The following is a 57671-nucleotide window of genomic DNA, read 5'->3' as shown; positions in this document are numbered from 1 at the left end:
TCCATTTTAATATGCTCAGTCATGATACTATTAATCGCTGTGACCGCAGCATCTTTCGCTAATACTAATTGGCTCGAATCTGCATTAATCAAATTTAGTAAGTTTGAATCAGATAATTCTTTCGTTAAGTCAGCGGGTAGTTTCTTTTTTAACTTATCCACTTTCTCAGCATCAGTCATCTTTTTTTGATCATCCGGTCCAACAGCTTTAATCTCTTGCACCACTTCATCCACTTTAGCAAAGACGTCATTCACAATATCAACTTTGTTTTGTTTATACTCACTTTTATATGTATATTGATCTTCAACTTTTGTAGCGGCTTCTTTTTTCTTTTTATCCGTTGTAACTTTATCTTCAATTTTTATAGGAGAATGGATTGTCTTTTTCGCAATAGAATACATATTAACATCTAATTGTTCTGGTTTTACATTATTCATAAGCGCAAAAAACAGCACTGCTCCTAACACAACGTAAGAAATCCAACTTAGTTTTTTCGAATGTTGTAAATTACGAAACCACTTAGAAATTTCTTGAGATCTTGACATGATTTCAATACCTTCTCCTCTCCAGAAATAAAGTGAAACTATTTATAGCTTTCATTTCTTCTACCCAACGATACTTTGAGGCAACATTTTACACACCAGTACCTATAGTTTATTTTCCTTATCTTTCATGATAGTAAAAAATATGACATTCGCCAACCTTATCATACAAAAAGAAATGATCCTGACAAATAGGATCATTCCATTTTATCATATGCCTCAATAATACGTTGCACCAATGGATGTCTCACAACGTCCGTTTGTTCTAATGTAATAAATGACAGACCTGATACACCAGATAAAATATTAGCAGCTATAGATAGCCCTGATTTTACCCCTTTTGGCAAGTCTACTTGTGAAGGGTCCCCTGTAATAACCATTTTAGAGCTAAAACCTAATCTTGTTAAAAACATTTTTATTTGAGCACCCGTTGTATTTTGAGCCTCATCTAAAATAACAAATGAATCATCAAGCGTACGCCCCCTCATATAAGCAAGCGGAGCTATTTCAATTACTCCCCGCTCCATCATACGCTGCGTATATTCTTGTCCAAGAATATCATGTAAGGCATCATATAATGGACGTAAGTATGGATCTACCTTCTCTTTCAAATCCCCTGGTAAAAAACCTAAATTTTCTCCAGCTTCTACAGCAGGTCTTGTTAAAATAATTTTCTTTACATATCCTTGTTTTAAAGCTCTCACAGCCATTACTACAGCTAAGTATGTTTTTCCAGTTCCTGCAGGCCCTATCCCAAAGACAATATCATTCTTCTTCATCGCATGAATATATCTTCTTTGCCCCATTGTTTTTACACGAATGGATTTACCTTTTGCAGTCTTGAAAATTTCTTCTTCATATAACTCTTCAAATTGAGCAATTTTCCCTTGTTGCGCGAGCTGAATTGCATACGCAACATCTCTCTCTGAAATTGATATACTTTTACGAATTACAACAAGTAATTGCTGTAAGATTTTTTCTACGAGTGTCACCGTTTCAACTGCTCCAGATACATGAACAGTTTCTCCTCTAGTTACGATCGATACATTCAGTTCTCGTTCAATTACTTTTAAATGTGCATCATTGACTCCAAAAAGAGCGATTGCTTCGTTAGTATTTTCCAATTGTTGGTTCATTTCTACTAATTGTTCTGCCATTACTCAGTCTCCTTGAATATCGGATTCGGATATTGGTTGTGGCTCTGCAATATTTTCAACCACAGTATAATGCAATGTGACTTTTAGTTGATCCGCCTCAACCTCTTTACTCAAAATCTTATCACTTACAATCATAGCATGTTCATCCAATTTTTTCTTTAGTTCTTTTTCGGCCATCTCCTTCGCTACTTTCAGCGCTTGCTTTTCTGTATATTCTCGATTCGCTTCTTCCTCTTCTCTCACAACATCTTTTTCATATGCAATCGGCAGTGTAAAACCAAATAATTTCACATCATGCTTTACACTTTCAGTACGAGAGCGTTTATACTTATCATGCTGAAATCCCCATATTTTTATTTTCGTATCCCCGAATTTAAGAAAATGTTCATTGTATACATTACCAGTATACACTTGGAATTGCGTCTTTAGCGGAACATCTACCTTAGATGTATACCACGTTTCGCCATACACAATACCTTTCGCTGAAACAATCGTCGGACTTTCCTCATTACCATATATTCCCGATACGAGAATCTGCCCTTTTTCTACATGATCATTCTTCAGTACAACCGGCTTTCCAACTTCTACAAACGTTTTTGTAATAATCGCTTCTTTTTTTGCTACTAAATTTTGCGGCCTTTGTTCCTTTTCTTTTTTTGGTTCGTTTTTTTCAACAATTTTAAAATGATACGTCGTTCCTCTTACTTCTAGTCCCGCCCAAGTAATGGCATTAATATTATCTGTCAAATGGCGTTGTACATCTTCTACATTCGGCATTTGAAATTGTAGTTTCCCTTTTTTAATACCCATTTTATCCAATTCTTTCATCAATATATATTCTGTTTCGGGTTTTGCTCCTGTAATTTCAATTTTCCAAACCATATTTGACATTGCAATCACGCCAAAAAAGAAAATTAAAAACCCAATTAAAAATCCACTATTTTTAATTAAACGCTTATTCCAAAAAGGAAAACCATAACGTCCAATAAAATATAATTTACATTCATTTTTTCTATAAATTGGTTTTATTTTTTTCACATCGCGTAACAACATACAAAAAACTAACGTTTCATCAGCTATTTTCTTAACATCCCAAACTAACAAATTCCTCCGTACACATTCATTAACAAACCGTTCCGCTCCTCTACCTTCAATCCGCACTTTTACATATCCAAGCCACTTTATAAACCATTTATTTTTCATTTACCACCTTCACTGCCTTTCTAAAAGTAGATATACTACTTTTTATTTGAAGCATTAAAATAGCTCGTACTAAAATGAAACAAATTAAAACTGTAATCGGTCTCTATCAACGAAACTTTTACAGGATAAAGAAGAAAAACTTCACAAATGGAAGTTTCACTTCAATCACCTTTTTTTTCATTTTCTAAAAATGTTACTTGCTCAATTATCCCTTCGAGCAAAAGCTCTTCTGGAAGAATCGTTTTAATAACAAAGGATTGTCCTTTAATTAGTAATTGACCATGTTTTAAAAGCAATCGCACTTCTTTATCTGAAAACACTAATAGCCCCCGATGATTTTCTATATAAATATGTATTTGCCCAACAAGAGTAATCCGAGGCAGATCCATTAATACATCCACTGGTAGGTCTACTTGTTTTGTTAACCAATTTTTCATTTGTTCTAATTTCTTCATCTCGAAAGACCCCCTCCTCATCCCATATATATGTATTTCTTCACAAGTGCCTATCGTGTTATAACGACTTCACTAACATAACTATATTCTGTAAGAGTTCATCTCATGTTAATTAAAACAGTCGCTATATGAAATCATATTTATCAGGACAATGATGGATCAGAGAATGTTACCCATAATAATAGAAGTATTAATACAAGAATATGCGCCCTCAGGGGATATCAGTACAAGTTAAATTAAGAAATTGAGCCTAGCAAGAAGTTGGAAACTTGAAAAAACCTGTTACAATTCGTTCTGGACGTGACATACTGACCATAGAATAAGTAGTTGTCATTCATTAGACAAATGAGATAAAATCCGAAAAAGGAAATTGCTCCACTCTGAATTTTGCGGTGTAAGTAAGAATATTTTATAGGTGGTTGTTATATGAATTTCAAAAAAATATTAGGATTCATTAAAAAACAAAAAAATGAATTAATAAGCGAGGAAATACGAAAGGAAATTGGATTTAGTCAAGAAATTTTGAATGTTATAAAACAAGTTACTAACAGCAGCATCCAGCCCTTTTATGCAACTGATTCAAAATCTAAAATAGCCGGAGTCTCTTTCGTTACCTTTGAGGATTCTGCTGAACAGCAAGTTATAAAACTTCAATCTGAGGTTCAGAAACTTGGATACTTAGCTTTTATTTGCGAAAGAAGTTTTAGTCAAGGAAGTAAGAGTGAGTGTAGAATTGCAATTACACAAGGAAATGACCAATTTGATATCCTTACAATCCAACAAACAAATGGCGTTAATTACGAAGTTAGCAATATAGATGTTATTTTTAAACTAAGAAAATGGAATGATCGCTATCCTTTTATCATAATCGGTGCAGATCATGACTGGGTTGATGCCATTTTTAGCGCGTTACCTACAGACGAAGAAATGCAATCTTTCGCGCAAGAAATGTATGAATTTTGTCCAGATATAGTGGAACAAGGAACAGAAAGCATTGAGGAGTTAGTCGAAGAAATTAAGAAAACGAAAAAGCTTTTTTTATGGTGGAATTAATCATAACTAAGGCCGTTACCTTTTTTTACATACCAGAGGCGTTTCTATCACTTACAGAAACGCTTTTTAAGCAATATAGCGTTTTTCCTTAATAAGAACAATAAAAAAACGTCTCATACGAAATGAGACGTTTTTTTATGCTAATAGCTGGATAACCAACTTATTCACAAGTGATCCGTCTGTTTTACCTTTTACTTTCGGCATAACAGCAGTCATCACCTTACCCATATCTGCTTTAGAAGTCGCACCAACTTCAGAAATAACTTGCTTGATTACATCAACTAGTTCTTCTTCAGTTAATTGCTCTGGCAAATATGCGCTTAAAATCTGAATTTCACTTTGCAGTTTATTAACAAGGTCTTCACGACCAGCTTTTTTAAATTCAAGGAGGGAGTCCTTATACTGTTTTACTTCACGAGCTAAAACTGTTACTTCCTCTTCTTCAGTAAGAGTATGTTGCAGTTTAATACCTTCATTTTGTAAAGCAGCCTTAACCATACGAATAACGGTTAATTTTTCTTTTTGTTTATTCTTCATCGCTTGTTTCATATCATCGTTTAAACGACCGAGAAGACTCATAACTTACACCCTCTCTTAGAATTTACGCTTTCTTGCCGCTTCAGATTTCTTCTTACGTTTTACACTTGGTTTTTCATAAAACTCGCGCTTTCTTGCTTCAGCAAGTGTACCAGTTTTAGAAACCGATCTTTTAAAACGGCGAAGTGCATCCTCCAAAGACTCGTTTTTACGAACGACTGTTTTTGACATTCTCTTTCCCTCCCTCCGAAACATCACACTTACATACTAACTTCAGCATGCAAAAAGAAACACTTCTTCAGCATGTCTTTTACGATTATAATACATTTTATCACTTCAGGTCAACTATTTGGCAGAATAAAAGAAGAATAGAAGCATTTCCTTTTCAAAAGTTATACAAATAGCTAGTATCCTTCTTTCATGAAGACAACTATATTTTTATCATTTCAACTTTTTTCATACAGGGATGCACGAAACGCCTCTCCACCTTCTAGTCCTTAACCGCTTCAAATAAAGAAAGCATGCAAACCGTTTCCGGTTGCACGCTCTTTTTTATGCGCTTGCTGATTCATTTTTCACATCATCTTCAAGAACACGAACAAATTGCGCTTCGTTATATGGATAGCCAGCTTTCGTAATTTTCACTTTCACTAGCTTACCAATTAATTCTTCTGATCCTTCAAATACAATTTTCAAGTAGTTATCTGTATACCCTACATATAACCCTTCACGGTCGCCGTCTTTAAATTGCTCTTCTGGAATAATTTCAAGCACTTCACCTTCAAACGCTGATGCATATTCTTTCGCTAATTGATTAGATAGCTCAATTAAACGATGAACACGATCGTTCTTCACATCTTCAGGAACTTGATCTTCCATGCGTGCTGCAGGTGTTCCTGTACGTTTTGAATAAGGGAACACGTGTAACTCAGAGAAGCGGTTCTCTTTAATGAAATTGTATGTTTCCATGAATTCTTCTTCTGTTTCACCTGGGAAACCAACGATTACGTCAGATGTAATCGCAAGGCCTGGTAACGCTTCTTTCAAACGATCTAAACGCTCTTGGAAGAATTCCATCGTATATTTACGACGCATACGTTTTAATACAGTATTAGAACCAGATTGCAACGGAATATGCAAGTGACGTACAACTACTTCAGATTTATCTAACACTTCAATTACTTCATCTGAAATTTGACTCGCTTCAATAGAAGAAATACGAAGACGTTTTAATCCGCCTACTTCCGCTTCCATATCACGAAGTAATCCAGCTAAGTTATAATCTTTTATATCTTCGCCGTATCCACCTGTATGAATACCCGTTAATACGATTTCTTTATAGCCTGCATCCACTAATTGTTGTGCTTGTTTAATAACCTCTTTTCCATCACGAGAACGCATTAAACCACGCGCCCAAGGAATGATACAGAATGTACAGAAGTTATTGCAACCCTCTTGTATTTTTAAAGACGCACGTGTACGATCCGTGAAATAAGGTACATCAAGTTCTTCGTACACACGTGTTTTCATAATATTGCGGACAGCATTAATTGGTTGACGCTCTTTACGGAATTCTTCGATGTAACCTAACATCTTTTCACGATCCTGTGTACCAACTACAATATCTACACCTGGAATCGCCATAATTTCAGCTGGAGATGTTTGTGCATAACATCCCGTTACGCAAATAACTGCATCTGGATTTTGACGCACAGCACGTCTGATTACTTGACGGCTTTTTTTGTCCCCAGTATTCGTTACTGTACATGTGTTAATAACATATACATCAGCTTTCTTTTCATATTCTGTTCTTTCATAACCACCTTGTTTAAACAATTGCCAAATGGCTTCTGTTTCATAGTGGTTTACTTTACAACCTAACGTATGGAACGCAACAGTTGACATTGATCATCACCCCATCAATTCAAAATGATACGAAGCAGCACTTAACGCGTATAACGGCGCCGTTTCTGTTCTTAAAATTCTTGGTCCTAAACTACATGGTACAAATTTATGTTCACGAAGCGCTGTAATCTCTTCCTCAGCTAAACCGCCTTCTGGGCCAAATACAATCAATAGCTTTTGACCTGGTTTCATTGTCGTTAAAGCTTTCGCAAAATTAGATTTCTCGCCTTGTTTCGCTTCCTCTTCGTAAGCAACAAGACAAACATCATACTCACCACTCATTGTAAGCAGTTGCTTAAATGATGCCGGAGCATGTACTTCCGGAATTTCACTTCTATGTGATTGTTCCGCAGCTTCTTTCACAATTTTTCTTAAACGCTCAACTTTTTTATCAGCTTTTTTCGCATCCCATTTTACGATAGAGCGAGATGCTTGAAATGGTAAGAATGCAGCTGCCCCAAGCTCAGTTCCTTTTTGAAAAATCAACTCTAGCTTGTCTCCTTTTGGCAGTCCACTTGCAATCGTCACGAAAACAGGAAGTTCACTTGACGCCTCTACCCATTCTACAATAGCCGTATTAATAAATTCACTGGTAATTTCATCAATTGAACATACTGCTGTTTTTCCGTTTACACAGCAGTAAATTTGATCGCCAGCTGTCATACGCATTACTCTCGCAATGTGATGTACATCATCACCTACAATGCGAATCTTTGCTTCACTTACATGTTTTTCTTCTACAAAATAACGTTGCATATAATCACCTTAGTAGAGTTTCGTTCCTTTCGTAAGTCAACACTTACGAAAAGAACGAAACATTATCATTTTTCATATAACAAACGGCAAGTCCCTCACCTTATAGTGAGAGACTCCCCTTTTCATTATAGACTAAAATCTATATTACGCATTTCGTGCAATAATTGCTACCCAATCTTCCATTCGTAACACTTCTTCAATTGTAAATCCAGCTTGTTCTAACGCCTCAGAAATTACTTTTTCCTTCGCAGCAATAATGCCCGATGTAATAAATAATCCACCTGACTTCACAACTCTCGCTGCATCTTCAGGGAATAAAAGAATAATTTCTGCTAATAAGTTAGCTACGATTAAATCAACAGGACCTTCAATACCTTCTAAAAGACTATTTTGCCCAACAGACACGATATCATCTGTTTTATTTAAACGCACATTCATTTCTGCACTTTCAACTGCAACCGGATCTAAATCATATGCTTGAACAGAAGACGCACCTAATTTTGCCGCTGCAATACTAAGCACACCAGAACCTGTTCCTACATCAATGATAGTGTCACCTGGCTGTACTGTTTTTTCTAAAGCACGAATACACATCGTTGTTGTTGGATGAGTTCCTGTACCAAACGCCATACCTGGGTCTAATTCAATGATTTTTTCATCAGGAGAAGATGGTGTATATTCTTCCCACGTCGGTACGATTGTGAATGTATCAGAAATTTGTACTGGATGGTAATATTTTTTCCAAGCAGTAGCCCAATCTTCTTCATTGACTTCGTTAACGGTAATATTTCCAGTACCAATTTCAATGTCGTAAGATGGAAGCACATCAATAGATGATTTTACACCTGCAATCGTTTCATGTAAAGAATCCGTTTGCGGGAAATATGCTTTTATTAATACACCTTCCGCCGGATATTCATCTGGATTCAATGCATAAATTTCACCATATTGTTGCTCGCGCTCTTTCGTTAACTCCGCTGGATCCTCAATCGCAACTCCGCTAGCACCAGCTTCATGTAAAATATGAGAGACAGCTTCTACTGCTTCTTCTGTTGTATGAATACTAATTTCTGACCATTTCACAATTTACCAACTCCATTTTTTATTTCCATTATTCCCCTTTGAAAGCACGTTTAAGCTTTCCGAATAAACTATCATCCTGCTCTTCTTGTCCTGCAAATTCACGTAATAAATCTTTTTGCTGTGAAGTCAATTTCGTCGGTACAACAACACGAACGACTACATATTGATCTCCTTGGCCGTATCCACGTACGTTCGGAGCACCTTTTCCTTTTAAGCGGAATTCTGTTCCAGTTTGTGTTCCTGCTGGAATTTTCAGCTTCACTTTACCATGAACAGTAGGAACTTCCACTTCATCACCAAGCGCCATTTGCGCAAATGTTAATGGCATTTCGCAAATAATGTGATCTCCTTCACGCTCGAAGAATTCATGATTTCTTACATGAACGACAACATATAAGTCTCCTGCTGGTCCGCCATTTACGCCGGCTTCACCTTTTCCAGACACACGAATTTGTTGACCATTATCGATACCCGCTGGAATTTTAACATTGATTTTTTTACGCTTACGAACTTTACCTGAACCGTGACATGTCGTACATTTTTCTTTAATAATTTGTCCAGTTCCTGAACAATGACCACAAGCTTGACGGTTTACGATACGACCAAACGGTGTGTTTTGTTCTACACTCACTTGACCAGAGCCTGAACAATGTTTACATGTTTCTTTTGAAGTTCCTGGTTTTGCTCCACTACCTTTACAAGTATCACATGGATCTTCTACTGGAATTTCCACATTTAATTCCTTACCAAAAATAGCTTCTTCAAAATCTAAAGTGACTTGATATTGTAAGTCAGCACCTTGGCGCGGAGCATTTGGATCACGACGTCTGCCGCCGCCACCGCCAAAGAAAGAACTAAATATATCTTCAAAACCGAAGCCACCGCCGAAGTCTCCTCCGCCGCCAAATCCACCGAATCCTTGATTTGCACCAGCATGACCAAATTGATCGTACTGCGCACGCTTTTGATCATCACTTAACACTTCGTATGCTTCTTGTACTTCTTTAAACTTTTCAATTGCATTTTCTTCTTTGCTTACGTCTGGATGGTATTTTTTAGCCAAACGACGATACGCTTTTTTTATTTCATCTGTTGAAGCGCCCTTGCTAAGTCCAAGGACCTCATAATAGTCTCGTTTACTCATAAATTTACAACCCCCGAATCTTTCACATAAACGTAATTTTAACACCGAAAGAAAGTGCTTTGCAACAAAGTTTCCTCACTTACAGTATGCAAAGCGAAAAACTTAAGATCCTCACACATCGCTTCTCATTCGTGAAAAAAGCCAAAGTCAAGGCACGCTTGACTTTGACTTTTTGTCATCTTACTTATTATGTTTACAGTTGAATTACTTGTCTTCTTTTACTTCTTCAAACTCAGCGTCAACTACATTGTCTTTCTTCGTGCCAGCGTCTTGTGCACCTTGCGCACCTTCTGCTTGACCAGCAGCTGCTTGAGCTTGCTCGTATAATTTAACAGTTAATTGTTGTACGATTTCTTGTAAAGCATCTTTTTTCGCACGAATTTCTTCAAGCTCGTTTTTCTCAATTGCAGCTTGTAATGCTTCTTTCGCTTCTGTTGCTTTTGCAACTTCAGCTGCATCTACTTTACCTTCTAAATCTTTTACAACTTTGTCTGTTTGGAATACAAGTTGGTCAGCTTCGTTACGAAGTTCAACTTCTTCCTTACGTTTTTGGTCAGCGTCAGCATTTGCTTCCGCTTCTTGTACCATACGTTCTACTTCTTCATCAGAAAGACCTGAAGAAGATTGGATTGTAATAGCTTGCTCTTTGCTTGTTCCTAAGTCTTTCGCACGTACGTTAACGATACCGTTCGCATCAATATCGAATGTTACTTCGATTTGTGGAATACCACGTGGTGCTGGTGGAAGGTCAGTTAATTGGAAACGACCTAACGTTTTGTTGTCAGCTGACATTGGACGCTCACCTTGTAATACGTGAATGTCTACTGCTGGTTGATTATCAGCAGCTGTCGAGAATACTTGTGACTTACTTGTTGGAATTGTAGTGTTACGCTCGATTAATTTCGTGAACACGCCACCCATAGTTTCAATACCTAAAGAAAGTGGAGTTACGTCTAATAATAGAACGCCTTCTACATCACCAGTAAGTACGCCACCTTGAACTGCAGCACCTAATGCTACAACTTCATCAGGGTTTACACCTTTATATGGCTCTTTACCAGTTTCACGTTTAATAGCTTCTTGTACAGCTGGGATACGAGTAGATCCACCAACAAGAATAACTTTATCTAATTCGCTTGGAGCAAAACCAGCGTCTTTTAATGCACGACGAGTTGGCTCTAATGTTCTTTCAACAAGACCTGCTGAAAGTTCTTCGAATTTCGCTCTTGTTAACGTTAATTCTAGGTGTAATGGACCAGCAGCTCCAGCACTAATGAATGGTAATGAAATTTGAGTTTGTGTTACACCAGAAAGATCTTTTTTCGCTTTTTCAGCTGCATCTTTCAAGCGTTGAAGCGCCATTTTATCTTGGCTTAAATCAATGTTATTTTCTTTTTTGAACTCAGCTACTAAGTGATCGATGATAACTTGGTCAAAGTCATCGCCACCAAGACGGTTGTCACCAGCAGTTGAAATAACTTCGAATGTGCCGTCTGCTAACTCAAGGATAGATACGTCAAATGTACCGCCACCTAAGTCATATACTAAGATTTTTTGTTCTTCGTCTTGTTTTTCTAAACCGTAAGCAAGTGCTGCTGCTGTTGGCTCGTTAATGATACGCTCAACTTCTAAACCAGCGATACGACCAGCATCTTTCGTTGCTTGACGCTCTGCATCGTTGAAGTATGCAGGTACTGTAATAACAGCTTTCGTTACTGTTTCACCTAAGTATGCTTCAGCAGAAGCTTTTAAGTTTTGTAAAATGATTGCAGAAATTTCTTGAGGTGTATAATCTTTACCTTCAACTTCTACTTTGTAGTCTGTACCCATATGACGTTTAACAGACATGATTGTATTTGGGTTTGTAATTGCTTGGCGCTTTGCAACTTCCCCAACTTGACGTTCTTCATTTTTGAAAGCTACAACAGAAGGTGTTGTACGGTTTCCTTCTGGATTTGGGATAACCTTTGGTTCTCCACCTTCCATAACAGCTACACAAGAGTTTGTTGTACCTAAGTCAATACCGATAATTTTACTCATGGCGAATCCTCCTAGTTTTATGTAAATTATTGATTTACTTTTACCATTGATGGGCGAATCACACGGTCTTTTAATTTATAACCTTTTTGGAATTCTTCCACAACCGCGTTTGATTCAAATTCACTATCTTCCACTTGCATAATAGCTTGGTGTTCATTAGGATCAAACTGTTTACCAACAGCTTCAATCACTTCCACACCTTCTTTAGTCAGCGCTTCTAACAATTGACGATGCACCATTTCCATGCCTTGTAACAAGGATTTCGTTTGCTCATCAGTCGCTTCCACTTGCATTGCTCTTTCAAAATTATCAAGAGCTGGCAAGATGTCTGAAACTAGACTTTGTGCTCTATATTTTTCAGCAGCCTGTTTATCCATTTGGACACGGCGCTTATAATTTTCAAAATCAGCTTGTAGACGTAATGTGCGACCTTCCGTTTCCGTTAGTTTCGCTTGTAACTCATCTACTTTTTCTTGTAAAAGAGCAGCCTCACTTTTTTCTTCTACAGTTTCTTCACTGTTTTCTGGCGTGACAGCTTCTTCAACTTGCGCTTCTTTTACTTCTTCTACCACTTGTTCGTTACGCTCTTCCACAATATTCACCTCCTTAAAAGGTATTAGGTATCATGCATAGCATGATTACCTAAGCATTATATATTACACACAGCAATGAAAATTTCATCACTTGAGCGAATGTATTACTCTCATTTACTTTTTAAGTCCATCAGTAAATTGTCTCGTAAATAACTGTAACAAACTAATTACACGAGAATATTGCATTCTCGTAGGACCTAAAATAGCAATTGTTCCAAGTTGCTCTTCGCCGATCGAATATGTTGCAGAAATTAAACTGCAATCCTCCATAGCCGTCGAAGTGTTTTCCCTACCAATTTTCACTTGAATCCCGACTTGTTTATGACGCAAAATGTCATAAAATTCGGCTTCATTATCAATCATGGTAAGCAAAGATCTAACCTTTTGAATGTCATGGAACTCTGGCTGCGAAAGCATATTTGCTTTTCCTCCAAAGTATATCTTTTCCGATAACGGAACTTGAAATGTACCATCTAACATTTTTATTGCACTATCGTAATTATGAACATACCCACGTAAAACTGTAACAATTTCCTTAAAGATTTTATTATGAAGTTCTTCCATCGGTACGCCAGATAGCTTTTCATTTAAAACATTAACCATTTTTTCTAAATCTGATAAATCAACAGATTCCGGAACGGTAATCGTTTTACTTTGTACATGCCCTGTATCAGTTACAATAATAGCGACTGCAGTTTGACGATCAAGCGGCACAATTTGTACATTTTTAAGTTTATTTGTACTTAACTTCGGTCCAAGAACAATGGCCGTATAATTCGTAAGTTCTGATAAAATTTGAGCAGATTGCTGTGCAATTTTTTCCGCTTCAAAAATTCTTTCAGCAAATAAATCTTTAATTTGTACAATTTCAGCGTTCGGTAAGTTTTGCGGCGCTAAAAGATGGTCTACATAAAATCGGTAGCCTTTCTCAGAAGGAACACGTCCAGAAGAACTGTGCGTTTTTTCAATAAAACCTAATTCTTCTAAGTCCGCCATTTCATTTCGAATAGTAGCTGAACTAAATGTAATTTCATCTTTTTTAGCCAACGTTCTAGACCCAACAGGCTGCGCTGATCCAATAAAGTCATCAATAATTGTTTGTAAAATTAAGAGCTGACGTTCCGTAAGCATCTCATCATCACCTCTGTTAGCACTCTTTGTCTTTGAGTGCTAAATCTATTAATAACTTACCAAAATTGACATTCAATTGTCAACGGAAACGTCACGAAATAATGAAACTTTTTCACGCCTATGGAACATTTAATTAGTCAATCAAAAATGATTGGAATACTTCATTCCCTAATAATTTTCCTTTTCGCGTTAAACGCACATGTCCATTTTCCTCTTCAAGTAATCCTTGTTCTTGATTGCTTTGTAACTGCTTCGCGAAAACTTGATCCATCTCCACATTAAATTTATTGCGGAATGCTGTTTTAGAAACACCTTTTGTTTTTCGAAGTCCTAAGAACAGTTCTTCTTCCATTCTTTCTTTCTCCGTCACCTTATGAACATCTAAATACGGAAATCCTGTTTCATCAATTTTATTAAAATATTGCTTCAGCGGACCTACATTTTGAATACGTTCCCCATTCACATAACTATGAGCTCCAGCTCCAAAGCCATAATACTCTTCATTATTCCAGTATGTGAGATTATGTCTACTTTTATTGTCACCTTTTGAGAAATTACTAATTTCATACTGGTTATAACCGTGTTTCTCCATTTCATCCATTACCATTTCATACATTTTAGCTTCATGGTCTTCACCCGGAAGACGCAATTTCCCTTTATTCATTAAGTTATAAAACACTGTTTTAGGTTCCACAATTAATGAATATGCCGAGAAATGTTGTACACCAAGCGTAAAAGCAATGTCTAATGTTTCCTTCACATCTTCTATCGTTTGTCCTGGCAAAGCATAAATAATATCTACATTAATATTTTTAAAGCCTACTTCCTGAGCTTCTCGAATTGCTAGGAATGCATCTTCCCTCGTATGCTTGCGCCCGATTTTCTCAAGCAGTTCATCACGGAACGTTTGCACACCAAAACTAATTCGATTCACTCCACCTTCTAGTAGTACATTCAACTTCTCTTTCGGTAGATCTCCTGGATTTGCTTCAAATGTCAATTCACAATTCGGAGCAAACGGACGCAAATGACGATTAATAATCTCGAGTAATTTTTTTGTCTGTTCCATATTTAACGCTGTCGGAGTTCCACCGCCCACAAAAATCGTTTTCATACTATCAAACGGAACTTTTTGAACCGTATTTATTATTTCCTTCTCTAAATAATCTAAATATTGATCAACCGGTTGGCGTTCAATAAACACTTTATTAAAATCACAATAGTGACAAATGTGCTGACAAAACGGAATATGAATATATGCAGCTTGTACCAAATATAACTCCTACCTTTCTAAAAAGAAAACCTCCGCACTCCGGAGGATTCTCTACTTCTCTAACGTATTACGAATTTGTTCCATTCGCATTTTTCCCCAATCATACATCATTTCAACGATCGGTAAAAGTGACATGCCTAGTTCCGTCATATAATACTCAACACGAGGAGGAATTTCGGGATATACTGTTCGATCAACAATCCCATCTTCCATTAACTCTTTTAATTGGTTCGACAAAACTTTATGAGAAATGCTTGGGAATAACCGTTGTAATTCACTAAAACGATGAGGCCCTTCCACACCAAGATGCCACAGTATCACAACTTTCCACTTTCCACTAATAATAGAAAGCGTCAATTCCTTTTCACAATTAAAATTGCCATTTTGTATTTTATCTTGAATATCTTTTCGAATATTTTCGGACATTAACAATCTCCTAACTCTATATGAACTAAAAAGCTCTCTCATTATTGTAAATGAGAGCTGCTCAGATGTCTAAAAAGTAATTATACAGAAAAAAGAAGCCGCACAAACGACTTCTTTTTTATTTCAAATATTAGTTGTCATCCATTTTCAGTACAGCCATGAATGCCTCTTGTGGCACTTCTACAGAACCAACAGACTTCATACGTTTTTTACCTTCTTTTTGCTTATCAAGAAGTTTACGCTTACGAGAAATGTCACCGCCGTAACATTTTGCAAGTACGTTTTTACGCATCGCCTTAATTGTAGAACGTGCTACAACTTTATTTCCGATAGTCGCCTGAATTGGTACTTCGAACTGTTGTCTCGGAATTAATTCTTTTAATTTCTCTACAATTACTTTACCACGGTCATACGCTGAATCACGGTGTACGATAAATGATAAAGCATCCACTTGTTCATTATTTAAAAGAATATCCATTTTCACAAGTTTAGATGGTTTATAACCAATTAACTCGTAGTCAAATGATGCATACCCTTTCGTATTTGATTTCAATTGATCGAAGAAGTCATATACGATTTCTGATAACGGGATTTCATATGTTAATGTAACACGCGTTTCATCTAAATATTGCATATCAATAAACGTTCCACGTTTACCTTGGCAAATTTCCATTACAGCTCCAACATAGTCATTCGGAACCATAATTGAAGCCTTCACAAACGGCTCTTCTACACGATCGATAGACTGTGGATCTGGCATATTAGATGGATTATCAACAATAACATCTTCACCATTTGTTAAATAAACTTTATAAATAACGCTTGGCGCTGTTGTAATTAAGTCAATCTTAAATTCACGTTCAATACGTTCTTGAATGATTTCCATGTGAAGAAGTCCTAAGAATCCACAACGGAAACCAAATCCTAACGCTTGAGATGTTTCTGGTTCAAACTCAAGAGCAGAATCGTTTAACTCTAATTTTTCTAACGCATCACGTAAATCGTTATAACGAGCAGAATCAATTGGATACAGCCCACAGAATACCATCGGGTTTAATTTACGGTAACCTGGTAACGCCTCTGCAGCTGGACGTTTCGCATGTGTAATCGTATCACCAACACGTGTATCACCTACGTTTTTAATAGATGCTGCTAAGAAACCTACATCACCTACTGTTAACTCGTCACGTTGCGTAGTTTTCGGTGTAAATACACCTACTTCTGTTACTTCAAATTCTTTACCCGTTGCCATCATACGTACTTTATCGCCAACTTTTACCGTTCCATTTACAACACGGATATAAGCAATTACACCACGGTACGGATCATATAAAGAGTCGAAAATCATACATTGTAACGGCTCTTCTGAATCACCTGCCGGAGCTGGTACTTTTTCAACAATTTGTTCTAAAATTTCTTCAATACCAATTCCAGCTTTCGCAGAAGCAAGTACCGCTTCTGATGCATCTAAACCAATTACATCTTCTACCTCTTGACGTACACGTTCTGGATCCGCACTTGGTAAGTCGATTTTATTGATAACTGGTAAAATTTCTAAGTTGTTATCGAGCGCTAAGTATACGTTCGCTAACGTTTGAGCTTCAATACCTTGCGCTGCATCTACTACAAGAATCGCGCCTTCACAAGCCGCTAAACTACGAGATACTTCGTACGTAAAGTCGACGTGTCCTGGTGTATCAATTAAATGAAGAATATACTCTTCACCATCTTTTGCTTTATAGTTTAATTGAACTGCGTTTAATTTGATTGTAATACCACGCTCACGCTCTAAATCCATAGAGTCAAGCAACTGAGCTTTCATTTCGCGTTGTGTTAACGCATTTGTTTTCTCTAAAATACGGTCTGCTAACGTTGATTTTCCGTGGTCAATATGAGCAATAATAGAGAAATTACGAATTTTGGACTGTCTTTTTGCTCTTTCTTCTTTGTTCATCTATGTTCTCAACTCCTAATAGTCTCGCCAATATACACTAGCACTGATTATATCAATAGAGCAACAAAGATTCAATGAAAACTCGTGCTGCTTACGATACAAATCATTCTATCTATATCTTATGCGAATAAACCATAAGAGACAAACCCTTTTCAAATTTTAAAACGGTTGTCTTACAAATCAGTAAAACAACCATCTCCCATGCTACTCTTAGCTAAAAATCCCCTTTATTTTCCCAACAACTATATCCGTTCCGAACTTCGTCATTTCATAAGCTACACTTGCTACCGCCATCCCAATTCCTTCTACAACATTAAAACTTCTTAAACGTTCTAATTGTTGTTGTTTTTCTGAAGCTGAAAACGAACTACCCAAAATTTCTGATTCAGCACCTGTACTCTCTGTCCCTGTCATATGAGCTATTTGTTCATACGACAATTGCCGATAACCTTTCATACTTTTCAAACCATGATTAGCAAGTGACACTCCTGCTATCATCATAAGTAAACATAAAGCTACACTACATATACACAAAAGCGCAAAACGACTCAAACTATTATCATCTTTCTCCCTCAATGTGTATACGCTCCCGTATTATCTTGATCAATTTGATGATGCAGCGCTGCATTTAAACCACTCGCTATTACATTCGCCATATCCTCAATAAAAGTATCTACTTCTTTTGGGGTCACCATTAAGTTATGACCAAGAGGCGATAGCACTTCATAAATCAACCTTCTTTTTTCTTCTTCTTCTAACGTACCAACAGCACCTAAAAACATATTTCGGCTCTTTTCATCTGGCATATCTTCTTCTGTTAATTTTTTCTTTTCTCCAAATGAAAATCCCGCTGGTAACAAAGATCTTGAAGGTTTGTTTCCTTCTTTCATCTCTCGACCAAAATGTTTCAAAATAAAATCAATCGTATCACTTGTAATCGAAACGGCATCGACCACAGTCGGAACACCAATTGCGATAACAGGGATACCTAATGTCTCTTTACTTAGTTCCTTACGTTTATTCCCAACCCCTGATCCAGGATGGATTCCAGTATCAGAAATTTGTATCGTGCTATTTACTCGTTCAATAGAACGGGCAGCTAATGCGTCAATCGCAATTACAAAGTCTGGATTTGTCTTCTCAATAATCCCATAAATAACATCGCTCGTTTCGATGCCTGTAATCCCCATTACCCCCGGCCGAATTGCACTAACAGGCCTGAATCCTTCTTCTACACTTTCAGGCTGCAATTGAAACAAATGTCTCGTTACTAATACATTTTCTACAACTATTGGCCCAAGAGCATCCGGTGTTACATTCCAATTCCCAAGGCCTACAATTAAACAGCTCGCTTCTTTGGTAACACCAACCTCTTCTAAGAAATAAGAAAATTCTTTTGCAAAAATACGCTCCACTTTTTGTTGAAGTTCTGTATCTTGCTGACGTATACCTTGTACTTCAAGCGTTAAATAATTTCCAGTTTTTTTACCCATCGCTTCAGAGGCAGCTTCATCAATTGTTACTTTTGTAATTATAGTACCTTCTTCTTCCCTCTCTTTTACAATTACCCCCTGTATCCCTTTTTGTTCTTCTTGGCTTTCTTGCAACATTTGATGAGCTTCTACAGCAAGGTCAGTTCTAACGCTATATTTACTTAAATCCAATGGTTCTTTCATCGTATCTCCTCCGTAATTCATAGTAAATATCGTTAGATTTCCCAAAGTTATATAAGGTCATTCTTTCCTTTACGTGAAATTTCATGGATATACTATTGCAATTCTCTTCACCGTTTGATAGAATATCACTTGTTCTATGTAAGAATCGAGTCATTCGATTGCACCAGGGAGGTGAAAAGTATGGCAAACATCAAATCTGCTATCAAACGCGCTAAACTTAGCGAAGAGCGTCGTGCACATAACGCTTCTATCAAGTCTGACATGCGTTCTGCTGTTAAAACTGTAGAAGCTTTAGTTACTAATAACGATCTTGAAAATGCTAAAGAAGCTTTCAAAACTGCTTCTAAAAAACTTGACAAAGCAGCTCGTAAAGGTCTTATCCACCAAAACGCTGCATCTCGTCAAAAATCTCGCTTAGCGAAACAAGTAAACGCGTAAGGCGTTTAAAAAACGATCCATTTGGATCGTTTTTTTATATACAAAAAAAGTTCATGCACTAGGTACATGAACTTTTTTTGTGTCATCACATATGATTTAATCGCATTAAGAAAAACTCGAGCACAAGTTTCTTATCCATCTTTCCCGTCTTCATACTATAATCAGCTTCTGCTAATTCTATAATCACTTTTTTTAATTCTTCAAAAGAGAAAAATTTCGTTTGATTCATCGCCAATTTTACACGATACGGATGTACACCAATATGAGATGCAATTTGATTTTGCCCATAACCACGTTGCTGTAACTCTTTCACTTGATACAACAAACGGAATTGACTCACTAATAACGCAAGCAATTTAATCGGCTCTTCCTGCTGCGTAAATAATCCATCCAAAATTTGCATTGCACCTGCAATATCTTTTTTCACCACTTTTTCTGTCAAAGCAAATACATTTTGCTCAACTGATTTTGGCACAAGCTCTGCAACAAGTTTCGTCGTAATCTCTCCGCCCATACCAACGTATAACGTTAACTTGTCCATTTCCTTCGCCAACATCGTTACATTACTTCCCACAAGCTCTAGCAACAAACTAACAGCCGCGTTATCAATGTGCACATGCACTTCATCTGCACGAGCAATAATCCACTTCTGAACATCCTGCACTTGCATCGCATTCGCTTCTACTACATCTGCTGTTTTCTTTAATAGTTTTGTAATTTTTTTTCGCTCATCAAGTTTTTCGTAAGGCGCAACAAAAACAAGAATAGAAAATGGAGAAGGTTCACCAATGTATTCTTCTAAAATTTTTATATTTTGCTCTAACTTTTCTTTTTGCGAAGTCAGAAATAGCGGTGATTTTATTAACAGTACTTTCCGTTCTCCAAAGAAAGGAAGCGTACGCGCATCCTCAACCACATCTTCTAAATACGCTTCTTCTAAATCGTATGTCACAACATTAAACTCTCGATCTTCTTCTTCAAGTGCTTCTGTCGTAATAAGCTTTATCGTTTCATTTATAAAAAAAGCTTCCGTTCCATATATTAAATATAACGGAGCAAACTGTTTCTTTTTAATTTTTTTATGTATATCACTCATACTTTTTCCTACTCCCTAACTTGGCAATATATATTTATACTAATGCCCTAGCTTTTGTTTTACAAGTACAAAGGAACAGGCTTTATAACCCGTCCCTTTATTTATATTAAACGCCACGCAATAAGCCCCGGGTTTCTTATTGGTGTGCGGTAATCACCTTCCCTTTATTATTCGCAATAAAAATTTGAGTATAAGTGCCAACTGTTAACATGCTTGGAAACGAAAAACTCACATTACTTCATGATTTACAAGTAACAAAAAAGCTCGTTTTCTCTTCATATGGAAATTGTAGATTTTTTTCTGACAATATTTTATACTAAAGTGGAATGTTGGGGAGGGATTCTAAATGAATGATTTTGAACAAAACGTTCAAAGTAAACGCAATGACGCTATTGATTCAGGGGTAGGATTTATCGTCTCATTTGGTTTTTTCGCAACACTTTTCATCATTGCAACTGTTATTAAATTTATCGGTTCTTAAAGACTGCCACTTCATGGCAGTCTTCTCTTTTTCATCTATTATGTGTTTTATCATATGTGATTTTACTTTTAAAGGTTCCATTTTCCCCTTTAAAAACATAGGAAATAGCACCTTGCTTGTCCGTGCGCCATATCGCACTCCCCATCTTCTCAAAACGCTCTATCACTTCTTTATGCGGGTGTCCATACCTATTCTGCTTACCAACAGATATAATCGCTACACGGGGCTGTATAACGTTCAAAAAAGACTCTATAGATGACGTGTTACTTCCATGATGAGCAACTTTTAAAACATCTACTCGCAAATCTGGATAAGCAGATACTAAAAACTGCTCTCCTTCTTCTTCTAAATCGCCTGTAAATAGCCACGTCAATCCTCCAAATTTTGCCCATATTACAATTGAAGCATTATTTTCACTTTTTTCTTTTCCTTTTGGAGCTAAAACGAAAAATTCAGCTTCATTTACACTCCAACTTTCCCCTTCCCCCACTTCAGTTATTTTCATTTCCTTTTCTAATGCCTGTTTCTTTACTACTTTTTCTAATACTGCATCTTTTCCCTTTCGGCCAAATACAACTTCTTTTACAGGTATATATGATAATAATTCTTGCGCAGCACCTATATGATCTGCATCTCCATGCGTTACGATTAATTTATCAATTGTTTTAATACCTTCTTTTTGTAAATAGGGTATTAAAACATCATTTCCAACAGAAAATTCATGCTTTTTTTGTTGCCACTCTTCCTTATTGACACGAAGCGTTCCACCTGTATCAATAAGATAAACCCCTTTATCATACGGAAGGCGAATTAATATTGCATCACCTTGTCCAACATCAATAAATGTTACACTTCCACTTCCTCTAAAATATGGATATACATAATGACACGTGCTAATAAAAAGAAATATACTCACAACTATACAAACCATTTTTTTCGGCGCTCTCCTTTCCCAAACCATCAATATACTGACAATACTCGCGCAATATACAGCTACAAGATTGAAGAACGTTTTCCCGAAAATAAGCTGGTTAAATGGTAAACTTTCACAATAACTTAGAAAAACATTAGACATACTCAAGCCTATTGATAACACATCCGCAAATCCTTTTGCGAGAAACGGGACAATTGGCATACACAGTAAAATAATAATGCTACATGGTAATACAATGATAGATAAAAACGGAACGTATAAAAGATTGAGGAAAATGCTATATGGAGAAAAATAACCAAAGTGATATAACAAAATCGGAGTACTAACGAGCTGTGAAATGATAGAAATATAAATAGAATTTCGGATTACTCCGTTGCTACTCACTAACAATAACGGAGCAGACAAAAGTAAAGCGAAGCTACCTACAAAAGAAAACTGAAATCCAATATTAAAAACAAGATAAGGGTCATATATAAGCATACATATAGCTGTTACACTTAAAGCATCTAAACTAGATAAACGAATTGAGCACATAAAAGCAATCAACGTCAAAACTCCTGTTATAGAAGCCCTTATAACAGAGGGTGACGCCCCTGCTAAAACCATATACAAAGGAATACAAATGATAAGGCAAATTGTTGCTACCTCCCTCGTCGCACCACTTCTTAGCAAAATAAAATATACTATCACCATTAACAATACAATGTGCGAACCTGAAATTGCTAACAAATGTACAAGACCAAACTGTTGATATTGCTCTTCCACTTCAAACGTCATTTGTTGTCTATCACCAAATAGTAAAGCATTCATAAAAGCACCTGATTGCTCTGGAAACATCTCTGTAACTTTCGAGATTACTTGTTGCCTCAAAAGGAGAATCCGTTGCATGAGCGACAGTGATGTTTTATAGCATTCAGAAATATATGTAGCCTCAAATGTGAAATGAATATGTTGCTTGTATAAATAATCACGGTAATTAAAACCATGAAAATTCCGAGCTGTTTGCGGTTCTTTCCTCTCACCCTCGAATACACATGATATCCCTGCGTATAATTGTTGCATTTTTTCCTTTTCCAAGGCTGATTTTATTCTATAACTTAACTGCACTATATTTTTATTGTGATCTTCAAACTGAAAAGATAGGCGATCTCCATTAACAAGCGGTGTATTTTGTATAACCCCTCTTGTAACTCCATAGGACTCTCCTAGAGACTTATTCCACCCTTGAACATAGGAAGTGTATATAGCGCCACTAAAGCACGCTACAATGCAAAAAAAGAAGGTTTTACGCGAAGTGCGATATAAACAGAAGAAAACATTTAAAAAGAGGCAAAAAACTATCAATAAAAGTGACGAGGAAAAGGCAATTGCAATCCCTATTATAAACGAGATTGCAACATACCCCCATTGTTCCTGCAACTTATACTCACTCCTTATAGCATCATTTTTGCTTTCGTGAATACATGCTGTAATTCTTCCATTGATAAATTATCTTTTTCTAAAGACGCAAATAATTCTTTTAACTCCGTATAACGTTTTTGCTCCTCTAATGCAGCGATATCATATTCTAGCGGAACGTGCTTCACTGTTACATTCGCTTGTTCAAATAATTCTATGGCGTATGGATGATTTTTATAATCCTGCGCATAATAAACCGCTGTAATACCACTTTGAATAATTGCCTTACAACATTGTAAACAAGGGAAATGCGTAACGTAAATTTCTGCTTCCTCTGTTTTCGCACCAAACTTGGCACATTGTAATAAAGCATTCATTTCGGCATGAATTGTCCGAACACAATGATTATCGATTACGTAACAACCATCATCTATACAATGTACGCCACCTTTAATCGAACCATTATATCCACCAGCAATAATTCGTTTATCGCGAACGATTGTCGCTCCTACCGCAAGCCTTGTACATGTACTACGTAACGATAGTAGATGGCTTTGCGTCATAAAATATTGATCCCATGAAATTCGTTCCATATTTTTCACCTACTTTTTTGTCTACTTGTAGTGTAGCGAAAGAAGAAAAACTTCGTCAATCTTTTACGGAATAATAATTTGATCTTTTATCTTTTCAAGAGACTTCGCACCAATCCCATCAATCTCTAATAAATCTTCTATTTTCTGAAACGGACCATGCTCTTCTCGATATTTCAAAATACTTTCTGCCTTTCGAGAGCCAATCCCTGTAATTTTTTCCAATTGCTCTTTCGCTGCTGTATTTATTCGAATCTTGCCATCTTCCTTAGAAGAAGTAAACATCCCTTGTTCTGACTCATTTTTACTCGGTATATAAAGAAGCATTTGATCTTGTACAATTTGTGCTAAATTCACTTTTTTCATATCTACTTCTGATAAAAAACCACCAGCCTTTTGAACCGCATCCTTTACGCGATCTCCTTCCTTCATTTCATATACCCCTTCTTTATTAACCGCTCCTTTCACATCAATTATAATTGTTCTTTTCTGTTCCTTTGTATCCGATATTTTCGGTTTACCCTTTTTTTCTATCTCCTTCTCTTGCACATTCATTGTAATAGGCGTTCGTTCTACACTCTGATTTGTTTTCCAAAAAACAAGAAAAAGTAAAGTTCCAATAATAGCTACTAAACCTAACCACTTTTTCGGAAAATCCCACATCATTTTACACCTCTAATCATAAATTTATAACATCATTCATATTGTTTAGGAGAAAGCTGTTACGAAGGAGGGATGAAACTTTGAACATAGGAATTATAGGGACAGGAAACATGGGGAATATACTAATCGATGCATTTTTAGAAACCCGTGCTGTCAAACCTTCGTGCCTTACAATCATTAATCGGACGCCTGCCAAAGCATATCATATAAAAGAAAAATACCCTTCTGTTCATATAGCAAAAACAATCCCGGAAGTAATCGAACAATCACAACTTATTTTTATTTGCGTTAAGCCCATAGATATATACCCTATCCTAAAAAAATACGCTGAACATTTTTCTGATGAAACGTGCTTAGTTTCTATTACAAGTCCAATATCTCCATCACAATTAGAGACTCTCGTACCGTGCCACGTCGCACGTATCATTCCAAGTATCACAAATCGCGCCCTCTCTGGCGCCTCACTATTTACATTTGGAGATAATTGCTCTGAAGAATGGCAACAAAAACTACTTCGTCTATTCAAAAATATTTCTACACCTCTTGTAATAGAAGAAGATATAACACGTGTTTCATCTGATATAGCAAGTTGCGGTCCTGCTTTCTTTAGTTATTTACTACAATGCTTCATTAACGCTGCTGTAGATAAAACAAATATTACACACGAAGAGGCTACTACTTTAGTAAGTGAAATGGTCGTGGGGATGGGGAAATTACTTGAAAAAGAAATCTTCACATTACCTACCTTACAAGAAAAGGTTTGCGTGAAAGGCGGCGTTACCGGGGAAGGCATTCGGGTTTTAGAAGAACACGTTGGAGATATGTTCCATAAGTTAATCGAGCGAACACATGAAAAATTTGATGAAGATTTAGAATGCGTTGATCAGCAATTCAATAAACACACATAATAAATACGTCATTTTCATTCCAAATCCTTTTTATAAATACTTACTTTTTTACAATACATTTTCACTTCAACTACTATTCCCACACTTTACGCATACGATCTTCAGATTATGCTAGAACTAAAAATACATCTTCTTTATAAAACAAAAGCAACCTTCTCGGTTGCTTTTGTTTTATTTGTTTTATCCGTTTTTCTTCGCCATGAAGAAAATACGCTCTGTTTGTTCTGTAACTTCAAGTCGCTCAAAATCACCTGTTACACGAAGAACTGTAAAACCTGCTTCTTCAAGCCATTTCGTTAACTCTTCCACTTGATATGCACGTTGCACGTGACATTCGTCAAACCGATGGTACACATCTTCTTCCGGATCTTGAACAAAGAATGTCAAATCATGCTCTACACTATTTGATTCTTCACCAGGGAAGCAATTCCAAATAAGAGATATTTCTTCTCCATTCACTGTATACGTTTCATTTTGAAATACATGATGTATTTTATATAAAGAATGTACATCAAATAAAAACAAACCATCTTGACGCAAATGGTGAAACACTCTTCTAAATGTTTCTTGTACTCCATCTTCTTGCAATACATAATTTAATGAATCACAAAAAATCGTTACACAGTCAAACTCACCCGGAACATCAAGCTCGCGCATATCTTGTTGGTAAAAAGGAATAAAATGCCCTTCTCCGCCTAGTTTTTGCTGAGCGACTGTTAACATTTCTTCTGAAAGATCGACACCTATTAAATCGTAACCCTTTTGCACAAGCGGCAGGGTTACATTACCTGTACCGCATGCTACATCAAGAATTTTTGCCTCTTTCATACCTGCCTGCTGTAAACTTTCCTCTGTAAATTCCACCCATTTATCATAAGGGACATCATTCATTAGTTCGTCGTACAACAATGCAAATTGTTCGTATTTCATTGTCCTAACTCTTCTGTAATATCTTCACGTGGCACATCGCCCCATAGACGCTCTAAATTATAGTGATTACGCTCATCTTTATGGAATACATGAGCAACTACATCTCCAAGATCAACTAATACCCAACGTGCTTCGTCAAACCCTTCCATACGTTGTACGTCGATTTGGAACTCATGTGCTTTTGATTTAATTTCACGTGCAATTGCTTGCACTTGTTTATCTGAATTTCCGTGACAAATAATGAAATAATCTGCAATTGGTGAAATACCTTGCATATTTAGGACAACCATATCTTCTGCTCTCTTATCATCAGCTGCTTTTGCCGCTAATACTAATAATTCTTTATCGTTCATTTACTCATTTCCTCCTTGATAACTGCATTGTATGTTTGGAATGTTAATGGATAAATCGTCTGATCTTTTTCCATTAAAAATTGAATTGTTCTTTTTAACGCAAATAATAGGGCTTGATTTATATCCGTATATGCGAGTTTACGAGCCTCTTCCACTCCTGGAAACTTTCGCCCAGGTTCAATGTAATCAGCTACATAAATCACTTTATCTAACATCGTCATATTCTCATGACCACTTGTATGATATGTAATAGCTTGCAAAATTTCAGAATCCGTAATGCCTACTTCTTTTTCTAGTAAGTATGCCCCAACAGGTGCATGCCATAACTCTTTGTTATAGCAAAGTAAATCTTTCGGCAAATCTTCACGTTTAATAATCTCTTCCATTTCTGAAATTGCTCTACATTTCGCATAATCATGGAATATAGCTGCCATCTCTGCTTTTTTCTCGTCCACACCGTATAACTTAGCAAGCTCAATCGCTGTCTCCATTACACCAATTGTGTGTATATAACGTTTTTCATGCATTTGTTGTTTGACAATATGCAGTGCATTCTCACGATTCATACAACCCATTCCTCTCGATATATACCTGTACTTTTTCAGGAAGTAAATATTTACACGTTTTCTTCTCTTTATATCTCTCACGTAATAAGGATGAAGAAACTGCAAATTCCGGAATTTCCACTGTAGTAATCTTATATGGTGTATGCAATGTATACCCAGGTCTTGCAACTCCAACAAAAGTTACAAGATTAAGTAAAGCTTCAATGTTATACCACTTCGGTAAATATTCAACCATATCCCCACCAATAATAAAGTGAAACTGCACATCCGGATACTTCTTCGTCAATTGTAACATAGTGTCATACGTATAAGATGGGCCCTTCCTACTTAGCTCTTCTAAACAAATAGAAAAGTGTTCTTCTGCCTCAGTCGCGAGCTCTAACATATGTAAACGACTTTCTACACTTGTAATATTACGCCCTTGTTTATGTGGCGGAATCTGGTTTGGCAAGAACCATACTTCTTCCAAGTTCAAAGCGTGATATACTTCATTTGCAATTAGCAAATGTCCATAGTGAGGCGGATCAAATGTACCGCCAATGATGCCAATTTTCCTCAAAAGAAACGCCCCTTCCTTTTATATACAGCAACTCTCCTTGGTTAGGAACGAAGAGAGTTGCTATTAATAAAAGTTCAATTGGTTTCGCTCTCTACATCATTACGCATCAGCGATAAAAAATAGCGCATGCTAATCTTTTTATCGAGGAAGCTTAATTTGTTTATTTTCTCTTGATTCTTTGTATAAAACGATTGTGCTTCCAATTACTTGAACGATTTCAGCACGTGCACCTTTTGCAAGTTCTTCCGCAACCTCACGGCGATCAAATTCACAGTTTTGTAATACGCTCACTTTAAATAGTTCACGAACTTCTAACGCTTCTCCAATTTGTTTTACCATATTTTCATTTACTCCGCCTTTTCCTACTTGAAAAATTGGTGTTAAATGATGTGCTTGTGCACGTAAAAATCTTTTTTGTTTTCCTGTTAACATATATGTTAGCCTCCAAGCTTTTCTATAACTAATTGTTTCATTCGATTAATATTTGGTACACGTCCTGTCCACATTTCAAATGCAAGTGCTCCTTGATAAACAAACATATCAATACCATTTTGAATGATTGCGCCTTGCTCTTTTGCCTCACATAAAATTTTCGTTTCAAATGGATTATAAATTATATCTGATACAATCGTTCCTTTTTTTAACGAACACATTTGTAATGGCGTATGTTCGACGTGTGGATGCATACCTATCGTTGTCGTCTGAATGATAATATCATAATTTCCTTGTTCTTCTGTCGCTTTTTCTAACGACAAAGCAACAGAATTAACATCGGCCGTACGTGCAGCAATAAGTTCTTTCGCCTTATCTACTGTACGATTGGCTACATCAATCTCTTTTACACCTACATCAGCAAGAGAAAAATAAATAGCTCGGCTAGCACCACCTGCACCAAGTAACAAAATACGTTTCCCTTGAAGTGGTTCATTACTAATTGACTGCAGCGCTCGAACAAAACCAATTCCATCTGTGTTGTAGCCAATTAACCTTCCATTCTTATGAACCACTGTATTTACTGCACCGATTTTCCTTGCCAATGGATCAATCTCATCCAAATACTCCATGATAGCAACCTTGTGCGGAGTTGTTACATTAAATCCTGAAATACCTAATGCTTTTAAACCTCTTACTGCTTCCCCTAGCGCTTCCTCTTCAACAAGGAATGCATGATAATGGGCATCCATATTCAAGTGTTCAAATGCATCGTTATGCATAACGGGTGATAATGAATGTCCAATTGGATTTCCGATTACACCATATAATTGTTTCATAAATCCCTCTCCATATTAAATTAAAGATTTACGTAGTGAAACACTTACTCCTTTTGGTACGTGTGCAACAATTTTTGCGCCTGGTTCGTTCACAGTAACCCATCCTAATCCAGAGAATACAACATCCGTCTTTGGTTCACGAATATTAAATTCGTATTTCACTAACTCAGGCATATTTGCTAATTCTTCTGGCGTTGGCGGGCTTAGTAAATCTCCAGCATGATTTTTATATAATTCATCTGCTTTCTCAAGCTTTGTACGATGGATTGTTAAACGATTCGAGAAGTGACAAGTAAACGCACGACGACCACCACTTACATAATCAAAACGTGCCAATCCACTAAAGAATAACGTTTGTTCTTCATTTAATTGGAATACCATCGGCTTAATTTCTTTTGTTGGTGTAATAAGCTTTAAGCTTTGCTTCCCAACATAATGAGCCATTTGGTGGTGGTTAATAATACCTGGCGTATCATATAAAGAAGATTCTTTGTCTAATGGAATATCAATTAAATCCAGTGTTGTTCCTGGGAAATGAGATGTTGTAATTACATTTTCAGTCTCATCACTAAATTCTTTAATCATACGATTAATAAATGTCGATTTCCCTACATTCGTACATCCAACAACGTAAACATCTTTGCCGCCGCGATAATACTCAATAGCATCTGCTAGTTCAGCAATTCCTTGTCCCTTCGCTGCACTAATTAAAAAGACATCTTCTGGTTTTAATCCTAGCTGCTTTGCACTATAGCGCATCCAATGCTTTACTTTATCATGTTTTACTGACTTTGGAATTAAATCAGCTTTATTTCCAACAAGTAATACTTTATTATTCCCTACGAAACGATGTAAGCCAGGTAACCAGCTACCATTAAAATCAAAAATATCTACAATTTTGACTACTAATGCATCTGATTTTCCAATTCCATTTAAAATGCGTAGGAAGTCATCATCTGTTAACGATACATCTTGAATTTCATTGTAATGCTTCAAGCGAAAACAACGTTGACAAATGACTTGTTCTTTTTCTAAAGATGAGGCAGGAGCATACCCCACTTCATTTTTATTTTCTGTTTGAATTTCTACACCGCAACCAATACATTTAATTGTTTCAGTCAAACTTTATTCCTCCCAGTTAATTAAACCTTTTTTCTTCATATTTTTCATAATTCTTCGTTCAATTTTTCGATTAAAGCGCGTTACTAATCCGTCCGTTTGTGCTACCGGTACAACTAAAATTGTATGAAGGCCTACTCGGTTTCCACCAAGCACGTCAGTCAGTAACTGATCTCCAATTACTACAACTTCATCTGGCTGCAAACGCATCTCTTGTATCGCACGCTTAAATGCGCGAACAAATGGTTTACGTGCACTATGAATAAATGGAATACCTAATGGATCAGCAAAATCTTTCACACGTTGCTCATTATTATTTGAAACGACCGTTACTTGAATGCCTTGCTCTTTCATTTCCAAGAACCATTTTTCAAGTTGCGGCGTTGCATTGGGACGATCCCATTCAATTAAAGTGTTATCTAAGTCAGTAATAACGCCTTTAATCCCACGTTTTTTTAAATCTTCTGGTTGAACATGATATACATTTTTCACATATTCATTTGGTAAAAATAGTTTCAATTTCTTTCACCTCTTTGAGGATTTTTCATAAAATTTTTCGACAACATTTTTCGATATATAACCTGTGGATAAAATTGTACACATTTTCCACATTAATTTTGCAGTTAATTTGGAATTTACTAACAAACTATACACACTTTATCCACCTAGGTATGTGGATAACCACTCGTTTGTGACTGTCATATTTTTTTGGTACATTAAATGCATCAACGAATCAATCCTTATATTATTAGGAGGTGACTCACCTTGAAAACAAAACATATGGAACAGTTATCCACTGAGTTACTCACTGAGTCTTATTATAAAGCAAAAGAACTAAAATTAAATCCCGACTTCATTTTACTTATAAAACAAGAAATCATTAGACGCTCATTAGAGGACAAGCTTGTCAAATCATCTTGATTACATATAAAGTGAAAGTTTAATCAGCCCTTACCAATCAAACAGTTAAAGGATAAATTATTAGATGCCCTGTAAAAAGAGCCATCCTACGATGGCTCTCGAATAAACAAGTACTCCCATCTAGGGGATTTCATCATTAAGTATCTTTGCCCATAACTCTTACTTACGGTTATAAAAGCTTTTCTTTATTTATGAGCTAAGCGAGTAGCTATTTTTTCACCAAGACGAAGCTCTTGTCCACTCTTTAATTCCTGCACTACTTCTATCATATCTTTTTCAAACAATAACACAACTGTTGAACCAAATGTAAAGTATGCCATTTCTTCACCTTTTTGAACAGTGTCTCTCTCATGCAAAAGCTCAATACTATTAACAAACATAGCACCTACTTTTATAAGAGCCATATGCTCGCCATCACTGCTTACTTCTGTAACAGAACGATAATTTTTTGACAGTGGTTCTTTCCCGTATTCCATACCAGCTGCATTTACCGGATATGATTTTCTACCGAGTACAAATCTTTCAGTCACAGAACCAGAAAGCGGACTATGAATGCGATGATAATGACTTGGACTCAAATAAATTACCATATATGTACCGCCTGCATATCGCGTTGCACGTTCTTCATTACCTAGCATATCCACGATTGAATAGCGCTTTCCTTTAATATCAAATGTTTTTGTATCCTCAATAGGACCATGATCTGCAAAAACACCATCAACAGGACTAACGATACTCGATGCATCTGTATCAATACTACGCTTTCCTTCTTTTAGCTTACGCGTAAATAATTCATGCAATGTTCTATATTCCTTCAAACCCTTTTCCATCTCATCTTGATTAATTTGAAAAACTTTCGCATACGATGGAATAATGATAGAGCTCAAACGAGATTGTGCAAATTTACGTAATATATAAGAAGTAAAGCGACCATTTGTAAGTTCTATCATAAGTCGATATAATGTACGTCGCAAATTGCGAAACCCCCTAATCAGTCTATAACTTTAGTTTTCCCTTATTTTCTTTCTATATCATACGTAAAATTGGTTCTTATTCCCACATATCATATAAAGCAGCCTTATTATACATACAGAAAACTAAGTATGGTATTATTCTTAAATTATTTAGCACCTTCTAATATTACAGATAGAATCCGTCATTTTCAACAGTGAACATGTATTTCTTCTTAGCATAACTCGTTTTCTTTTCTTATTTACAATAAGAAAAGCAGCCTATTTTAAAATATGGCTGCTTCTAATACACTTTACTCTTTCGCTTTTTTCTCTTTCTCTGCCCTTACAAACTCGTGGAACATTTTCATTAAAGCACGCTTTTCGATCCGTGATACGTAACTTCTAGAAATGCCAAGTGCCTTAGCGATTTCCCGCTGTGTTTTCTCCTTATCTAGCCCGAGTCCAAAACGTTTCACAATCACTTCTTTTTCTCTTTCGTCTAAAATATCGATATACTCTTTAATTTTTTCTAACTCCATACTAAGCTGAATCATATCAATTACATCTTCAGACTCTGATTTTAATATATCAATAAGCGATATTTCATTGCCCTCTTTATCTTGCCCGATCGGATCATGAAGTGAAACATCTTTTTTCGTTTTCTTTAGTACACGTAAATGCATCAAAATTTCATTTTCAATACAGCGTGCTGCATACGTCGCAAGCTTCGTTCCCTTTCCTGCAGAATAGCTCTCGATAGCTTTAATGAGCCCGATCGTACCAATTGAAATTAAATCTTCTGCATCTTCTCCTGTGTTCTCAAATTTTTTAACGATATGAGCTACAAGCCGTAAATTATGTTCAATTAAAAGATTTCTCGCTTGAGCATCACCTTGCTCCATTAACTCTAAGTACTTTCTCTCATCATCTGATGATAACGGCTGCGGAAACGCATTATTTTTCACATAAGAAACAAAGACAAACACTTCTCGAACCATATATCCAATTGCGGCGAATAGACTCAAACCTTTCACCTCCGCCAAAATAGTGGTCTTTATTATGTGTATGTGGGCTTGAGGTTGTTTGTGTCTGTACAGTTTATTTATAAAACTCAACACTTCCAACATTTAAAATATTTTATTGTTATATTATAATTATATAAAATTGTTATTTATATATGAATATGCTATTAAAGGGGAAACTATTCATGCTTACATTAGATCGATTATTAAATGTAACAATTTATTTAGGGGTATTTTTACTTTTCATTTCGTTCATTACTTTTGTTATTAAGAGAGGGCCTGATTTATTATTTTTTCAATTTGGAATTTCTTTGTTTTTTGGAGCTCAAATTATAATTGGAATGAAATTTTTTCATAATTATGGTTTCTCCTTTCACTCAAAACTAGAACTACTTATCTTTATTTTCTATGTAATTGGATTTATTACATGTATACTACTGTTCTTTAACTTTCAAAATCCGTATCGAATTTTTTTATTAATTTGTAGTTTTTTATTTTTAACTGGATCCAATTATTACTTTAAAGAAACATTAAATTTTAGTAAAAAAACTCCAAAGCAACATAAAACTTTTTTAAGTACACAAGAAGACTCTTTTCCAAAAGAAGTCCGTAAATTTTCAGAGGATTACAATAACATAATAAGGAATGATTTTTATGAAATACCGATGATTCCTACTGAATTACAGATTACAAGCAAAAAACATTCTTCCCATAGTACATCTTTCTTAGTTGAACTTTATAATAGCGAGAATGAAATTACTGATGACTCTGTACAATTAACTCCATCAGACCGTTTTTATATACTGTTAAATACACAAAAAACAAAAATATCAAAAATAGTATATGAAGGGCAAAATTTTTTCACATTAACAGTCACACTAAAGGCTCTTAATTTACAGCAGGAACCAGAAATTCATAATATGTTTTTAGAAATAGATAAACGTAGAGCGATGAATCTTCTTAATTTTGAAATTAAAGCCCATACTAAAGAATGGAAAGTAACATTTAAAAGTGATAATTCTTCTTCCAATCTTCCTATCACATTTAATTTTGAAAAACGAACAGGCAAATTATAAAAATAAAAAGAGTTATTTTCTTTGAAAAATAACTCTTTTTACTTTACTTACTCCAAATCTTTCTCCCAGTTTGGGCATCAATATAACGAATTTCCCGACTACAATCAAAAGGTTCTTTATGTTTTTCATCTGTCGTTTGTTTGTACAGTAGTTTGTATTTCGTTTCCTCTGCATCATGATCTACAAACCATTCTAATTTAACTCGGATAGCCTCTCTGTATATTTCTAACGCTTTTTCTTTTGTTACTTTTGGTGTTGTTTCATATGCAAGTAATTCTTTTATAAAGTTGCCAGACTCTCCAGAGTAGTGCATCACAGCACCATTTTCTGCATTGATGTTGATCATAATATATTTCCGCTCTACATGAATGTCATTTACATAGATTGAAAAGGAAAACCTCTCTATCCCCTCTTCCTCCTCATAATTATCCCAAAGTTGAACATACTTTGTCGCATCTGGGATAATATGCTCTAAAAATTGAAGTGCCTTGCTTAAACATTGCTCTCTCGATAAGATTGTTTTCCTTTTTTTCTCATCCTTCCACATAAAAAAAGAAAGCAATTGATTTGTTTCTTTATCTAGAGTAATTACAACGAATTCATCATGTTTCAACATTGGAAAATGTTTTTTATAAAACTCATCCATTGAATATGAATCCTTCTCTTCTATTTCTTTTTGTAATTCTTCTTTTAATACAAATTTTATCCGGACTTCATCCTCATCTACTTTTTCATCTATTTTGACAAACTTCTCCTTGTCCCAATCAAATAAATCAAACACATCTTTTTTTTGACTACTCTTTAGCGGTTTATCAACAAGTACTGTAGAAGGTAATTTATAGTGTTCTGGCCCATATAAATCTTTACCTGTACTTGCATCAATAAACGCATGACTAGGCTCTGGTTCATATACAAGATGGTACCCTTTTACTTCTTCCCCGTTTTCATACTCACATGAAGAGTATGTTAAATCTACAAATACAAGTCTCATATCTTGTCTAGCTTTCAAATTTTCTAAAACGATATTCTCCCCAACAATTTCACTTGGCCATAACGGTTTTTTCTCTATGGCTTTTTGTCCATTATAATGAAAATGCACAACATTATCTGAAGGGTGCACTCGCACAACACACCCAGTATTCGGCAATGGATAGCTATTCACTTCTTGCATATAATTTACTTCTTTCCAACCGCGCCTGTCGTCCTTAACCGTTACATATGTATAGAATTCATATCCTTCTTTTGTATATTTTTTTAAGAATGTATTTGCAACCTCTCTTGCTTTATTCTCCTCTATCGCTCCCTTATCACTCGAAAAAGAATTTCCATCATCTATCCTAAATTCAATTAAATTACCAGTATGTCTATTTAATGTAATTTGTATCTGTTTCTCCTCATCATCTTTATGTCCCCACCATAATAGATGATACGGGTCATCAACCCCTTCTTGATCATCTACAACAAGCCTATATTCATCTGGAATTTCAATAATATGAGCTACGTGCTCTTTTCTTTCTTTATCTTTTTGATTCACCATGCCCTCTCCTTTGTTACAATTTAAGGTAATTATAACAAAGAAAACCAAAACTTATTAACAAAAAAAAGACTAGAGATATCTCTAGTCTTCTACTTCGTCTCACGGTGTAACGTTACTCGCTTTAATCGTGGACAATATTTTTTTAGTTCGATACGTTCTGGATTGTTTCGTTTATTTTTTTTAGAAATATAATTACGATCACCGCACTCCGTACAAGCTAATGTAATATTTACACGCATAGGTAATTCTCCTTTCTTTCAAAGATCGCAAACTAAAACGTAATGATTACGATTTATATATTATAAAACTTCATTCTATTTGTCAATTGCAAAAACAAGAAGATTCCATTTAGAATCCCCTTGTTTTTATAGTTAAATAAATTTTATTAAAACGATTCGTATGTAACAAACTCACTAATTGGCTTTCGATATCCTCTTGGACGAACTTTAGTCGTATCACTTTTCCCTATCGTAATCATTAAAACAGGTATTACATGCTCTGGCATATTTAATTCACTTTGTACTGCTTTTTCATCGAAACCAATCATTGGACATGTATCATAGCCATAATATTTAGCTGCGTACATAAAAGTCATCGCGCTTAACGAAGCATTTCTAATCGCTTCATCCTCCATGAAACGCTCTCCTTTTCCTTCATATAAACCTTTCGTTTGCCTAATTGTATCTTCATATTCGCATTCATCAATCATTTTTAAAACTTTCATACCGAAGTAAATATTTTCAACATTTTGGTATGCTCTTTTATCACCACAAACGAGCACTACCGCTGATGCACTCGATACTTTATATTGACCGAACGCTAATTCTTTTAATCTTTCTTTTCGCTCTTGATCACGAATTACAACATAATGTGTGTGCTGCAAATTATAGCAAGATGGAGAAAGCTTAGTTAACTCAAATATTTTTTTAAAATCCTCATCAGGGATTTCTATACCTTGTATAAATTTCATTGCAGAACGTCTAGCAATTGCTAATTCTTCAAAGTTCACCGTATATCCTCCTTAATAACTATAAATTTAAATATACATTAATTTATACAAATGGATAAATCAAATAAAAACACTTTAAATCCGAATAATAATTATGATTAACAGCAAAAAAGACAAAAAGCTGAAACAATTAGTTCATACGAAATTCACACGAATCTATTACTATAGAAATTGTACATAGTGAACTTATTAACAATCACGTTTATTTATATAGAATCTTACTCGAAAGGAGTTGAAAGTATGAAAACTAAATATCGCTTTATGATCTCATCATTTGCTGCTTGTGCTTATATGATTTGGTATTTAGTATAATAACAACCTCACTTGTAAATAGGAAAAGGTGTGTATATAAATGGAATATAATCAATCAACAGTTAACTACTGGAAAGCTTTTGTATTACCATATACATTTGCTTTAGAAGAGTTAAAAACTAAATTTGAAATTATGAACCGGGAAGCTCAATTTTTAGAGGATTACAACCCGTTTGAACATATAAAAACAAGACTAAAACAACCTGAAAGTATTATTAAAAAGCTTGAACGTAAAAATTTATTACCGACAGTTGAAAATGCCCAAACGCATTTACAAGATATTATTGGTATTCGTATTACATGTTGCTTCGTAGAAGATATTTATCATTTAAAAGAAGTCATTCAAAAGCGTGAAGATATGGAAATCATAGAGGTAAAAGATTATATCGCTAACCCAAAACGAAACGGTTATAAAAGTTTACACATGATTATTAAATATCCTTTATCACTGAATTCTGGTACAAAAGATGTATTTGCAGAAATTCAGTTACGTACACTGGCAATGGACTTTTGGGCAAGTTTAGAACACAAACTTTATTATAAATATGAAGGGAAAATACCGGAGTATTTAAAAGATGAACTACATGATGCAGCAATGAAAGCTGAAGATCTTGATAATAAAATGGCCACAATTCGTCAAGATATTGATGATATTGAGGCATGCTCAAATCAAATTATGCTACCACTATAAAAAAAGGTTCTCGCCAATGAGAACCTTTTTTATACCATTTTTTTGGAGGTGTGACTCCCACGCTTATTAAAGTTTCACGTTATTTTTTCTCTATCGTGCGAACCTCTTCAATCTTCCATTTCTCATCTTCTTTTCCAAGAGCGTACTGTACTTTCTTTTGAAGAGTGACACTATCGTCTACTTCCTTTTCTTTCGTTTCAACAATAACATACCCTACTTTACTAGCTTTCATATCTATATGTTCCAATTCAATCTTCTTATTTCCCTTTTGAAATGCGGCTTCTTTTTGTGTTTTTAAGTCTTCAGCACTAGGCATCTTCTTTGAAAATAACTCCATATGTTCTGCAAGATTTTTTTCATTCGTCGTTCGCACAAATGTAGTAATAACATCTTGAATAGATCTCTCTTCTTCTTTTGTTATTTGTACCTTTTCCTCAGATTTTTTAGTAGTAGATTTTTGTTCTACGTTATTCTCTTCTTGTTGACATCCAACTAGTAATACTACAAACACTAGAAGGAATCTTAATTTCCTAAATATTTTTTCCATATTCCCAACTCCTAAAAAGAAAAGTGAGGCATTTCGCCTCACTTTCGCTCTTAATTAACGTCTTCCTTTATTCGGATCGCCACCGCCAACAATATCAAAGACACGTTTCGCTATATTTGTATTCTCTTGAACGCCTGAGAATAAGTATTTACCTGGACCAAATGCATACACGTTCACATCTTCCCCTGTATGTCCACCAGTTGTCCAGCCTGTAACCGAGCGCTTATTGAAAATATCTTCAATTGCATTATCAATCTTTGTTACATCTTTTGACGGAGCTATATCATTTACAGCTTGAATTTCTTCTGGAGTTAATTGTAAATCAATATACTTTTTCAATGTTTCTTCTACATTTGCACCTTTTGCAATCTCATTTGCCATAAAGTCTGGTGTGCGTTTTGCAGCTTTAATTGGATCTACTTTAAAGTTATACTCGCCATTGGCCCCTAAAGATAATCCACCTGTAGCGTGGTCTGCCGTTGCAACAACTAACGTATTTTTATCTTTTTTCGCAAACTCAATCGCTGCTTTGAAAGCTTTTTCGAAGTCTTCCATTTCACTCATTGCACCAACGATATCATTATCATGTCCAGCCCAGTCGATTTGACTTCCTTCCACCATTAAGAAGAAACCATTTTTATTTTTGTTCAAACGCTCAATTGCTGCATTAGTCATTTCTTCTAATGAAGGTGTTTTATCATTACGGTCAATCATTTTATCTAATCCACCTGGTGCAAATAAACCAAGAATTTGATCATTTTTATCATTTAACAATTGATCTCGATCCGTTACATAGCTATAACCAGATTTCTTAAACTCTTCTGTAAGATTACGATCTTTTCTAACAAAGTTCTTTACGCCGCCGCCAAGCATAACATCTACTTTATGCTTCCCTTTAATTTTCTCATCAAAATAATCATTTGCAATTGCGTCCATATTTTTACGGCTAATGTCATGCGCACCGAAAGCAGCTGGTGTTGCATGTGTAATTTCAGAAGTTGCAACAAGTCCCGTTGATTTCCCTTTTTCTTTCGCTTGCTCAAGAACCGTTTTCACTTCCGCTTTATCATTATCAACTGCAATTGCAGCATTATATGTTTTAATCCCTGCTGACATAGCTGTTGCTGCTGATGCAGAGTCTGTAATATTTTCATGCTCATCTTCTGGGTATGTTTTTTGTGTTCCTACAAGATGCTTATCAAATTCTGTAGATTCCATTTCAAAGGTTTTTGGATTATCTTTCATATAACGGTGAGCCGTCATATATGAAGGGCCCATACCATCCCCAATTAATACGATAACATTTTTAATCTTTGCATTGCTTCCGTTCTCATCTGCATTAACCTCACTAGAACGAGTAAAATTCCATGTTGCTACCGAAGTAACTGCTAATGATGCCACAACTGCAAATGGCCATGCTTTTTTCACAAACTTTTTCACTGTCTTGTCCCCCTAATTAGGTTATTCATTTCCCACTATCAAATTTAATGGAAGACTATTAAGAGAAAATTAGCTGTATGTAAATTTTTTGTTAACTTATGTAAATATCAGTTATAATTTGTATAACTTTGTCTCTTCGTATCAGCCATCCTGCCCTTTACAATTTAAATATAAACAGGTTGGATTTCATTTAACGTAAATCTCTTTTTTTTACATTTTGACTCTATTTTTATGAAATTAAATAGAAATGCGGTGAGCCTTTATGAAAATAGTAAAGCTAAATGAGTCTTTTATTTTTGAATTACTTAATCTTTGCAAATCTGTTGGATGGTTACACGATGAAATTTTTATGAAAAAGCAATTCGAAATGTATCTTTCTATCGGCACACTTGTAGGTTATATTCATGAAAACAAACTCATTGCGACTGGAGGAGTATTTCCTTTTACAAGTAACTTCACTTCCATTGGTATGTTAATCGTTCACCCTAATTTTCAAGGACGAGGAATAGGGCGCATGTTGCTAAATCATTGCTTGGAACAAATTCATCCAAAACAACCAATTGCACTTATTGCGACAAAAGCTGGCGAACCTCTATACACATCATGTGGATTTCAAACAGCAACAACAATTCATCGTTTTGAAAAGCAAACTACTAAGACGTATCCTTCTCACTTACAACAAGTACGAGAAGAAGACCTTATATCTCTTACTTCTCTTGATCAAATTGCAACTGGTGTGAATCGTTCTCTACTTTACTCTTTGCTATTACCAAGGGCCATACACGCTTTTAAAATTGAAAGAAATAACCGTATAGAAGCTTTTTCATTATGCATACAAAAGGGCAATATATTATGTATCCATCCACTTATCGCCAAGCAAGAAGAAGATGCTATTCAATTATTAAAAAAGATATGTGAATGTTGGAATGGTATAGTACGAATTGATGTCCCACATTCACAATTTATATTTCGTAAATTTCTTCAAACAGAAAATTTCCAAGAAACGCTCCTTTCACCTCTTATGATAAAAAATGGTAGCCAACTTCCTGGAAATCGTAATATGCTATTTGCTATGATAGATACAGCGTTATGTTAGAAAGGAGACACCTAATTGAAGCGATTTAGCTATTTCATGGTAGGTTGTCTTACTCTTACACTATTAGTAGGATGTAGTGCAGCAGAAAAGCCAGTAGAACAAGTAAAGCAAGTGAAAAATACAATTACAGCTAAACTAGCTACCGAGGAAAAAATGGTAGAAATAGATGGTCAAACCATTTACTTTAAAAAGATTGGTAATGAAAAACCACCTTTACTTATGATTCATGGCTTTGGAGGGTCATCAGATGGTTTTCAAAAGATTTACTCCGATTTAGCAAAAGATCATACAATTATTTCTGTAGATGCTTTAGGATTCGGGCGCTCATCTAAGCCAATGGATTTTTATTATTCTTTTCCAACTCATGCAAATTTGTATTATAAATTAATGAAAAAACTAGGGTATGATTCATTCGCAATACTGGGGCATTCCATGGGGGGAGAAATTTCTCTAAATTTAACATATTTATATCCTGAAGCAGTTACTCACCTTATTTTAACTGATGCTACAGGTGGTCCTCATACATTCGTTACTAAACAAGGCTCACCAAAACCACAATTGCCGACTAATTTAAATGCCGTTTCTTCTATTACTGATTATGATGAGAGCAAAGTGAAATTCAAACGTAACGATGAAGAGCATTATAACAAAATGAAACTATGGCCTAGACGTCTTAAAATTAATGCGAATGAAATGAAACAGCCGACTTTAATTATATGGGGCAGAAATGATAGTAGCGTTTCTTGGAAAGAAGGAGAAACGTATCATCAATTCTTAAAAAATAGCACTTTACATATTATTGAAAAAGGTTATCATGCACCATTTCGCCAAGAACCACAAGAATTTGTCGGGTATGTACAAGACTTCTTTAAGAACAATCCGATCAAAGTTGAAAAATAACATAAACGGGTATCTCATTTTGAGATACCCGTTTTCATATATTAAGCAGCTTGCTTTTGGCGTTTTTGAGTTTTTGATCCTAATACTTTCGGGATAACAAAGCCATCCATTCCAAATTTCCCAGCGTTCATACCGGCAACAAGAACAAACATAGATAAGATAACCATCTCAGGGTTCACACCAATTGACCCACTAAACATATAGGAAAAGTTCATTACAAGACCAAAAAAGACCGCTGTTTTTGTTAAACAGCCTACAATTAAACCAATTCCTACTAAAATTTCTCCCCATGTTACAAGTGTATTAAACAAATCTACATTTGGAATTGCAAATTCTTGTAAGAATGATGCCCACCAAGATTGAACAGCCGGTTGTGCACCTTTAGATTTTTCAATTGCGCCTTGCAAATAACCTGTTGCATCGAATCCTTTTCCTTGTAGTTTACCGATTCCAGCCATTAACCATGTGTAACCAAGATATACTCGAATTACTGCTAATACAAAAGAAACTGCTTTGTTTTCTCTTAAAAATTGAATAACCATATCTTCCTCCTAAAGTTGTAATTAAGTTAGTTACAGATAATATAATAACATTAGTTACTTATTTTTCAAACGTTAATTATGAATAATCTGTGACATGCGTATGAAACATTAAAAACTAACGTTTATATAGTAACTTTTATTACCTGTAAAAACTTGAACATATCATACCACAAGTGATAACCATTTTCATTGAAAAAAACGTAAAAAAAATGTGAGTTAAATGTGAAACACGTTTATTCGAATATAGAATAAACGTGTTTCACACTAATTATAGAATCGAAATGTATGTGTCTCCTCATCAATTAAACTCGCTTCTTGAAACGCTTCTTCTAACGTTTTCCCATGGTTAATAACCCCATAAAATAAGCGTATAGTAAACATAAGTGCTGCATTTCCATCTACATAATCAATCGATCCAATATATGATTTCGCACCACTATGTAAAAAAGATTTTGCAAGTTTTTGCTCCCCTAATGTGCACCCGCTATTTACAATATGTGTATTATGCAATTTTGCATATTTATAAATTTCTGCTTTACCAAAATACCCTCTCGGTTCATCTTGTTCATATACTTCTTCGCCTAACTCTTCCATGACAAACTTCCCTTCTTCACCATGAAAGCAAAAAATAATATAATTAATATCGTTAAATAAGTTCTTTCCAGAAAGAACTTCCACAAAATCTTTCGGTCTACCAATCCAATATGTCACAACTCTTGCACCAAAATACTCAAGAGATGCTCGTATTGATTGCGCCTCTAAATCCGAATTAAAACCAACTACTAATGCAATATTCAACAAACAACCTCCATCCTATAATCAGCCCTTATCAATCAGACTTTTATGGGATAAATCCATTTCATATATACCTGTTTCTTTCAAAAAATCTGATCTAGTTAAAACGACTTTCTGTAAATATTGCCTATATGCTGTAATTGTTCCATCGTGAGATACAATGCAAATTCTTTCCGCACCCAGTTCATAACACCAAAGAAGAAATTCATCTACTATTTGCTGAAAACTATTCTCTGAAATAGTGTTTATACCTTCCTTCCATAACTGATTATTTGAGCTTTTCTCTATCGAAAAATGCGGAAATAACTTTGTTATCATTTCCTGATCTACTATATAATCGCACGGTAATGTTTTCGCTCCTTCTCGATAAGGAAAAATACGCGGAGATACATATGGATGGACTATTTTTTGACAAGCTACTTTCGCACTCCATATTGTCGCCGTTTGTAAAGTTCTAAGTGTAGGACTAACAATTAATATATCCGTTTCTTGTAATGATACATCACGTTGAAGTAATTTAGCTTGAGCCTTTCCTACTCTCGTCAATGGTGGGTCAAACACTTGTAAACTTTCTGTTAAATCCGTTGTATGTTCACCTTCACCATGCCGAACAAAAACGATTTTCATATTCAGTCTCCTCTTACTATAAAATCCTCACACATATTTCTTCCCTATTGCATTCTTTATTCCTGCTGTATAAAAACCGATATGTAAAAAACGTTTGACACGAAGGTTTGTAAAATATTACAATATTACATGTAAAATACTTTTTACACCGAAAGGAGAATTACATATATGAAATGGATAATTGTCTTTATTGGAATGATTATATGGGGATATATAAACGGCTTCTTTAGTAGTGATAAAACTGCTAATCCTTGGATTACAGATGATGAACGTGAAACAAAAAGCAATTACGGCAAGCTGGTCCGGTGTTTTTATGTTTTGTACCATTAGCCTCTTAAATAAATGGTTAGGTTTAAGCACAAATGATAAATCACCGTACTTACCAGACCCTATCGCAGCTATTTTAAAGGCAAATGTAGAGTTACAAGTTTTACTCATGCTATTTGTTATGTATGGAATATTTTACTTACATTATCGAAGAAAATTAAGTGCCTAACTTCTAACTCATGATTATCCTCCTAAATGGTTATAGTAATCATGACAAAATGAAAGGAGAGATATAAACATGAGTAACTCGAATGAATTTTTAGATACACTACATGAAAAACAAGCAAAAGATGAACAAAATAGAAAGCGCCAAGGGAACGGAAACCCAGCGAAAAAAAAGCCAAATAAAACACATAAATAACAGTAAAAGACTGCCTAAAACAATCTTTTAGGCAGTTTTTTATTCTTCTTTCACCGAGATAACATTTTCCCAATTCCATTTCTCATAATACCACTCTGGTACATCTACATTTTCAATCCACTTCTTTTCATGTTTTCCATCACTATGAGCTATCCATATATCAGCTTTCTTACGATCTGAACGTATCCATATTAATTGATTGCTCTTCTTCATGAAAATTGGATGATAATCGCCTTGCTTATTAGATGACTTTGTAATTTGATATTGTTTATCGCTTGTGCTATTTATCTCATATAAAGATGGGAATGGCCTTTTTTCTGGCAGAGTTTCAAACCCTCCCTCTTTTGCTCGTGAAACGATAATTACATTATCGTTCTTCCATGTAAAATCCCAATCCACATATCCTTTCGGCGTAAATGTTTGCTGCTGGAGTACTGGCAGTTCTTTTATTTTTAAATGTTTATTCTCTAATGCAACTCTCCCGCTTCCTTCAATATAAGCCAATATGTTTTTTGATGGCGCCCATTTGAACCATTCTGTATTTAATAGCATTTGATCTACTATTTCAAACCGACTACCATCTGCTCGAACTAAGCAAAGCGTATTACTATCAGCTGACCATGAAGCTGTCGGTACCGCTAAAAATGAAATCCACTTTTGATCTGGTGACCACTTAAAGCCACTTGCTACTAGCGCTAGAAAATCATCATGTTCATTTGGCAATGCATACAAATGCTTCATTTTGTGAGGATTCATATGTGCATCTTTTTGCACTTCATATAGCTGAGCCCCTGTCCATCCTGTTGGAAGTAAGTGCGCTTCAGAGGATACAAGAAAGTTCTTTCCATCAGGATACCATGCATAATCACCCACACCAGCCGATACATTTTCAAAATCTGCATTCTTTTTTTCTACATCAAATGTATTCAATGTACCTGTAAATATAAATGCAATTATATTTTCTGTTGGTGACCATTGATAATTCGATGCTTCTGAGTGAAACGGCGTAACTTTCTTTCCATCTTTCAGCCGATATAACTCAAGAATATTTTGTTTCTCCCCTTTTACATATGCCAGCCATTCTCCATCATGTGACCACTTTGGCCCTGTTATGTTCTCTCCTTTTGTAAGTTGTTTTTCTTTCCCATCAACTTTAATCCAAAGGTTATGATGACGAATAAAAGCAACTTTCACACTATTATTTTCTGCGCTAGTAATAGCGATAGAACATAAAAACATAAACAACACTACACTACCACTTACTATTAGCCTTTTCATACCATCACTCCATTTCCCTCATAGCATTCCTCACTTTCTTCCTACAATATGTGAAAAATATCGATTCGACATAATCAGAAAAAATTTCCCAAGAAACTTTCAATTCATAGAGGATTGGTATGAATTATGTCGAAAGTATAGTTTAGCCAACATTTATATTTATAAGTTCTAACTAAAATGTAAGATTTTATTTCTGAATATTAGCACTTTTTATTAGGGGGAGTATCAATGAAAAAAACTACATCTACACTATTAAGCATGGCGCTTGTCTTTTCTAGTTTTGGAGCTTTAAGCACTCATGCTGAATCACTACAAAAGGAGAAGCAATTTAGTCCACAATTAAAAACAACGATTGAACAGTGGGGAGAACATAAAATTGCTCAAAATGTTGAAACGAAAACAACAAAAGAAATATCAGTAATTGTAGAATTGCAACATGCACCTCTCGCTGCTCAAAGTAATATTCAGCATGCTCCAGATTTACAAAATAGTAATGCGCAGTCTTATCATGCTGAGCTAAAAAAAGCACAAGAAGATACGACTAAGAAAATAAAAGAAAAAGCACCTGGTGCAAAAATTAAAGAAGTGTATAATACGTTATTTTCCGGATTCTCTATTTCAGTTCCTGGAGATCAAATTACCTCTCTTGCCTCTTTACCTGAAGTAAAAGCAGTCTATCCGAACTTAACATATAAATTGCATGAAACATCAAAAAGTACTATTAACGAAGAAGCACCAAATATCGGTGGACCGACAATTGGTGCACCTGAAGCGTGGAATTTAAAAGATCCATCTGGCAAACCGCTTGATGGAAAAGGCATGAAAGTAGCCATTATCGACTCTGGCGTAGACTATACACACCCTGACTTAAAGGCAAATTATATCGGTGGATATGACACGGTTGATGAAGATAGCGATCCAATGGATGGTAACGTACATGGTACTCATGTAGCTGGAATTATTGCGGGTAATGGAAAAATTAAAGGCGTTGCTCCAAACGCTTCTATTCTAGCCTATCGTGTAATGAATGACGGTGGAACTGGTACAACAGATGATATTATCCAAGGGATTGAACGAGCGATTCAAGATGGTGCGGATGTGTTAAACCTCTCCCTTGGGCAGGATTTAAATGTACCTGATCAGCCTGTAACATTAACGTTAGAACGAGCAGCGAAACTTGGTGTTACTACTGTCGTTTCAAATGGAAATGACGGACCAAAACCTTGGTCTGTTGATGCTCCCGGTAACGCAAGTAGTGTCATTTCTGTTGGAGCATCTACGGTTTCTATCCCGTTTCCAACATTCCAAGTAGCTGGTTCCAGCAAAACATATCAAGGGTTACCGTTATCAAAATCCGATTTTCCAATAGGAAATGATTCCCCTCTTGTATACGTTGGTTATGGCAATCCAAGTGATTATGCAAAACAAGATGTGAAAGGGAAATTCGCACTTATTTTACAAGGTACTTCTAGTACATTAGTAAAAGCAGAACAAGCGAAGCAAGCTGGGGCACTTGGTGTGTTATTAATCTCTAGCGAAAAAGAAATTAATATGATGCCGGAATATTTTTCACGTGAACATCTAGCTGTCCCAGTAATGCAATTATCAAATACAAATGGGGAAGAATTAAAAACTTTAATTACAAAACGAAAGAAAAATATAAAAATTGGACAACCAAAGCAAACAGAACTTATCGGTAACTTTAGTTCAAGAGGACCATCACAAGGAAGTTGGCTAATAAAGCCTGATGTTGTTGCACCTGGAGTACAAATTACTAGTACAGTACCGCGAGGCGGCTATGAATCGCATAACGGAACAAGTATGGCTGCTCCGCAAGTAGCTGGAGCGGTTGCCCTCTTGCGTCAAATGCATCCTGATTGGACGACAGAGCAATTGAAAGCGGCTCTTGCTAACAATGCAAAAACATTACATGATGTCAATGAAAATACATACCCTGTTATGGCACAAGGATCAGGTTTAATTAACATTCCGAAAGCAGCTCAAACAAATGTATTAGTAAAACCTAACAATGTCAGCTTTGGTCTTATTAAGCCAAATAGCGGAAAAGTAAAACTGACGCAAAATGTTACATTACAAAACCTTTCTAGTAAAAAGAAAAGTTTTTCAACTCGTGTGGAGTTACTAGATGCAAACACAAACACAAAAGTAAAAGCTTCTGTCCCTTCATCGATTAGCATTCAACCGAATAGTAGTACCGAAAAACCATTTACTATCACTGTAGATAGCTCACTACCACAAGGTGTGTATACTGGAAATGTATATGTAAAAGAACAAGGGGCAAAAGAAGAAATTCGAATTCCATTCACATTTAGTATCGATCCTAAAGATTATAAACGTATCGATGGACTTGAAATTATTAATTCTACTTTTAGCCCAAATGGCGACCACGTACTAGATGATAATCTCATCAACTACTATTTAGTTGCGCCTGTGGATGATGTAACATTGCATGCAAATTTAGTTACGAAAGAACGTGTAACGTATCAAGGGATTATCCATCAAGCTAAAAATGCAACTCCTGGATACAAACCTTTCAAATGGAATGGTACAAAAACCGATGGAACTCCTTTAGCTGACGGGCTATATCAAATCGAAGCAGTTGCTTCTAATTCTGGCGGAGAAACAAAACAAACAGCTGCTGTATTTCTTGATCGAACTGCACCTAAGTTAACATACGAAGTTGACCAAGAAAATCTCGTAATTAGAGGAAAAGTTGATGATATTCTACTAGATTGGATGTCAGAATCTGGTTGGATAGCACCTGGTATTCCAGTGAGAATGCAATATGAAATTAACGGAAATGGTGTATGGGACCAGGCATTCCTGAACCCTTGGGAGAAAAGCTATGGCATTTATTTCGATCGCACTCAATTACAAGAAGGGAAAAATACTATTCACATTGTAGCAACTGATGCAGCTGGCAATACCTCTAATTTAACTGTTAATTTAGAAGTGAAATAAAGTGAAACTTTAATCAGTAGAGATTTCGTTCATCCCCACTGATTATTACCCTTCACCAATCGGGAGTTACGGGCAGTTAATCTCCCATCTCACTTCTTTGCTCCAACCGAATTTTGAGGTAGGAATTTTACTGCTCATTAACACGGGATAAAAAATTTTTGTTGACAATTTTTTTAATATAGTTTTATAATACAAAACATAGTTTAGTTGAACGAATTATATATCGGCTTTGAAGGAATACTAGTAGCGACTTATATCACTGTCTCAGAGAACTGATGGTTGGTGCGAATCAGTACATATACAAGCGTGAATTACAATTCTGGAGCTTCTTTCCCGTAATGCTTTTTATGCATGAAGAGAAAGACGGATCTTTCCGTTATCGTAAAGTGAGTGGTAAACAATTAGTTGTTTACAAATAGGGTGGTACCGCGATTTTTATCGTCCCTATCGGATTTTCCGATAGGGACTTTTTTGCGTCCATCCTCTTACACAATTTCATATATACGCGTTGAAAGAATCGCAGTAGTATCTTATATCCCTGTTACAGAGAGCTAATGGTCGGTGGAAATTAGCACATATATAAGTATGAATTACAATTCTGGAGCTTCTTTTTCGTAGTGCTTTTATGCATGAAGGAAAAGACGGAATTTTTCCGTTATCATTAATTGAGATGTAAGTATATTTTCACTTACAAATAGGGTGGTACCGCGATTCTTTCGCCCCTATCGGATTTTCCGATAGGGGCTTTTTCTATTTCTCACAGAAACAGATGTTAAATAATTCCGAATCTTATGATAAAATTTTATAAGCGCTTACAAATAATGAAGGGAGGTGATATAAGCTATACGAAATCGATATTCAATTTTATAGAAAAAAAGGAGGATGTCTAAATGACAAAGAAAACAGAAATTCCATCGCATTTAAAACCATTCGTATCCACACAACATTATGATCAATACACACCGGTGAATCACGCTGTGTGGCGTTACATTATGAGACAAAATCATAGCTTCTTAAAAGACGTTGCTCATCCAGCCTATGTGAACGGACTACAATCATCTGGTATTAATATAGATGCAATTCCAAAAGTAGAAGAAATGAATGAGTGTTTGGCACCAAGTGGCTGGGGCGCTGTAACGATTGACGGACTTATTCCCGGCGTAGCATTCTTCGATTTTCAAGGACACGGATTACTACCGATCGCAACAGATATTCGGAAAGTAGAAAATATCGAGTACACACCAGCTCCAGATATCGTACACGAAGCCGCAGGACACGCACCGATTTTACTTGATCCTACATATGCAAAATATGTGAAACGTTTTGGGCAAATTGGTGCAAAAGCTTTCTCTACAAAAGAAGAACATGATGCATTTGAAGCTGTTCGTACATTAACGATAGTGAAAGAAAGCCCTACTTCTACTCCTGATGAAGTTAAGGCTGCTGAAAATGCTGTAATTGAAAAACAAAACTTAGTTTCTGGTTTATCAGAAGCTGAACAAATTTCACGTCTTTTCTGGTGGACAGTAGAATATGGATTGATCGGAAATATAGATGATCCAAAGATATATGGTGCTGGTCTCCTTTCTTCTGTTGGCGAAAGCAAACATTGCTTAACAGACGCTGTAGAAAAGGTTCCATTTTCTATCGAAGCATGTATAGGGACAACTTATGACGTAACAAAAATGCAACCACAACTATTTGTTTGTGAATCCTTTGAAGAATTAACAGATGCGCTTGAAACATTTTCTAAAACAATGGCCTTTAAAACAGGTGGAAAAGAAGGTTTAGAAAAAGCAATTCGCTCTGAGAACTATGCAACAGCTGAGCTAAATAGTGGATTACAAATTACAGGTACATTTAGCGAGACAATTGAAAACGATGCAGGTGAATTAATTTACATGCGAACAAATTCGCCAACGGCATTAGCGCTTCATAATAAACAGTTAGCAAATCATTCTACTTCTGTACACAGTGACGGATTTGGAACACCGATTGGATTACTCACTGAAAATATTGCATTAGAAAATTGTACAGACGAACAACTACAATCATTAGGAATTACAATTGGAACTATCGCTGAGTTTACTTTTGCAAGTGGTATTCATGTAAAAGGAACAGTAACAGATATTGTAAAAAACGATAAGAAAATTGCTCTTATTTCCTTTATCGATTGCACAGTTACTTATAACGCCCGCGTTTTATTTGATGCTTCATGGGGCGCATTTGATATGGCTGTTGGCTCACAAATCACTTCAGTATTCCCAGGTGCCGCAGATGCCGCAGCATTTTTCCCAATGGATGAAGAAGTTCACGAAATTCCTGCTCCACTTGTACTGAATGAACTTGAACGTATGTATCAAACAGTTCGAGATATTCGAAGTGAGGGGATTTTACACGACGCGCATATCGATCAATTAGTAGCAATTCAAGAAGTATTAAATAAATTTTATGCGAAAGAATGGTTGCTGCGCCTTGAAGTATTAGAGTTACTTTTAGAGCATAACAAAGGGCATGAAACATCGGCAGCATTACTACATCAACTTTCTACTTTCACAACTGACGAAGCTGTAACACGCCTTATTAACAATGGTCTTGCGTTACTTCCAGTAAAGGATGTGAAAAATGATGCTAAGATTAACTGAAGAACAAGTTCACGAAGAATTATTGAAGGTAGATAAATGGATGGTAAAAGATGAGAAATGGATTGAACGAAAATATATGTTTTCCGACTACTTAAAAGGAGTCGAATTTGTCTCTGAAGCCGCCAAACTATCAGAAGAACATAATCACCATCCATTTATCCTTATCCAGTATAAAGCAGTTATTATTACTTTGTCATCTTGGAATGCAAAAGGTTTAACGAAACTAGATTTTGAGCTTGCAAAACAATTTGATGAACTATTTTTACAAAACGAAAAAGCAATTATAAGAAAATAAAAGGAGAAGCCTTTTTAGGCTTCTCCTTTTATTTTGAAATGGATACAATGTCCAAATGGATCCTCGACTTGTAATATTCCATCTTTGTACGTAGCAATCTTGCCAATATTTTTTAAGCTTTCACATACTTGCTCTTTTTGTTTTTCATTCGCTAGTACAACTGTGAAATATTTCAAACCAACAGAACCTGGCATTTGCGGTGGTACCCCTTCACCTTGCCATGTATTTAAACCGATATGATGATGATAACCACCTGCAGATACGAACAATGCTCCATTACGAGCTGGAATCGTTACTTCAAAACCAAGACCATCAACATAGAAACGTTTCGCTTCCTCTAAATCAGCTACATGAAAATGAATATGCCCCATCACAGTACCAGCTGGAAAGCCATTCCATGTACTTCCTTGCTGTAATAATTCTTCACCAGCTAACGGGTTACTAACAAATGGGAGTTCTCCATTCTCATCACGCCAAACTTCTTTTTGTCGATCATGATAAATTTCAATCCCGTTTCCATCTGGATCAGCTAAATAAAGAGCTTCACTAAAGTAATGATCGGCTCCGCCATGTAGTGGATATACCATCTCTACAAGATGACGAAGAACATTCGCTAAATCCTGTCTACTTGGTAATAAAATTGCATAATGATATAACCCTGTTCTTCCTCTTTGCTTCGGAAAAGCTTCTTTCTTTTCTTCAATGATAAGAAGTGGTTCATCATTTTCATTCCCAAATGTAACGACTGCTTCTTCTTCTCTTAGCACCTTCATACTTAGTACTTCCGTATAAAACTCTAGTGATTTCTTTACATTAGATACGTATAAATGAACAACATCAAGTGTTGTATCGGGATGAAGTTGAAAACTCATCTTGTTAGCCCCCCCATTTAAATTAGTTCTTTTTTGACATTTTTTCTTTTAAGAAATTATCTACAAAACCATCAGCTTTTGCAACAAATAAGTATGCACCCATTGCTAATAATGCAAGTTCTAATTCGAAACCAGGATTTTTTCCATCTCCCAATAAACCAGCTGACCATTTCACTTTTACGATTGCTCCAACCATAACAAGTGCAAATAATAATCCAATATATCTTACACCTAAACCTAGAATTAATAATAGACCTCCAACTAATTCAAACGTTGCTACACCGTATGCAAGTCCTCCTGGTAAACCAATACTTGTAAACCATCCTGCAATATTGTCAATTCCTGATTGGAATTTTGTTAAACCGTGCATGAAGAATGTTACCCCTAACACGATACGAATAATTAAGTTACCAATATGTTGATTCATTTCATTCTCTCCTTTATAGTTTTCTTATACAAAACTTTTATTTACATTACAAAACATACACTAATTTTTTTTATTCGTCAATTCATTTTCACTGGGAAAAAATATATTTTTTTTGCTATGATACAAATAGTTGTTTACAAAAAGGAGCTTGATTTTATGAATATTGGTTCTGCAATACGTGAAATTCGTCAACGTAGAGGCATAACAATTGCACAAATTTGCGAGGGAACAGGTCTTTCTAAAGGATTTATGAGTCAGGTTGAAAATAATAAAACATCACCATCTATCTCAACTTTAGAAACGATCTCCAATTTTTTAAACGTTCCCCTTCCCTATTTATTGTTAGAGCAAAAAGATCGATTAAAAATTGTCAAAAAAGAAGAACGGAAATACAGTGTATACGGCAAAGATGAGCAAAGAATTGAACATGTTGCGGAGCAAGGGGGCCTTCGCCTATCTTTAGTAGAAATCCCTACTGGATTCCCGAAAGAAAACTCACCAAATGCCCATGAAGGGGAAGAATGTCACCTTGTATTACGCGGAAAACTAGAAGTTCAGCACGGTGAAGATATTGCAATTGTAGAAGAAGGTGATTCTTTCTCATGGAATGCATGCGTTCCTCATATTGTTCGTAATATAGGAGAAGAAACTGCATTATTACTCATCTCTAGTTATGCGGAAAATCGAAAACGTGTTTATTAAATAATAAAAAAAAGAAGCCTGTTAAACAGGCTTCTTTTTTATCCCCTTATAATTCCATAACTTGTCCCAACTAGTACAGTCTTTTCATGCTGATTGCGATAAACTGACTCGATTGAAACTTTTTTATAGCCTTCCATTTGCTCAACATTTGTTAAAGTTAGTTCACAAGTGATCGTATCTCCTGTGAAAACTGGTCTAATAAACTCACTTACTAATTCTCTTGCTATGTAATGTAACTCTTCTCCCACTTTCGTCCCAATGCTAGCAGTCAATAAACCATGAACCATTAATCTTCCATTTTCATCGTATTCCACATGGTGTCTACCTTTATCACCGGTAATATTTGCAAATTCAAAAACTTCTTCCTCAGTAAATCTTCTTTCATATTTAAATACATCCCCAGCTTTTACACTCATTTTTATCCTCCTAATAATAAACAGAATTTTCTTTTATTTTATCATAAAACGAGCCTCAATCCATTCTCTATTATCAAAAGTCTCAAAATTACCTCGCTATACTTTTTTACTTTCCATTCATTTATCGGTGACCATCTCTTTTCGCGACTTGGTATCCATAATACGCACATGTTCCATTTCTCGATAGCTCTCTAACTTCAAATCCACAACTTCTATAAAAATCAAAATTGTTCGCTGATGTATGCGCAAACCAATCACCGTGGGGAAGTTTTTGCAGGCAAAGAGCTACAAGCTTCTTACCTAATCCCTTCCCTCTATATTCACACTTCACAACTAAATTTACTATGTTCGCAATCATAATTCCATCAGAAATGACTCTAACCATCGCAACCATCTCTTCCTCATCCCAAATTGTGAAAGCCCATGTTGAATTTTCGAATGCTATCGTAAATTTTTCAATTTGCCAAGAAGGGATATTATCATTACTCCAACCAGCATCTTCAAACAAAGCTTTAATTGCATATGCTGGTACGCTACTCGTTCCCTCACGAATAATAAGTCCATTATGATAAATGTACATGTAACCCCTCCCTTTATTTTCATATACCATTCTTCAAAAAATGCAATTTACCTTTAAAAAAGTAATTTTTTCATCCAACACGCTTAATAGAATAAACTAGAACATCGATTCCATGAAATGACGTTGTTTTCTCATAGCTGAGCCCGGTTTTTCTAGCAACAAATATTGAGGCGGGATGATTCGGATTAATAAGAGAAATTAATTTATTCATTCGTAATGCTTGGAAACCATAGTCACGTAATGCTGCCGCCGCTTCTTTTGCATACCCTTTTCCCCAATACTGAGGAAGTAACCAATAACCAATTTCAATTTCCTCTTTTCCATCTATCTTCTGCTTTACCAGCCCTGCATGACCAATTCTTGTTCCCGTTTCCTTTTCAATCAATACAAATAAACCGAGACCGTTTTTATAGCTAGGAATCACCCATTCCTCCAGACTTTTTTTACACTGCATATATGTTTTTAACGTCCCATTTCCAATATAACGCATTACCTTCTCGTTCCCCCATAGTGAAGCGTAGAACTGTAAATCATCCATTGTATATTTGCGAATTTGTAAACGTTCTGTATGAAACATGCTGGCACTCCTTTCCACTAATTTTTTCTTCATTTCACGATCACGTTTTGTGTGTATACGAAATGTTACTATTTATTATAAAGTGAAACTTTAATCAGTGGGAAATTTTGTTCATCCCCACTGATTATTAGCCTTCACCAACTAGGCGTTTACGGGCAGTGGATCTCCCGTCTAACTTCTTTGCTTTAGCCGAATTTTTAGGCGGGAGTCTTACTGCCTGGAAAATAGCGGGATAAATGAACCAACGATAAAATACAGAATATTCATTCTTAATAACTAAAAAAAGCAGTAGACAAATATTGTCCACTGCATCCATATCATAACTAGCATAAAGAAAACTACAATTGAGGGGGGTGTAGGATTTTCAAATATACTAGATACTTATCCCGTTCTAACGGGCGGTAAACTTTCCAATTGTTTCAAGTGAAAAGTTTACCGCACATAAGAACTTCCTTCGTTCATTAAGATAGTATTGCTAAATAATCATATACACGCTTAGATTTCTCTCCACCCATTCGTGCATGTTGAAGAAGAGAAATACCATGAGGGCCAGATGCACGCAATGCTTCTGGTTGAGCTACTAAAATAGCTTGTACAACTTCTAATTCACCAAGCATAGCTGCTGCAAAAATATCCATCCGAGCACCCTTTTCTAGTAAATAAAGAACAATATCTTTACGACCTACATGTGCCGATGCGCCTAACGCACTTTCCCAATCTGATCCACCCCAATTATAAGAGGCGTGAAGTAAGCTTGGTGATTCAACCAATAGCTCTTGTACTTTCTCTAAATCCCCGTGAGCTGCCATAACAAATTCTCTTACTAATTCAGTGGTAATACGCTCTTCTGTTTGCATCGCTCTTCTCCCCTTCTAGAAATTCGTTTCGGTGTAAAAAACGGTTTGTCATTTCCTTGAAAAATATCTACATCTATGCCAAATACATGTTGAAACATTTCATGGCATAGTACTTCTTCTGGTATACCATCATACTGAATCTTTCCTCGCTTTAATACGAGTAAACGATCGCTATATTGAGCAGCTTGGTTAATGTCATGTAAAACCATTATAATTGTCATTCCAAACTCCTCATTTAATCGTTTCACAAGTTCCATTACTTCCAACTGGTGAACGATATCTAAAAAGGTTGTTGGTTCATCCAATAATAAGACATTTGTACGTTGCGCTAGCGTCATCGCAATCCAAGCACGTTGCCGTTCCCCTCCTGATAAAGAATGTAAAAGACGATATTCATACCCTTCAAGATTTGTAACAGACAATGCCCAATCAACAATTTCTTCATCTTCTTTATTTAAGCGGCTACTCCATGATTTATGTGGACCTCTTCCAAACTCAATTAGTTCTTTCACTGTCAAATCTAATTGATGATCATGCATTTGTGGTAACATCGCTAATTGCTTCGCTACATCAGCACTCTTCATCATATGAATATTTTTCCCATCTAAAATGATGTCCCCTTCGCTTTGTTTCAGTAGCCTTGCTATTAAACGAAGCAAAGTAGATTTTCCCGATCCATTCGGACCAATTAAACTAACGATTTCTCCAGCCTTAATATGTACATTCATATTTTGCATTTGAAATCTTTCAGAGTGTGCATAAAACACTTTGTTAACGGAAATCACGTTGTTTTCCTCCTCTATGAATTAAATATAAGAAGAAAGGACCACCTAAGAAGGACAGTAAAATACCAACAGGCAATTCGATTGGGTCAAACCAACTTCGAGCTATTGCATCCGCAAAAACAAGTAATACCCCGCCGCCAAGGCATGATAAAGGTAGCAAATATCTATAATCATTTCCAACTAATAAACGTAGCATATGTGGTACGACAAGACCGACAAATCCAATAAGACCAGACACACTTACCGCAATTCCAGCTAATAATGTACTTACTACGATTAAATAAAACCGACTTTTTTCCACATTATGTCCTAATAGTTTTGCCATTTCATCTCCAAGCATTAACACTCGAATATGCTTAATACCAAAGAAAGCTAATATAATGGCGAATATTGCATAATAAATAATCATGTTTAAATGTGCCCAACTTACACCACCAATGCCGCCCGCTAGCCACGGTAACACGGATTGTACTTTGTCACTATGTAATAACATTAAAGCTGACGTTGCTGCACCAATTAATGCATTGATTGACACTCCTACTAAGACGATTCTTGAAGGTGGTGCCCCTTTTTGCCATGATAAAGCATAAATAACCATCGCTGTTATGAAAGCTCCTAAAAACGCCCCTAGTGGTAAAAAAGCTAGATGCTGTGGGAATAAAATCATGATGACAATTGCTACAAGGCCTGCCCCAGATGAAACCCCGATAATACCAGGATCTGCAAGAGGGTTTCTCATAACCCCTTGCAGCAGTGTACCAGATGCAGCTAAACATGTTCCTACTATAAACCCAACGAGAACTCTCGGTATGCGAAGATCCCATACAATTCGATGAACTGTCGAACCTTCATCTTGTATACCTGT

At 35.7% G+C, this 57671-nt stretch carries 63 protein-coding genes, 1 pseudogene and 2 other annotated features (2 of these 66 running past the window's edge); of the genes and pseudogenes, 15 read left to right on the top strand and 49 right to left on the bottom strand.

Going from position 1 to position 57671, the window contains the following annotated elements:
* From BM089_RS12105 to yqfC, 4 genes are all read right to left on the bottom strand, one after another.
* Positions 1-545, bottom strand: partial view of an HD family phosphohydrolase gene (locus BM089_RS12105; RefSeq protein ID WP_000091513.1) — the 5' portion only. The gene continues 1600 nt to the left of window position 1, outside the view; 545 of the gene's 2145 nt are visible here — the first part of the coding sequence; the start codon lies at positions 543-545; its stop codon lies beyond the left edge, outside the window.
* Positions 546-739: 194 nt separating this feature from the next.
* Complete coding sequence (locus BM089_RS12100) at positions 740-1699, bottom strand: PhoH family protein (RefSeq protein WP_000840520.1); 960 nt, start codon at positions 1697-1699, stop codon at positions 740-742.
* Positions 1700-1702: 3 nt separating this feature from the next.
* Positions 1703-2902, bottom strand: a complete 1200-nt coding sequence (gene yqfD / locus BM089_RS12095) for a sporulation protein YqfD (RefSeq protein ID WP_000792498.1) — start codon at positions 2900-2902, stop codon at positions 1703-1705.
* Positions 2903-3063: 161 nt separating this feature from the next.
* A complete protein-coding gene (gene yqfC / locus BM089_RS12090) occupies positions 3064-3357 on the bottom strand; it encodes a sporulation protein YqfC (protein WP_000732269.1) in 294 nt (97 codons plus the stop codon).
* Between the two features lie 426 nt (positions 3358-3783).
* Between yqfC and BM089_RS12085 the strand changes: the two genes are divergently transcribed.
* Positions 3784-4410 carry a DUF4253 domain-containing protein gene (locus tag BM089_RS12085; protein WP_090977052.1) on the top strand — a complete coding sequence of 209 codons (627 nt, stop codon included), beginning with the start codon at positions 3784-3786 and terminating at the stop codon, positions 4408-4410.
* A 135-nt stretch (positions 4411-4545) separates the two neighbouring features.
* On the opposite strand, the gene BM089_RS12080 is transcribed toward BM089_RS12085, so the two are convergent.
* The 14 genes from BM089_RS12080 to gpr form a co-directional block, all read right to left on the bottom strand.
* Positions 4546-4989, bottom strand: coding sequence for a GatB/YqeY domain-containing protein (locus BM089_RS12080; RefSeq protein WP_000054582.1), 444 nt, complete (start codon positions 4987-4989; stop codon positions 4546-4548).
* A gap of 15 nt (positions 4990-5004) precedes the next feature.
* The gene (gene rpsU, locus BM089_RS12075; RefSeq protein ID WP_000048061.1) at positions 5005-5178 is read right to left on the bottom strand and encodes a 30S ribosomal protein S21; all 174 of its coding nucleotides are present in this window, start codon (positions 5176-5178) and stop codon (positions 5005-5007) included.
* 321 nt (positions 5179-5499) lie between these two features.
* Entirely contained in the window at positions 5500-6852 is a 1353-nt protein-coding gene (gene mtaB / locus BM089_RS12065) for a tRNA (N(6)-L-threonylcarbamoyladenosine(37)-C(2))-methylthiotransferase MtaB (protein WP_078401053.1), read from the bottom strand.
* 6 nt (positions 6853-6858) lie between these two features.
* Complete coding sequence (locus BM089_RS12060; RefSeq protein ID WP_001190142.1) at positions 6859-7608, bottom strand: 16S rRNA (uracil(1498)-N(3))-methyltransferase; 750 nt, start codon at positions 7606-7608, stop codon at positions 6859-6861.
* A 144-nt stretch (positions 7609-7752) separates the two neighbouring features.
* Positions 7753-8691 (bottom strand): 50S ribosomal protein L11 methyltransferase, encoded by a 939-nt coding sequence (prmA, locus tag BM089_RS12055; RefSeq protein WP_000872103.1) that lies wholly within the window; start codon positions 8689-8691, stop codon positions 7753-7755.
* A 28-nt stretch (positions 8692-8719) separates the two neighbouring features.
* Positions 8720-9835, bottom strand: a complete 1116-nt coding sequence (gene dnaJ, locus BM089_RS12050) for a chaperone protein DnaJ (protein ID WP_000043947.1) — start codon at positions 9833-9835, stop codon at positions 8720-8722.
* A 204-nt stretch (positions 9836-10039) separates the two neighbouring features.
* Positions 10040-11875, bottom strand: coding sequence for a chaperone protein DnaK (gene dnaK / locus BM089_RS12045; protein WP_000034701.1), 1836 nt, complete (start codon positions 11873-11875; stop codon positions 10040-10042).
* Positions 11876-11901: 26 nt separating this feature from the next.
* Entirely contained in the window at positions 11902-12468 is a 567-nt protein-coding gene (gene grpE, locus BM089_RS12040) for a nucleotide exchange factor GrpE (protein ID WP_000392711.1), read from the bottom strand.
* 114 nt (positions 12469-12582) lie between these two features.
* Positions 12583-13599, bottom strand: a complete 1017-nt coding sequence (gene hrcA / locus BM089_RS12035; RefSeq protein ID WP_000954942.1) for a heat-inducible transcriptional repressor HrcA — start codon at positions 13597-13599, stop codon at positions 12583-12585.
* A gap of 133 nt (positions 13600-13732) precedes the next feature.
* Positions 13733-14872, bottom strand: coding sequence for a radical SAM family heme chaperone HemW (gene hemW / locus BM089_RS12030; RefSeq protein WP_000249436.1), 1140 nt, complete (start codon positions 14870-14872; stop codon positions 13733-13735).
* 51 nt (positions 14873-14923) lie between these two features.
* A complete protein-coding gene (locus BM089_RS12025; RefSeq protein ID WP_001293539.1) occupies positions 14924-15298 on the bottom strand; it encodes a winged helix-turn-helix transcriptional regulator in 375 nt (124 codons plus the stop codon).
* Positions 15299-15428: 130 nt separating this feature from the next.
* Entirely contained in the window at positions 15429-17252 is a 1824-nt protein-coding gene (gene lepA, locus BM089_RS12020) for an elongation factor 4 (RefSeq protein ID WP_001030948.1), read from the bottom strand.
* A gap of 210 nt (positions 17253-17462) precedes the next feature.
* Positions 17463-17828: a YqxA family protein gene (locus tag BM089_RS12015; RefSeq protein ID WP_001207094.1), complete on the bottom strand. Its 366-nt coding sequence runs from the start codon at positions 17826-17828 to the stop codon at positions 17463-17465.
* A complete protein-coding gene (gpr, locus tag BM089_RS12010) occupies positions 17825-18928 on the bottom strand; it encodes a GPR endopeptidase (protein ID WP_090977050.1) in 1104 nt (367 codons plus the stop codon). The genes BM089_RS12015 and gpr overlap by 4 nt, the downstream gene beginning before the upstream one ends.
* 180 nt (positions 18929-19108) lie before the next feature.
* Between gpr and rpsT the strand changes: the two genes are divergently transcribed.
* Positions 19109-19366 carry a 30S ribosomal protein S20 gene (gene rpsT, locus BM089_RS12005; protein ID WP_001274012.1) on the top strand — a complete coding sequence of 86 codons (258 nt, stop codon included), beginning with the start codon at positions 19109-19111 and terminating at the stop codon, positions 19364-19366.
* An 85-nt stretch (positions 19367-19451) separates the two neighbouring features.
* Here the strand turns inward: rpsT and holA are convergent, their stop codons facing one another.
* Positions 19452-20462, bottom strand: coding sequence for a DNA polymerase III subunit delta (holA, locus tag BM089_RS12000; RefSeq protein WP_075719075.1), 1011 nt, complete (start codon positions 20460-20462; stop codon positions 19452-19454).
* A 346-nt stretch (positions 20463-20808) separates the two neighbouring features.
* Between holA and BM089_RS11995 the strand changes: the two genes are divergently transcribed.
* Positions 20809-20943, top strand: coding sequence for a YqzM family protein (locus BM089_RS11995; protein WP_000997609.1), 135 nt, complete (start codon positions 20809-20811; stop codon positions 20941-20943).
* A 31-nt stretch (positions 20944-20974) separates the two neighbouring features.
* Here BM089_RS11995 and BM089_RS11990 read toward each other — a convergent pair whose 3' ends face one another.
* The 3 genes from BM089_RS11990 to BM089_RS11980 form a co-directional block, all read right to left on the bottom strand.
* On the bottom strand, positions 20975-23296 hold the full coding sequence (locus BM089_RS11990; RefSeq protein WP_090977048.1) for a DNA internalization-related competence protein ComEC/Rec2: 2322 nt from the start codon (positions 23294-23296) through the stop codon (positions 20975-20977).
* A gap of 14 nt (positions 23297-23310) precedes the next feature.
* Entirely contained in the window at positions 23311-23868 is a 558-nt protein-coding gene (locus BM089_RS11985; RefSeq protein WP_000439773.1) for a ComE operon protein 2, read from the bottom strand.
* Positions 23869-23931: 63 nt separating this feature from the next.
* Positions 23932-24531 carry a helix-hairpin-helix domain-containing protein gene (locus BM089_RS11980; RefSeq protein ID WP_000989936.1) on the bottom strand — a complete coding sequence of 200 codons (600 nt, stop codon included), beginning with the start codon at positions 24529-24531 and terminating at the stop codon, positions 23932-23934.
* A gap of 77 nt (positions 24532-24608) precedes the next feature.
* On the opposite strand from BM089_RS11980, the gene comER reads away from it, so the two are divergent.
* Positions 24609-25436, top strand: coding sequence for a late competence protein ComER (gene comER / locus BM089_RS11975; RefSeq protein WP_001020554.1), 828 nt, complete (start codon positions 24609-24611; stop codon positions 25434-25436).
* Positions 25437-25616: 180 nt separating this feature from the next.
* On the opposite strand, the gene BM089_RS11970 is transcribed toward comER, so the two are convergent.
* From BM089_RS11970 to BM089_RS11935, 8 genes are all read right to left on the bottom strand, one after another.
* Positions 25617-26366 (bottom strand): class I SAM-dependent methyltransferase, encoded by a 750-nt coding sequence (locus tag BM089_RS11970; protein WP_000873074.1) that lies wholly within the window; start codon positions 26364-26366, stop codon positions 25617-25619.
* On the bottom strand, positions 26363-26719 hold the full coding sequence (rsfS, locus tag BM089_RS11965) for a ribosome silencing factor (protein WP_000998193.1): 357 nt from the start codon (positions 26717-26719) through the stop codon (positions 26363-26365). Before rsfS ends, BM089_RS11970 begins: the two co-directional genes overlap by 4 nt.
* Complete coding sequence (yqeK, locus tag BM089_RS11960; RefSeq protein ID WP_075719079.1) at positions 26716-27285, bottom strand: bis(5'-nucleosyl)-tetraphosphatase (symmetrical) YqeK; 570 nt, start codon at positions 27283-27285, stop codon at positions 26716-26718. The genes rsfS and yqeK overlap by 4 nt, the downstream gene beginning before the upstream one ends.
* Complete coding sequence (gene nadD, locus BM089_RS11955) at positions 27275-27844, bottom strand: nicotinate-nucleotide adenylyltransferase (protein WP_001226048.1); 570 nt, start codon at positions 27842-27844, stop codon at positions 27275-27277. Before nadD ends, yqeK begins: the two co-directional genes overlap by 11 nt.
* Before the next feature lie 138 nt (positions 27845-27982).
* Positions 27983-28276, bottom strand: coding sequence for a ribosome assembly RNA-binding protein YhbY (gene yhbY, locus BM089_RS11950; RefSeq protein WP_000955227.1), 294 nt, complete (start codon positions 28274-28276; stop codon positions 27983-27985).
* Positions 28277-28281: 5 nt separating this feature from the next.
* The gene (aroE, locus tag BM089_RS11945; RefSeq protein ID WP_053563633.1) at positions 28282-29115 is read right to left on the bottom strand and encodes a shikimate dehydrogenase; all 834 of its coding nucleotides are present in this window, start codon (positions 29113-29115) and stop codon (positions 28282-28284) included.
* 15 nt (positions 29116-29130) lie between these two features.
* A complete protein-coding gene (gene yqeH, locus BM089_RS11940; protein ID WP_090977046.1) occupies positions 29131-30237 on the bottom strand; it encodes a ribosome biogenesis GTPase YqeH in 1107 nt (368 codons plus the stop codon).
* Positions 30238-30240: 3 nt separating this feature from the next.
* Positions 30241-30753, bottom strand: a complete 513-nt coding sequence (locus tag BM089_RS11935) for a YqeG family HAD IIIA-type phosphatase (protein WP_000765314.1) — start codon at positions 30751-30753, stop codon at positions 30241-30243.
* Positions 30754-30999: 246 nt separating this feature from the next.
* On the opposite strand from BM089_RS11935, the gene BM089_RS11930 reads away from it, so the two are divergent.
* A complete protein-coding gene (locus BM089_RS11930; protein WP_000850094.1) occupies positions 31000-31155 on the top strand; it encodes a sporulation histidine kinase inhibitor Sda in 156 nt (51 codons plus the stop codon).
* Between the two features lie 185 nt (positions 31156-31340).
* Here the strand turns inward: BM089_RS11930 and BM089_RS11925 are convergent, their stop codons facing one another.
* Positions 31341-32129 carry a phosphatidylserine decarboxylase gene (locus BM089_RS11925; RefSeq protein ID WP_090977044.1) on the bottom strand — a complete coding sequence of 263 codons (789 nt, stop codon included), beginning with the start codon at positions 32127-32129 and terminating at the stop codon, positions 31341-31343.
* Positions 32130-32419: 290 nt separating this feature from the next.
* Positions 32420-33133 carry an RNA polymerase sporulation sigma factor SigK gene (sigK, locus tag BM089_RS11920; RefSeq protein ID WP_000051382.1) on the bottom strand — a complete coding sequence of 238 codons (714 nt, stop codon included), beginning with the start codon at positions 33131-33133 and terminating at the stop codon, positions 32420-32422.
* 152 nt (positions 33134-33285) lie between these two features.
* Between sigK and BM089_RS11915 the strand changes: the two genes are divergently transcribed.
* On the top strand, positions 33286-34206 hold the full coding sequence (locus BM089_RS11915; RefSeq protein ID WP_088022816.1) for a hypothetical protein: 921 nt from the start codon (positions 33286-33288) through the stop codon (positions 34204-34206).
* Positions 34207-34249: 43 nt separating this feature from the next.
* Here BM089_RS11915 and BM089_RS11910 read toward each other — a convergent pair whose 3' ends face one another.
* The 3 genes from BM089_RS11910 to BM089_RS11900 all read right to left on the bottom strand — a co-directional run bounded on the left by BM089_RS11910 (position 34250) and on the right by BM089_RS11900 (position 36752).
* Positions 34250-35743 (bottom strand): YcdB/YcdC domain-containing protein, encoded by a 1494-nt coding sequence (locus BM089_RS11910; RefSeq protein WP_090977042.1) that lies wholly within the window; start codon positions 35741-35743, stop codon positions 34250-34252.
* A gap of 89 nt (positions 35744-35832) precedes the next feature.
* Positions 35833-35982, bottom strand: coding sequence for a 50S ribosomal protein L33 (gene rpmG, locus BM089_RS11905; protein ID WP_001265617.1), 150 nt, complete (start codon positions 35980-35982; stop codon positions 35833-35835).
* 146 nt (positions 35983-36128) lie between these two features.
* The gene (locus BM089_RS11900; RefSeq protein WP_001008498.1) at positions 36129-36752 is read right to left on the bottom strand and encodes a nitroreductase family protein; all 624 of its coding nucleotides are present in this window, start codon (positions 36750-36752) and stop codon (positions 36129-36131) included.
* A 352-nt stretch (positions 36753-37104) separates the two neighbouring features.
* Here BM089_RS11900 and BM089_RS11895 point away from each other — a divergent pair, with 352 nt between their 5' ends.
* Positions 37105-37755, top strand: coding sequence for a GTP pyrophosphokinase (locus tag BM089_RS11895; protein ID WP_000456218.1), 651 nt, complete (start codon positions 37105-37107; stop codon positions 37753-37755).
* A gap of 79 nt (positions 37756-37834) precedes the next feature.
* Here the strand turns inward: BM089_RS11895 and BM089_RS11890 are convergent, their stop codons facing one another.
* Positions 37835-38302, bottom strand: a complete 468-nt coding sequence (locus tag BM089_RS11890; RefSeq protein ID WP_090977040.1) for a hypothetical protein — start codon at positions 38300-38302, stop codon at positions 37835-37837.
* A 54-nt stretch (positions 38303-38356) separates the two neighbouring features.
* The gene (locus tag BM089_RS11885) at positions 38357-39742 is read right to left on the bottom strand and encodes an alkaline phosphatase (RefSeq protein ID WP_000714908.1); all 1386 of its coding nucleotides are present in this window, start codon (positions 39740-39742) and stop codon (positions 38357-38359) included.
* Positions 39743-40004: 262 nt separating this feature from the next.
* Between BM089_RS11885 and BM089_RS11880 the strand changes: the two genes are divergently transcribed.
* Together BM089_RS11880 and BM089_RS11875 are read left to right on the top strand one after the other, a co-directional pair.
* Positions 40005-40838: a GNAT family N-acetyltransferase gene (locus tag BM089_RS11880; RefSeq protein ID WP_000706702.1), complete on the top strand. Its 834-nt coding sequence runs from the start codon at positions 40005-40007 to the stop codon at positions 40836-40838.
* Between the two features lie 15 nt (positions 40839-40853).
* On the top strand, positions 40854-41738 hold the full coding sequence (locus tag BM089_RS11875) for an alpha/beta fold hydrolase (protein ID WP_090977039.1): 885 nt from the start codon (positions 40854-40856) through the stop codon (positions 41736-41738).
* Between the two features lie 41 nt (positions 41739-41779).
* On the opposite strand, the gene BM089_RS11870 is transcribed toward BM089_RS11875, so the two are convergent.
* The 3 genes from BM089_RS11870 to BM089_RS11860 all read right to left on the bottom strand — a co-directional run bounded on the left by BM089_RS11870 (position 41780) and on the right by BM089_RS11860 (position 43702).
* Positions 41780-42280: a DoxX family protein gene (locus tag BM089_RS11870; RefSeq protein ID WP_000236608.1), complete on the bottom strand. Its 501-nt coding sequence runs from the start codon at positions 42278-42280 to the stop codon at positions 41780-41782.
* A gap of 264 nt (positions 42281-42544) precedes the next feature.
* Positions 42545-43081: a hypothetical protein gene (locus tag BM089_RS11865; protein ID WP_025118463.1), complete on the bottom strand. Its 537-nt coding sequence runs from the start codon at positions 43079-43081 to the stop codon at positions 42545-42547.
* 18 nt (positions 43082-43099) lie between these two features.
* The gene (locus BM089_RS11860) at positions 43100-43702 is read right to left on the bottom strand and encodes a phosphoglycerate mutase family protein (RefSeq protein ID WP_053563628.1); all 603 of its coding nucleotides are present in this window, start codon (positions 43700-43702) and stop codon (positions 43100-43102) included.
* A gap of 168 nt (positions 43703-43870) precedes the next feature.
* On the opposite strand from BM089_RS11860, the pseudogene BM089_RS11855 reads away from it, so the two are divergent.
* Together BM089_RS11855 and BM089_RS11850 are read left to right on the top strand one after the other, a co-directional pair.
* Positions 43871-44198 (top strand): annotated as a pseudogene (locus tag BM089_RS11855) (phosphoglycerate mutase).
* A 69-nt stretch (positions 44199-44267) separates the two neighbouring features.
* Entirely contained in the window at positions 44268-44390 is a 123-nt protein-coding gene (locus tag BM089_RS11850; RefSeq protein WP_000071866.1) for a DUF4023 domain-containing protein, read from the top strand.
* A gap of 39 nt (positions 44391-44429) precedes the next feature.
* On the opposite strand, the gene BM089_RS11845 is transcribed toward BM089_RS11850, so the two are convergent.
* Positions 44430-45668, bottom strand: a complete 1239-nt coding sequence (locus tag BM089_RS11845) for a TolB family protein (RefSeq protein WP_090977037.1) — start codon at positions 45666-45668, stop codon at positions 44430-44432.
* Positions 45669-45896: 228 nt separating this feature from the next.
* Here BM089_RS11845 and BM089_RS11840 point away from each other — a divergent pair, with 228 nt between their 5' ends.
* From BM089_RS11840 to BM089_RS11830, 3 genes are all read left to right on the top strand, one after another.
* Positions 45897-48650: a S8 family peptidase gene (locus BM089_RS11840; RefSeq protein ID WP_090977035.1), complete on the top strand. Its 2754-nt coding sequence runs from the start codon at positions 45897-45899 to the stop codon at positions 48648-48650.
* A gap of 220 nt (positions 48651-48870) precedes the next feature.
* Positions 48871-49099: a binding site (T-box leader), on the top strand.
* A 50-nt stretch (positions 49100-49149) separates the two neighbouring features.
* Positions 49150-49377: a binding site (T-box leader), on the top strand.
* Positions 49378-49540: 163 nt separating this feature from the next.
* Positions 49541-51295 (top strand): aromatic amino acid hydroxylase, encoded by a 1755-nt coding sequence (locus BM089_RS11835; RefSeq protein ID WP_000163188.1) that lies wholly within the window; start codon positions 49541-49543, stop codon positions 51293-51295.
* The gene (locus tag BM089_RS11830; RefSeq protein ID WP_000979553.1) at positions 51276-51590 is read left to right on the top strand and encodes a 4a-hydroxytetrahydrobiopterin dehydratase; all 315 of its coding nucleotides are present in this window, start codon (positions 51276-51278) and stop codon (positions 51588-51590) included. The genes BM089_RS11835 and BM089_RS11830 overlap by 20 nt, the downstream gene beginning before the upstream one ends.
* Positions 51591-51604: 14 nt before the next feature.
* Here the strand turns inward: BM089_RS11830 and BM089_RS11825 are convergent, their stop codons facing one another.
* Positions 51605-52462, bottom strand: coding sequence for a VOC family protein (locus tag BM089_RS11825; protein WP_000009848.1), 858 nt, complete (start codon positions 52460-52462; stop codon positions 51605-51607).
* Between the two features lie 22 nt (positions 52463-52484).
* Positions 52485-52889 (bottom strand): DoxX family protein, encoded by a 405-nt coding sequence (locus BM089_RS11820; RefSeq protein ID WP_001071553.1) that lies wholly within the window; start codon positions 52887-52889, stop codon positions 52485-52487.
* A gap of 156 nt (positions 52890-53045) precedes the next feature.
* On the opposite strand from BM089_RS11820, the gene BM089_RS11815 reads away from it, so the two are divergent.
* Positions 53046-53591, top strand: coding sequence for a helix-turn-helix domain-containing protein (locus BM089_RS11815; RefSeq protein ID WP_001020693.1), 546 nt, complete (start codon positions 53046-53048; stop codon positions 53589-53591).
* A gap of 38 nt (positions 53592-53629) precedes the next feature.
* Here BM089_RS11815 and BM089_RS11810 read toward each other — a convergent pair whose 3' ends face one another.
* The 6 genes from BM089_RS11810 to BM089_RS11780 all read right to left on the bottom strand — a co-directional run.
* Positions 53630-54007: a hotdog family protein gene (locus BM089_RS11810; RefSeq protein WP_000111564.1), complete on the bottom strand. Its 378-nt coding sequence runs from the start codon at positions 54005-54007 to the stop codon at positions 53630-53632.
* Between the two features lie 121 nt (positions 54008-54128).
* Complete coding sequence (locus BM089_RS11805) at positions 54129-54587, bottom strand: GNAT family N-acetyltransferase (RefSeq protein ID WP_000276127.1); 459 nt, start codon at positions 54585-54587, stop codon at positions 54129-54131.
* Between the two features lie 70 nt (positions 54588-54657).
* Positions 54658-55197 carry a GNAT family N-acetyltransferase gene (locus BM089_RS11800; protein ID WP_139213255.1) on the bottom strand — a complete coding sequence of 180 codons (540 nt, stop codon included), beginning with the start codon at positions 55195-55197 and terminating at the stop codon, positions 54658-54660.
* 428 nt (positions 55198-55625) lie between these two features.
* Positions 55626-56021 (bottom strand): ankyrin repeat domain-containing protein, encoded by a 396-nt coding sequence (locus BM089_RS11790; RefSeq protein WP_001192767.1) that lies wholly within the window; start codon positions 56019-56021, stop codon positions 55626-55628.
* Positions 55988-56806 carry an ABC transporter ATP-binding protein gene (locus BM089_RS11785; RefSeq protein WP_000626528.1) on the bottom strand — a complete coding sequence of 273 codons (819 nt, stop codon included), beginning with the start codon at positions 56804-56806 and terminating at the stop codon, positions 55988-55990. The genes BM089_RS11790 and BM089_RS11785 overlap by 34 nt, the downstream gene beginning before the upstream one ends.
* Positions 56793-57671 carry the 3' portion of a FecCD family ABC transporter permease gene (locus BM089_RS11780; protein WP_002082127.1) on the bottom strand. 150 nt of this gene lie beyond the right edge of the window, so the window shows 879 of its 1029 coding nt (coding positions 151-1029); its start codon lies off the right edge, out of view; it ends in the stop codon at positions 56793-56795. The genes BM089_RS11785 and BM089_RS11780 overlap by 14 nt, the downstream gene beginning before the upstream one ends.

The sequence above is a fragment of the Bacillus sp. 5mfcol3.1 genome (genome assembly GCF_900114335.1).
Taxonomy (GTDB): Bacteria; Bacillota; Bacilli; order Bacillales; family Bacillaceae_G; genus Bacillus_A; species Bacillus_A thuringiensis_S.
Note: the sequence above shows the minus strand (reverse complement) of the source record. Positions and strands in the feature narration are given on the sequence as shown.

What these genes read in the sequence shown, in the direction of transcription:
- BM089_RS12100 (WP_000840520.1), bottom strand. Translation starts at nt 1,699, where the DNA reads ATGGCAGAACAATTAGTAGAAATGAACCAACAATTGGAAAATACTAAC.
- yqfD (WP_000792498.1), bottom strand. Translation starts at nt 2,902, where the DNA reads ATGAAAAATAAATGGTTTATAAAGTGGCTTGGATATGTAAAAGTGCGG.
- yqfC (WP_000732269.1), bottom strand. Translation starts at nt 3,357, where the DNA reads ATGAAGAAATTAGAACAAATGAAAAATTGGTTAACAAAACAAGTAGAC.
- BM089_RS12085 (WP_090977052.1), top strand. Translation starts at nt 3,784, where the DNA reads ATGAATTTCAAAAAAATATTAGGATTCATTAAAAAACAAAAAAATGAA.
- BM089_RS12080 (WP_000054582.1), bottom strand. Translation starts at nt 4,989, where the DNA reads ATGAGTCTTCTCGGTCGTTTAAACGATGATATGAAACAAGCGATGAAG.
- rpsU (WP_000048061.1), bottom strand. Translation starts at nt 5,178, where the DNA reads ATGTCAAAAACAGTCGTTCGTAAAAACGAGTCTTTGGAGGATGCACTT.
- mtaB (WP_078401053.1), bottom strand. Translation starts at nt 6,852, where the DNA reads ATGTCAACTGTTGCGTTCCATACGTTAGGTTGTAAAGTAAACCACTAT.
- BM089_RS12060 (WP_001190142.1), bottom strand. Translation starts at nt 7,608, where the DNA reads ATGCAACGTTATTTTGTAGAAGAAAAACATGTAAGTGAAGCAAAGATT.
- dnaJ (WP_000043947.1), bottom strand. Translation starts at nt 9,835, where the DNA reads ATGAGTAAACGAGACTATTATGAGGTCCTTGGACTTAGCAAGGGCGCT.
- dnaK (WP_000034701.1), bottom strand. Translation starts at nt 11,875, where the DNA reads ATGAGTAAAATTATCGGTATTGACTTAGGTACAACAAACTCTTGTGTA.
- hrcA (WP_000954942.1), bottom strand. Translation starts at nt 13,599, where the DNA reads ATGCTTACGGAACGTCAGCTCTTAATTTTACAAACAATTATTGATGAC.
- BM089_RS12025 (WP_001293539.1), bottom strand. Translation starts at nt 15,298, where the DNA reads ATGTCCGAAAATATTCGAAAAGATATTCAAGATAAAATACAAAATGGC.
- lepA (WP_001030948.1), bottom strand. Translation starts at nt 17,252, where the DNA reads ATGAACAAAGAAGAAAGAGCAAAAAGACAGTCCAAAATTCGTAATTTC.
- gpr (WP_090977050.1), bottom strand. Translation starts at nt 18,928, where the DNA reads ATGAAAGAACCATTGGATTTAAGTAAATATAGCGTTAGAACTGACCTT.
- rpsT (WP_001274012.1), top strand. Translation starts at nt 19,109, where the DNA reads ATGGCAAACATCAAATCTGCTATCAAACGCGCTAAACTTAGCGAAGAG.
- holA (WP_075719075.1), bottom strand. Translation starts at nt 20,462, where the DNA reads ATGAGTGATATACATAAAAAAATTAAAAAGAAACAGTTTGCTCCGTTA.
- BM089_RS11995 (WP_000997609.1), top strand. Translation starts at nt 20,809, where the DNA reads ATGAATGATTTTGAACAAAACGTTCAAAGTAAACGCAATGACGCTATT.
- BM089_RS11985 (WP_000439773.1), bottom strand. Translation starts at nt 23,868, where the DNA reads ATGGAACGAATTTCATGGGATCAATATTTTATGACGCAAAGCCATCTA.
- BM089_RS11980 (WP_000989936.1), bottom strand. Translation starts at nt 24,531, where the DNA reads ATGATGTGGGATTTTCCGAAAAAGTGGTTAGGTTTAGTAGCTATTATT.
- BM089_RS11970 (WP_000873074.1), bottom strand. Translation starts at nt 26,366, where the DNA reads ATGAAATACGAACAATTTGCATTGTTGTACGACGAACTAATGAATGAT.
- rsfS (WP_000998193.1), bottom strand. Translation starts at nt 26,719, where the DNA reads ATGAACGATAAAGAATTATTAGTATTAGCGGCAAAAGCAGCTGATGAT.
- yqeK (WP_075719079.1), bottom strand. Translation starts at nt 27,285, where the DNA reads ATGAATCGTGAGAATGCACTGCATATTGTCAAACAACAAATGCATGAA.
- yhbY (WP_000955227.1), bottom strand. Translation starts at nt 28,276, where the DNA reads ATGTTAACAGGAAAACAAAAAAGATTTTTACGTGCACAAGCACATCAT.
- aroE (WP_053563633.1), bottom strand. Translation starts at nt 29,115, where the DNA reads ATGAAACAATTATATGGTGTAATCGGAAATCCAATTGGACATTCATTA.
- BM089_RS11915 (WP_088022816.1), top strand. Translation starts at nt 33,286, where the DNA reads ATGAATATGCTATTAAAGGGGAAACTATTCATGCTTACATTAGATCGA.
- BM089_RS11910 (WP_090977042.1), bottom strand. Translation starts at nt 35,743, where the DNA reads ATGGTGAATCAAAAAGATAAAGAAAGAAAAGAGCACGTAGCTCATATT.
- rpmG (WP_001265617.1), bottom strand. Translation starts at nt 35,982, where the DNA reads ATGCGTGTAAATATTACATTAGCTTGTACGGAGTGCGGTGATCGTAAT.
- BM089_RS11895 (WP_000456218.1), top strand. Translation starts at nt 37,105, where the DNA reads ATGGAATATAATCAATCAACAGTTAACTACTGGAAAGCTTTTGTATTA.
- BM089_RS11890 (WP_090977040.1), bottom strand. Translation starts at nt 38,302, where the DNA reads ATGGAAAAAATATTTAGGAAATTAAGATTCCTTCTAGTGTTTGTAGTA.
- BM089_RS11880 (WP_000706702.1), top strand. Translation starts at nt 40,005, where the DNA reads ATGAAAATAGTAAAGCTAAATGAGTCTTTTATTTTTGAATTACTTAAT.
- BM089_RS11870 (WP_000236608.1), bottom strand. Translation starts at nt 42,280, where the DNA reads ATGGTTATTCAATTTTTAAGAGAAAACAAAGCAGTTTCTTTTGTATTA.
- BM089_RS11860 (WP_053563628.1), bottom strand. Translation starts at nt 43,702, where the DNA reads ATGAAAATCGTTTTTGTTCGGCATGGTGAAGGTGAACATACAACGGAT.
- BM089_RS11850 (WP_000071866.1), top strand. Translation starts at nt 44,268, where the DNA reads ATGAGTAACTCGAATGAATTTTTAGATACACTACATGAAAAACAAGCA.
- BM089_RS11845 (WP_090977037.1), bottom strand. Translation starts at nt 45,668, where the DNA reads ATGAAAAGGCTAATAGTAAGTGGTAGTGTAGTGTTGTTTATGTTTTTA.
- BM089_RS11840 (WP_090977035.1), top strand. Translation starts at nt 45,897, where the DNA reads ATGAAAAAAACTACATCTACACTATTAAGCATGGCGCTTGTCTTTTCT.
- BM089_RS11835 (WP_000163188.1), top strand. Translation starts at nt 49,541, where the DNA reads ATGACAAAGAAAACAGAAATTCCATCGCATTTAAAACCATTCGTATCC.
- BM089_RS11830 (WP_000979553.1), top strand. Translation starts at nt 51,276, where the DNA reads ATGATGCTAAGATTAACTGAAGAACAAGTTCACGAAGAATTATTGAAG.
- BM089_RS11825 (WP_000009848.1), bottom strand. Translation starts at nt 52,462, where the DNA reads ATGAGTTTTCAACTTCATCCCGATACAACACTTGATGTTGTTCATTTA.
- BM089_RS11820 (WP_001071553.1), bottom strand. Translation starts at nt 52,889, where the DNA reads ATGAATCAACATATTGGTAACTTAATTATTCGTATCGTGTTAGGGGTA.
- BM089_RS11815 (WP_001020693.1), top strand. Translation starts at nt 53,046, where the DNA reads ATGAATATTGGTTCTGCAATACGTGAAATTCGTCAACGTAGAGGCATA.
- BM089_RS11810 (WP_000111564.1), bottom strand. Translation starts at nt 54,007, where the DNA reads ATGAGTGTAAAAGCTGGGGATGTATTTAAATATGAAAGAAGATTTACT.
- BM089_RS11805 (WP_000276127.1), bottom strand. Translation starts at nt 54,587, where the DNA reads ATGTACATTTATCATAATGGACTTATTATTCGTGAGGGAACGAGTAGC.
- BM089_RS11800 (WP_139213255.1), bottom strand. Translation starts at nt 55,197, where the DNA reads ATGAAGAAAAAATTAGTGGAAAGGAGTGCCAGCATGTTTCATACAGAA.
- BM089_RS11790 (WP_001192767.1), bottom strand. Translation starts at nt 56,021, where the DNA reads ATGCAAACAGAAGAGCGTATTACCACTGAATTAGTAAGAGAATTTGTT.